Genomic DNA, 57671 nt, shown 5'->3' with positions numbered 1-57671 from the left:
GTTAATCGTTTTAAATGGTTCTACATTACGGATTTTAGCGATTTCTTCATTCACTTTATTTCCTTCCATATGTCCACCACGTGTTTTGGCACCTTGCGCTAATTTTAACTCGAAAGCACGTACATTCTTACGTTCAGCCACTGTTTTAAATTGTTCTTTACTGAAATTACCCGCTTTGTCTCTGACACCGAATAGCCCTGGCCCAATTTGGAAAATGATATCGCCATCACCTTTAAGATGATATTCTGATAGACCACCTTCACCTGTATTCATCCATGTACCGGCTTTAGATAAACCTTTAGATAAAGCTGAAATAGCATTTTTACCTAAAGCACCGTAACTCATACCTGATTGGCCAACTAAACGTTTAATCTTATAAGGATGTTCTAGATGTTCACCAAGAACTACCGCATTGTCATCAGTTAAAAAGAATGGATCCACTTGCTTACTTTTACGATGTTCATCACGACTAAATAAGCGTTCATTCTCGATTTGGTAAATAAAAGTTGAAAGTAGTGTCGTATTATCAACTTTTAATTCACTCGCTTGTAGTGGAAACATAGTATTTTGTATGTAAAAACCATCTTCATAATCTGACATTGTCCCAAAACTTGTCATTCTTGAATTGTATTTTCCTGCTAGTACAATATTTTTATAATCTGTACGAGAGAATGGTTTACCTTCATTATCACCAGAGAATAAATATTGTCTAAGTTCTGGTCCCATTTTTTCAGAAAGGTATCTAATACGAGCTAATAGTGGATAGTTTCTTAATACACTATGTTGTGTTTGTCTTTTATCTTTGATTAGCCAGATGATACCTAGCAATAATGCCCCCAATAAAAAAATCATAATAATGATGTTGACGATAAACTGCATTGTAGTCAGTACACTCATTAAAATGCCCCCTTAATCATTACTCCAACACTATGATACACTTTTCTTTATGTTTTACAATGAAACCGGTTAAATTTATATTGTAGAATTTTAATTGTATAAATTTATGAAATATTTATATTAGGAAAGTTAAGTTAAATAATGTATTAATATGAATCATAAAATGATAAAGTAATTATGATAGAATACGATTGAGGAGGTGACACATGAGTCAACAGCAAAGACAACGTGACATATGGAACCAACCACAAATCATGAAAAAAGATTTTTTAATCATACCGATATACATATTATTTCAAATGGTGGTACCTATCATAATTGTGTTTGGAACACTAGGATTAACAGCCATGATCACTCAAAAACCACCAGCCCAGTTTTTATATAACTTATCTTTAAGTATTGGATTTGTATTAGCCCAATTTTTAGTATTATTTATCTTTTTCGCGATGCATAAATTTGATATTGCTCAAGTCATGAAAAGGCAGTTACACTATGCTCGAAACAAGACCTTACATATATTGTTAACCATTATCGGCGTCGTTATAGTAATGTGCCTATTGAGATGGCTTTTTAACATGTTTGGTATAGGGCCAACACAATATGAAAGAAGAGTTGAGGGATTATTTCATTATCCATCAGCACTATGTTTTACCATGATATCAATGGTTATCTTACGTCCGATGGTTGAGGTTATTATTTATAAACACATCATCATACATGAATTAAGTAAGAAATGGCCTACCGCTGTAACAATCATACTTTCTATTATGATTGAGACTATGGTTCATGTGTACGATATGATGAGTGTGTGGGAAATGTTGCCATTTTTAATAATGGCATTAGGTTCAACAGTGATTTATATTAAATCAGGTATGAATTTAGCTGCGGCATATCTTTATCAAGCAGGTATACAATGCGTGTTATTTATCATCATGGTATTCAAAATGTTAATCATGTAAAACTAATTTTAGAGTGAAAAGGAGTCATTTATGGAAAACCAATCTACACAACAACCCATAGATTCGCATCAACAACAAAATGAATTTGCATCTAAGAAGATAGTTAAAAGAGATTTTTGGCTGATAGTGGCTTACCTTATTGTGGGACAATTCGTATTTCCAATGATTGGTATGATGATTGGTGCCATCGTTGCGATATCACTGGAAATCAAATCTGATAGTAGGGTTAATGAGATTGGTATTAATTTTGCTACTGTATTTGGTTTCGTTGGTATGTGCTTAGTCCTATTATTATTTTATTTAATGCATCAAAAGACACTCATTCCACTAGCTATCCAAAGAGTGAAGGACCTTAAAAAATACATTGTAACTTTAATTATTATTATCGTTATCATGTACTTATTGAATATGTTGTATGGTATAATGGTTGAATTTTTACCAGAGAAATATCAGTTTAGTGATACAGAAAATAATAAAATGTTAGAAAAAATGTTTACTTCTGCATGGATGTGGCCGGTACTGTTTCTAGATATTGTCATTGTGACACCTATAGTAGAGGAACTATTGTTCAGGCATTTATTGATTCACGAGTTAGGTAAGAAACTAACATATGGCCTGATGTATGTGGTTTCAATTCTATTGTTTGCAGGGGTACATGTGACAGAAGCACAATCTCCATTTGAATTAGGACCTTATGTAATTATGGCAAGTGGTTTTGTGGCTGCTTATCACCTTACGAAACGTAATTTAGCAGCTTCGATTGCCCTTCATATGATTAACAACGCGATTTCTTTTATAGTGATTTTATTTACTCTATAAATTGTTAAAAATAAATAGTGAGAGGATGTGTATAAAAGCACATTCTCTTTTTTTGTAATTTAAATTATCATAAAAATTAATTATATTGTTATTTAACGTAGTAAAATGGGAATGAGTAGTGTAATGGGATTTAAAGGAGCGTGTAACATGTTATTAGAAATTGAACATTTAACTTATGAAGCGGATCACCGAACAATTTTAAAGGATATTAATTTCAAGGTGGATAAAGGTGACACTATAGCGATTATTGGACCTTCCGGAAGTGGAAAGAGCACACTTTTAAAGCAACTTAATCATTTGATTGAACCTACATCGGGCACATTGTATTTAAACGGTAAACCTTATCATGACTACGCACCTGAAAGTATTCGTATGAAAGTAAGTTACTTAATGCAACAAAGTGAGATGATAGGTACAACGATTGAAGATAATATGAAGTTTCCTTCAGAAGCGAGAGACCAAGTATTTGATAAAGATAAAGCCCTTAACCTTTTAAAAAAAGTAGGGCTAGGTGACTATGATTTATCTGCAGAAACTGAACATATGTCAGGAGGAGAAAAACAACGCATCACGATTGCACGACAATTAATGTTTGACCCCGAAGTCTTATTACTAGATGAATCGACAAGTGCTTTAGATACACATAATAAAGAACGCGTAGAAGATATTATTTTTAAAATGGCAAAAGAAGGCATTGCCATTTTATGGATTACACATAGTGATGACCAAAGTATGAGACATTTTCAAAAGAGAATGACGATTATTGATGGTGAAATTGATAAGATTGAGGAGTTGAATCAACATGAGTAATATAGCATTATGTTTAACAGCGTTGTTATTGTTTATCCCTATCCTCATCTCTTATAAGGAAGGCTTACATATTATTAAAGATTTAGTGGTAGCAACGATAAGAGCGACCATTCAATTGCTCATTCTTGGCTTCTTACTGCATTATATTTTTAAAATAAATGATAAATGGTTACTCATCTTATGCGTGTTAGTGATTATCATCAATGCATCTTGGAATACCATTCAACGTGCATCCCCAGTAATGCATCATGTGTTTTGGATTTCATTTGTTGCAATATTTGTAGGTACGGCATTACCATTAGCAGGTACGATTGCAACAGGGGCCATTGATTTTACAGCTAATGAAGTGATACCAATAGGTGGGATGTTAGCCAATAATGGTTTAATTGCGATTAATTTAGCCTATCAAAATTTAGATCGTGCATTTGTACAAGATGTTTCCGAAATAGAATCTAAATTAACGTTAGCTGCAACACCCAAACTTGCGTCTAAATCATCAATTAGAGAAAGTATTAGATTAGCTATCGTGCCAACAATTGATTCCGTTAAAACATATGGGCTTGTCTCTATACCAGGTATGATGACAGGATTGATTATTGGTGGGGTGCCGCCATTACAAGCTATTAAATTCCAATTGTTAGTGGTATTCATACATACAACAGCTACGATTATGTCAACACTCATTGCCACATACATGAGTTACGGCCAATTCTTCAATGCGAGACACCAATTAATCGCAAGAAATACAGACATCAAGACAAGTTAATGAAACATACAAAATAAATAGCCAATCAATGATAAGACGACTTTTCATTGATTGGCTATTTTTATATCGTGGAAATAAATTTGATTTTAAAGTGTACACCGTTTTGAGAAGGAATAATATGAATTGTTCCATTATGATATTCAACAGCTTCTTTAACTATAGTTAATCCTAAACCATGATTTTCTGTTTGAGTTTCTTTTGTACTATAACCTGATTTGAATATATCATCATTAATATTTGAAATGCCTTTACCATCATCTTTATAGTCGATTAAAAGGGTATTTTCAATTTTATCGAATAATATATCTATTTTTGGATTACGATTATTATGTTCAATACTATTTTCAATAAGATTAATCAAAGTTCTTTCAAAGTATAATTTATTACCATAAAATAATTCGTCATAATCAAATAGGAAGGTTAAATCAATGTTTTCATAACCAAGTGTTTGTACAAATTTTTCAACAGTACTTTGAATTGGAAAACTCTCTTTATCATTTTTCATTTGATTTGTTTCATTATCAAAGTCTTTGTTTAATGATTGTATTAATTCTTCCATATACTTAGCTTTTTCAGATATAAGCGCTACATATTTCTGATTTGATTGATTGACCTCAATAATTTTAGAATAACCATAAATAGATGTCAGTGGAGATTTTAAATCATGAGATATTTGAGAAATCCATTTTGATTTATAATAATGAATCTGATTTTGATAGATTTTATCTTGCAACAATTGTTGATTTAACGTAGATAGAGATGTGTGTAATTCTGGGAAAGTCTTACTATATTTTTTGATATTACCTTTAGTTGTTGGTTGGTGCAATTTTTCGTGAGACAAATTACTAATCCAGTCAATATAATAACTTAATGGTTTTGTTAAACGCTTTGATACTAAATAAGATGTAATCAGTGCTAAAAAGACATCTATAATTATAGTGATTAATAGTATTAAGGGAACTTCTTTTAAATTATCTGTTGGATCATCATTGATTTGATCTTTATTTAAAATAGGACGCTTATTATGGTTTAGTCGAAAACTTAATTTATTATTATGATAATTGTAATCATACTTATTATAATCATGGGTGGTCACACTTTGTAGTAGTTTGCGTGATTGGATTTGATTCTTATTTGCTATATTTATACTACTGTGATTTTTATAAATAAAAACGAAATAGGTTCTTTCATCTTTATATGTTGGGACAGCATTAGCATAGTTAATATTGTCTAAGATAATAGGTTTAATATTTCTATGTTTTAGCTTATTTGGATATAAAATATGACCATATTTATCCGTGTAATATATATTGGCATGGTCTTTTTTAGCTAAGTCTTTGATATGTTGTGATGGTTTATCTATGGGTTCGTTAAAAATAAAAAAATCTGGTTCAATACTATTTAGATCATTATAAATGTCTTTAATCGTTACATTTATTATTGCTGTAACTGTTATCATTGCAATGATGATTGTCAAAGATAAGTATACAGCTAAATATTTGAAGAATTTTAGTAAAAATCGTCTATTCATGATTCTCACCCTTAAATATGTAACCTTTGCCACGCATTGTTTTGATAAACTTTGGTTGATTAGGATTTTCTTCAATTTTACGTCGTAATGTTCTAATGTGAACCATTAATGTATTATCATCTACGAATGTTTCATAGCCCCATACTTTTGAATAAATTTGTTCTTTAGATAGAATTTGATTTTTGTTACTAATAAAAAAATATAGTAAATCTAGTTCTCTAGCCGTAAGTGAAACTGGTTTATGATTAACAAAAACGTCTCCGCTTTTAAAATTGACCTTTAGATTTCCAAGTTGATAAAAATCATTTGAGTCGTCTTTTAAATGAAGAGATACTCTATAGTATAGTTCCATGGGATCGAAAGGTTTTTTGATATAATCTACAACGCCTTTTTCAAAACCTCTGTATAACTCCAAATTTTCTTCTTTAGCAGTCACCACAATAACGGATGTTTGTGATAGGTCCACAAATTTCATTAATTCGTAACCATCTTCCGATTTTAAGTTTAAATCTAATAGTATGACATGGTAATGATTTTGGTTAATAAGACGCTGTCCTTCATTTATATCATCTGCAGTGTCTATAGATGATAGTCCTTTAGTTGTTAAAGATAATTTAATTAATTCTTGTATATCTTTATCATCTTCAATAATCAAAATTTGGCTACTCATTTTTTACACCTCTTGGATTCATTTTAATCCTTTTTAAATAGTTAAACTATTATCTTTTTAAGATTTAAGGAAAATTTAAACTATAAATAAATACTGATTTATGATGACTAAATAAAATAAAGTTAGATATAAGTTAAGGAGATGGTTTGATGAAATTAGTATTTAAAATGTCATGCTTTTTTATCATCGCTACATTATTTTTATATACTGTGCGTAGTATAGCAATATACAATCAAATAGCTTTCTTAAGTATGATTTTAGAATATCCTAGCACAATCTTAGGTGGTTCGACGTGTGCTACATTATTATATTTTGTAGAAGAAAGAAAGAAAAAGAAGGATACCAAAATAAATTATAGTAGAGGGTGTCAGAAATGAAAGTTATAGGATATATACTATCCTTTATATTGTTAATATTATTTATATACAACATATTTAGATTTATTATGGTATTAATAGAAAATACATTAAATGTTGATTTTGGGATGGAGACACTCTTACATAATTCATATTTTGTAAATGGGGGTGTCTTTGGAGCAATTATTATTATCATTGCACTTGAGTTTATTAACCATGTGATTAATGAAGAAAAGTTTTAAACTTTTGATTTCCTGACAAACAAAATAATGAAAAAATATTATATAATGAAACAGTTACTTATCTTAGTTAAATGGGTTTGTAGCTGTTTTTTTATGCTATAAACATTGAAAAATTTATGAAAGGGGGATATGAAAAATGTCGATGATGCGTATCGTTACTTTCATTTTTAGTGTGTTTATCGTTGGTATGGTCGAGATGATGGTAGCAGGTATTATGAATTTAATGAGCCAAGATTTACATGTATCTGAAGCCGTCATTGGCCAACTTGTTACGTTATATGCTTTAACATTTGCCATTTGTGGACCGATTCTGGTTAAAGTGACGCAACGTTTTAAAGCTAAATCGGTATTACTTTGGACATTAGTAACTTTTATTATAGGGAATTTAATTATAGCAATAGCGCCTAATTTCACTATTTTAGTGATAGGACGTATTTTGTCATCTGCAGCAGCATCACTCATTATTGTTAAGGTACTTGCGTTGACTGCCATGTTAACTTCACCTAAGAATCGAGGTAAGATGATTGGTGTTGTCTATTCAGGATTTAGTGGTGCCAACGTGTTTGGTGTACCTATTGGAACATTAATAGGCGATTGGGTAGGTTGGCGTTTTACTTTTATATTTATTGTCGCTGTCAGTGTCATTGTAGGTATACTAATGATAATGTATTTACCTAAAGAACATGAATTGAGTCATGCAAATCATGCAGATGCTGACCATTCTAATCAGGTTACATCTAAAGTGTTACGTCCAGCTGAAGTAGCTAAATTTATTATAATTACATTTTTAATTTTAGTAGCGAACTCAGTCACATTTGTATATATTAATCCACTGATACTATCAAACGGACATGAAATGTCATTTGTATCACTAGCGCTATTAATTAATGGTGTTGCAGGTGTGATAGGTACATCATTGGGAGGTATCTTTGCAGATAAATGGACAAGTAAGCGTTGGTTAATTATCTCTATTACGATATTTATTGTTATGATGCTTGTTTTAAATTTCATATTATCCGGTACTATCATGCTATTAATTGGATTATTTGTTTGGAATATTATGCAATGGAGTACGAATCCAGCAGTACAGAGTGGTCTCATTGAACATGTTGAAGGAGATACAAGCCAGGTGATGAGTTGGAATATGTCTAGCTTAAACGCAGGGATCGGAATGGGTGGCATAATCGGTGGTTTAGTTGTATCACACCTATCAGTACATGCAGTGACTTACACAAGTGCATTGATTGGCTTTCTAGGATTAGTCGTTACCCTTACATTAAAGAATATTCACTTTGCTAAAAAAGAAGCATAATGAAAGGGAGTGGGACAGAAATAACATTTTCTTAAAATTGATTTCGTTGTCCCACTCCCTTTTTTATTCATAAATATGTGGTGTTGTATGACCCACTTGATATGGCAGCCATGGCATCCTACTAAATCTTGCAAAGTATGCAAGGTCGTGAATCATTTCCATACTTAATTCACGTTCGTGAGTCGTGACATCTAAACCATTAGCTTTTAAAATGTACAAATGACCGAACCAAAAGATCATATCTAAAATGTGATAAGCAGAGTGATAATTGGTACTGTTTGGTTGGTGCCATTGAAAGGAAGCTAGCCATCTGTTGGGATTATGACTGATGCTTTTCAAAAAATTATGTGCGGGTTGTTGAAATATATAGTCAGTGATACATTTAGATTGTTGTTGCGCACTAATGGCATCACTGACTTCTATTTCTACACCATTAAAAGCCATAGCTTTAACAAAGCGCTCAGGTGATAATTTTCGAGATTCATTTTTTATATAAATGTCACCTTCATGTTGCGTATAAGAAACAAAGATTGACTTTGAGAAATTGGGATTATCCATAGTCATTGATGATATTTGAATAGGTGCATAAATTAATTCTAAACCTTTGGACTTACCACGAGAGGATTGGTCTAAATTCATGATATCCTTGATATTTTCTGTAGTTAACGATGTTATGGTTGAGTTAGGATATTGTTCCGCTATGATTTCACTAAATCTTTGCGCTTTTTCATGACCTATTTTCTGATTGTCTAAGCGCAATGTACCACTTAGTAACATCACTTTATGGAAATAGGGTTCTGTCTCTGGTAATTGCATCAAAGCCATGATACTCATACTCCCTGCAGATTGACCCATTAGTGTAATGTTATTAGGATCGCCACCGAAATCTTTAATATGTTGGTGTACCCATTTGATAGCATTGATTTGATCGGAGAGCCCATTATTACAATCATAATTTGATTTAAAAAAGGACCAATCTAAAAATCCCCAAGCGCCTAATCGATAGTTAAATGTGACAACAATCACATCTTCCTGTTTAACTACAGATTGAGGTTGATATAGATCAGCGCTACCATGACCATTGACAAATCCGCCACCATAAAAATAGATGATGACAGGTCGGTGTTTATTCTGAGAGTGATGACGTCGCCATATATTTAAATATAGACAGTCTTCATCTTGTGTAAATTGATTGAAATGAAAGGAAACATCACTTGAGAAAAAATCTTCAAGTTGGTTATACGGTTGTGGGGGGATATGATTGATAAAGGTTGCGTCAATTGATTTAGGCAATGAAGTAATCAATTCAGAATGTTTAAATCGACCATGCATGAGATGGGCATAGCGAATACCAAGGAATGCGTCAATATCATTTTCATTACTATAAATACCTTTAACGATACGGTTATTTAAAGTTATGTTAACCACCATAGTCATTCGTCCTTTCAAAGTCATCTTTAATAACACTATATAATAAATGATTAAAGTCAGCTATATGTATAAAAAAACTGCTAACGATGTTTATAATCGTTAGCAGTTTTAATTTGATTTATGAGTTTAGTGTTCTTTGTTTTGGCGTTTTTCTTCTTTATCTTGTTGTTCTTGTCGTTTTTCAGCAATTTTTTCGCGCTTCTCACGACGTTTACGTTTCTTAAGTTTATCACCCATATTGCTATTCATTTTCTTAGCACGTCTGAAGTAGACACTTTCGAATGAACTAATAGCACCTAATTGATAGAAAATAAGGGCAACAATGATGATAACTAAGAAATCCCATGGATAATGTATCCAGTTTAAACCTTTGAATTCTTTACTACCAATAAATGATAGGAATGAAAGTACGACGAGATAAACAATAATCCATAAGCTTCCGCCGATTTGTTTTTTAGTGTTTTTCCAATTCATTTTATATTCATAGAAGAAGTAAATTGGTAAACCTAAAATGATGATTAATATAACTTCTGCTGTTGTTGGCCACATTGCCCAATAAATAGCTAGTGACGCAAGAACGAATGATAATGGGGCCATGAATTTTAAAATTTTAGCTCTAAATGGACGTGTCATCTTAGGACCCATTTTACGTAATGCAATAACTGTAGTTGGACCAGTTAGATAAGCAACTAATGTTGCAGTTGAAATAACTGCTGCTAACGTACCCCAGTCACGGAATAGTGTAACCATTACCATACTGATGATTGCGTTAAACACAATTGCAACACGAGGAATTTTATATTTTTCATTCATTTTACCTAAGAATTTAGGAATGTGCCCATTTTTTTCCATGGCGCGTAATACACGACCAGTTACAGCAACAAATGATACACCAGTACCAAATGGTGACACTACGGCTTCAATATAAAGTAAAATAGCTAACCAATTTAAACCTAATAAAATGGCCATGTCAGCAAATGGTGAGTTGAAGTTAATACCGCTCCAACCATGTTCATGAATCATTGACTGTGGCATAGAAGTGATGAATGTACTTTGTAACACGATATAAAGTACAGCACTAATTGTAAGTGAAATAGCAATACCACGCGCAATGTTCTTTTCAGGGCTTTTAATTTCTGATCCCATATTAATGATTGTTTGGAATGCATTAAATGAGAAAATAATACCTGACATTGTTGTTGCTGCGAAGATTGGTGCACTACCGTACGGCATGAATGTGCCAGTTGAGTGACCATAATTTCCTGTATCAAATCCTGAAACCATTAACATAATAATTGTTAATAATGGAACACCAAGTTTGAAGAAAGAAATTAAACTAGTAAATGAAGTTAATAATTTAACTGACCAGTAATTTAATAAAGAGAAGATAATAATAATAGCATAAACGGCGATTAAACCTGTTGTACTGATTGAACCATCTTTCATTAAACTACCCATCGGTTTAGCCCAATCCCAAGGCCAAGAACTCATATATTGAACAGCTGAAACTGCTTCAATAGGTATAATTGTTACGAGTGATACCCAGTTTGCCCAAGCGGCTATGAATCCGAGTAATGAACCATGTGTATATTGAGCATAGTTACTCATACCACCAGATTGTGGGAACATAGTTCCAATTTCAATGTAGTTATAGGCGATGGTTCCTATAACGACGAATCCAATAATCCAAGAAATGATAGCTGCTGGTCCTGCAATTGACGATGCTTCCCAAGCACCAAATAACCAGCCTGAACCAATTAATGACCCTAATCCGAGTAACACTAACTGGGGCAGATTAATCTTACTGTTATTCGATTCTGTTTCATTTTTATTTGCCATATTGACTCCTCATTCTTTTATATTCTGAAAATACTACGCCATTATTATACGCTAGTTAAAATATTAGTCAAATGTGTATATTGTAATTTTTATTTAAATGTATAAAATTAGTTTTTTTAATATTTTAGTTTATAATAGTGGATAAATGGCAGAATCAGTAGAAAGTAGGGCAATGACATGGTAGAGAAAAATAACAATTTGGAAGTAGAAAAATTTTTGAAAAAAGATAGCCAATGGAAAGAAGAATATAATTATTTAAGAGAACTTATAGTGGATTTTGACGAGTTGGACGAAGATTATAAATGGATGCACCCTTGTTACACGATTAATAATAAAAATGTGGTTCTTATTCATGGTTTTAAAACGTATGTAGCACTTTTATTCTTTAAAGGTGCACTTATTGAAGATTCCAAAAAATACTTTAATTAGACAAACTAAAAATGTACAAGCTGCAAGACAGCTACGATTTACAACTTTAGAGGAAATTCAATCACGTAAAGCAGAAATTGTTGATTATGTGACACAAGCTATTGACATTGAAAAGCCTGGTAAACAAGTTGAATTAAAGAAAACAGAAGATTTTGAGGTGCCAGAGGAATTACAACAACAATTCGATGCGATGCCAGAATTAAAAAAAGCGTTCGATCAATTAACACCTGGAAGACAACGTCAATACTTGCATCATATTGGTGATGCCAAACGTGCAGATACCAGACAAAAAAGAGTGGACAAATATATTAATCACATCTTAGAAGGAAAAGGTATGCATGATAAATAGCAAGAGGGAGTGGACAGAAATAATAAAGAACCACTAATCATTTATGATGTAGTGGTTCTTACGCATTAGCCACAGCTAATGTGTACTTTAAACTAGGAATGCATGAGTGAAACTCATGCATAAGAAATACTAATTTCTAAAGAAATAGAATGACTTTACAGTCGACTACTGCCTAAATATGAATGTAACTTGAAATATATATTTCTGTCCCTCTTCTTATTTTTATGAGTGTTTAAGCATTTAATAAAGAGGATTAATGGAATCTCATTCCACCATCAACAATAATCGTTTGGCCAGTAATATAATCTGAATCTTTGCCAGCTAAGAAACTAACAACATTTGATACATCTTCAGGTTGTGAAAGTTTACCTAAGGCAATTTGATCAGTAAATTGTTTCCAACCCCAAGATTCAGGTTGTCCAGCTTCTTCAGCAGTTTTCTTAGCAATACCTTCCATCATTGGTGTTTGAACAATACCAGGCGCAAATGCATTTACTGTAATAGATTCATGTGCTAGATCACGTGCAGCAACTTGAGTTAAACCTCGCACAGCAAATTTACTACTACTATAAAGTGATAAGCCTGCATTACCTTCTACGCCAGCTTGAGACGTAGCATTAATAATTTTTCCGCCATGACCTAATTGTTTGAATTGTGCATGTGCGGCTTGAATGCCCCATAAAACACCTTTGACATTGACGCCATATACTTTGTCGAAGTCTTCTGGTGTAATAGAATCAATGGGTGTCATTGGTCCTAAACCAGCATTGCTCACTAAAACGTGAAAATCACCAAAATGTTCAACTGTTTGATTTAAAGCATTAAATACATCATCACGATTGGCTACGTCAGCTTTAATTGCTAAAACTTTTGAGTCATCTTGTGTTAAAGATTGTGCCGCTTGAATTGCGCCTTCTCCGTTGAAATCCACAATGGCTACTTTGAATCCATCATCAAATAAACGTTTAACGATTTGATACCCAATGCCTTGTGCACCACCTGTTACAACTGCTACTTTGCTTTCTTGACTCATATAAAACCCTTCTTTGTATATATTTTGATTACAAGGTCAACATAGCACAAAAAAGAAATAAAAAATTATAAATGTGTAACATAAAAGTATAATTCAATGTATTGTCAATATTTCTTAAAATAATTTTCATAATTCATAAGGTTATAAAATACTAAGCATATTTATCCTTTTATATAATTAATCAAATGTAAAAAGAACTATATAAAAATGTTAAGGGTGAATAGTTTAATTTTGTAAAAATGCAATAGGTTTACTAAAATTATATAGGGTATATATTTATATCGTTGTCGAATATGCGAGCAATTAAAAATCATGATGTGGTGGGAGCACAACATTTATGAAGCGTGATTCGCATTATTTGAGTTTATAATTTTTAAAAGCAAAGGCCTTCGTGCTCTTGTTCAACTAATATTTTTATTTTGTTAACAACTGCTCTGTGGGCCTTTTTTAATTGTCATTGCATTAATTCGTCATTTTTACAATATGGAAGGGGAAAACAATCATGTTAAGCATTAAAAATTTAACCAAGATTTACTCTGGGAATAAAAAGGCAGTAGATAATTTAACGCTTGATATTGAATCAGGTGAATTTATCGCCTTTATTGGGACGAGTGGTAGTGGTAAAACCACTGCTTTAAGAATGATTAACCGAATGATTGAAGCCACAGATGGCCAAATTCAAATGAATGGCAAAGATGTACGTAATATGAACCCAGTTGAATTAAGAAGAAGTATTGGTTACGTCATTCAACAAATCGGTTTGATGCCTCATATGACTATTAGAGAAAATATTGTACTTGTACCAAAATTACTAAAATGGTCGAAAGAAAAGAAAGATCAAAAGGCGGAAGAACTCATTAAACTTGTAGACCTACCAGTAGAATATTTAGACCGTTATCCGGCAGAACTATCTGGTGGTCAACAGCAACGTATTGGTGTAGTAAGAGCCCTTGCTGCTGAACAAGATATTATCTTAATGGATGAACCATTTGGTGCACTTGATCCAATTACACGAGATACACTGCAAGATTTAGTGAAAGAACTTCAACAAAAATTAGGTAAAACATTTATTTTTGTGACACATGATATGGACGAAGCCATTAAATTGGCGGATAAAATCTGTATTATGTCGAAAGGTAAAGTTGTACAATTCGATACACCTGACAATATTTTAAGAAATCCTGCCAATGACTTTGTAAAAGACTTTATTGGTCAGAATCGATTGATTCAAGATAGACCAAATATGAAAACGGTTGAAGGCGCAATGATTAAACCGATCACAGTACACGCAGATGATTCACTTAACGATGCGGTCAATATCATGAGAGAGAAACGTGTAGATACAATATTTGTTGTAAATAATCATCACAAATTATTAGGATTTTTAGACATAGAGGATATCAATCAAGGACTCCGTGCAAGAAAAGAACTGATTGATACAATGCAGCGTGATATTTATAAAGTACATATCGATTCGAAATTACAAGACTCAGTGCGTACGATTTTAAAACGTAATGTTAGAAATATTCCAGTTGTTGATGATGACAATATCCTTATAGGTTTAATTACACGTGCTAACTTAGTTGATATCGTTTATGACTCTATTTGGGGTGAATCAAGTGACACACAGTTAGCGCAACCTTCTGACAAATCTGTTGAAAGTGATATAGCGAATTCAGAACATCAAGCTCATCAACAAGATGATGCTAGTGTTACAGAAGAGGCGAATAAGCATGAAACGGGAGATGAGCGATAATGAAAGCATTCTTGAATGAATATGGAAGTCAGCTCGTATCTAAGACGATTGAACATTTCTATATTTCTATCATTGCTTTACTGATTGCAATCGTCGTAGCCGTTCCGCTAGGTATCTTATTGTCTAGAACAACGAAAACGGCCAATGTGGTTCTAACCATTGCGGGTGTTTTACAAACTATTCCAACATTAGCAGTATTAGCCATTATGATACCTATCTTTGGCGTAGGAAAGACACCAGCGATCGTAGCGTTATTTATCTATGTGTTATTACCAATATTAAATAATACGGTACTCGGCGTGAAAAACATCGATAAAAACGTAATACAAGCTGGACAAAGTATGGGAATGACACAATTTCAATTAATGAAAGATGTTCAAATGCCATTAGCGTTACCTATGATTATTAGTGGTATACGCCTTTCAAGTGTATACGTTATTAGTTGGGCTACATTAGCGAGTTATGTCGGCGCAGGTGGTCTTGGTGATTTAGTATTTAACGGATTGAATTTATATCAACCACCAATGATTATTAGTGCAGCAATATTAGTTACGTTACTAGCGCTAATTGTCGACTTTTTACTATCATTAGTTGAAAAATGGGCAGTACCTAAAGGTTTAAAAGTATCTAGATAAGAAAAGGGAGGATTTATCAATATGAAGAAACATATCAAATATACAGTGATTCTTATTGCGTTGTCCCTCTTAGTATTATCTGGGTGTAGTTTGCCAGGTTTAGGGGACGGCAATTCAAAGAATGATGTAAAAATTACAACAACTGAGACGAGTGAAACTAAAATCATTGCTAATATGGAAAAATTAATGATTGAACATGAAACTAAAGGCAAAATTAAACCTACAATTATAGGTAACTTAGGTTCTAGTATTATTCAACATAACGCATTACAGCGCGGTGACGTTAATATGTCTGCGGTTAGATACACAGGTACCGAATTAACAAGTGTATTGAATGCCAAACCGACGAAAGATCCTAAAAAAGCCATGGCAGAATCACAAAGACTATTTAAGAAAAAATATGATCAAAAGTATTATGATTCATTAGGTTTTGCGAATACGTATGCGTTTATGGTGACAAAAGAAACAGCTAAGAAATATCACTTAGAAAAAGTATCAGACTTAGAAAAACATAAAGATGAATTACGATTAGGTATGGATACACAATGGATGAATAGAGCAGGCGATGGCTATCCAGCATTCGTTAAAGATTATGGATTCAAATTTGCCAGTGCACGACCAATGCAAATTGGACTAGTATATGATGCACTGAAAAATAAAAAATTAGATGTTGCTGTAGGATATTCTACTGATGGTCGTATTGCAGCATATGATTTAAAAATCTTAAAAGACGATCGTAAATTCTTCCCACCGTATGATGGTAGTCCACTAGCGACTGAAAAAGTGATTAAAGATAATCCGAAAATAGATACAGCCTTGAAAAAGTTAGAAGGTAAAGTGTCAACTAAAGAAATGCAGAAATTAAATTACGAAGCAGATGGTAAAGGTAAAGAACCAGCTATCATTGCTGAAGAATACTTGAAAAAACATAACTATTTCGAAAACGACAAAAATAGTAAGAAAGGTGGTCAATAATCATGAAAGGTAATTTATTCCAATCTATTATTGAATATTACTCATTAAACTTTGGCTACCTAATGGAATTATTTTTTAAACATTTACTTATGTCAGTATATGGTGTGCTCTTTGCATGTATCATTGGGATACCGATTGGCATTGTCATTGCACGATATAAAAAATTAGCATGGCCAATCATCACGATTGCTAATATCATTCAAACTGTTCCAGCTATTGCCATGTTAGCCATTTTAATGTTAGCGATGGGACTTGGCCCAACGACAGTAGTTGTTACTGTATTCTTATATTCATTATTACCAATTATTAAGAATACGTACACGGGCATTGTAGATGTAGATGAGAATATTAAAGATGCTGGTAAAGGCATGGGTATGACGAGAAACCAAGTTTTACGTATGATTGAATTACCACTATCTCTTTCAGTCATCATTGGTGGTATACGTATTGCGCTCGTTGTAGCAATTGGAATTGTGGCAATTGGTTCATTTATCGGTGCGCCAACGCTTGGTGATATTATCATCCGAGGTACCAATTCAACAGACGGTACAACTTTTATACTTGCAGGGGCAATCCCTATTGCATTAATAGCCATTTTAATTGATTTAGGTTTAAGATTTTTAGAAAAACGATTAGATCCTACACGTAAAAATAAAAAGAAATTTGAACATCAACCACAACAAATCAAATAAAATATAAAAAAGAGGTCTGAACTATGATTTTTGTTCAGGCCTCTTATCTTATATTAAATGATTTAACCTAATAAAATAGGTGCTAATATTGGGACAATTGCGACGACGATGACACCGACGATAACAACGGCAATACTACCCATTGATTCCTCAGTTTCACCTAAATCTTTTGCGGCTGCAACACCTAGTGTATGACCACTAGAACCTAACGCTAAACCACGTGCAATTGGATTGGTAATTTTAAACCATTGTACGATTTTAGTACCAAGTGCAGAGATAACTACAGCATTAAGTATAACAGCTAATGATGTTAACTCTTTGACACCACCGATACCTTCAGAAACTGGTAAGGCAATCGCTGTTGTAGCAGCTTGAGGTAACATAGATGCAACAATTTGATTACCAAATTGGAATAATGAAGCAACTAAGTAAATTAATATTAAGGCTACAACTGTACCTAATGCGATACCACCGAATATTTGTAACCAATATTTTTTTAATACATCACGTTTTTTATATAAAGGTATAGCAAAACTGATTGTCGCTGGCTCTAAGAAGAAGTATATGATGTCGCCACCGATTTTATAACTTTGATAGCTAATACCTGTTAATTTTAAGAAAACAATACCTACAACCATACTTACAAATAAAGGTGCAAGTAAGAAAAAGCCATTTGTTTTTTTATAGAAATATGTAGCTATAACAAATGGGATTAATGATAGTAAAATACCGAAATAGGGTGTATTAATACCTAAATAGTCCGCCATGATTAACCTCCTATACGACTAGTTTCTTCATTTTTCTCTTTACTTGGGAATAGTGATTTAGTCACAAGTAATTGAGATGCATAACCAGTACAAACTAATAAGAAAATAGTTGAAATAATAATAAGTAAGATAATCAGTATTGGACTTTTACTTAAAATCGGTAATGAATTGATAACTGAAATCCCAGCTGGTACGAATAAGAAACTGATGTTATTCGTTAAAGCAGTTCCTACGGATTCAACTTGTTCCAATTTAACAATGCCAGTACATAAAGCTATAAATAATAAAACTAAACCGATTACTGAAGCGGGCATTGGGATAGGCATGATTGCTTCAATGATTTTGGAAATAAATAAAATAACTGCAAGTGTTAAAGCCTGTTGGAAGAAATGATACACTCTTCCAGATGTATGTTGAACTCGTTCACTTTGAGAAGGTGAGTTAGCCATAACATACATTCCTCCTGTTCTATTTGTGTAAAATGATTTGGTAAGAACGTTTGGATTTGTCAAAAATACGACTCACTTACTCATTTAAAACAAAAAAAGCGACTGACTTGTTATTAGGTTTTAAAAAAATAAATAAAGCTTAAATTGCAAATTTCAAACGAATCTTTTGTGAAGTAATTCACAAGTTATTATACAATATATTTCATATTATTTTGCATATTGAATTCGTCATTTCAGTGACAATTTTCAAAATAATTAATAGGGATCATCGTTATCAATTTAACAAATCCTCGTATTATCAAATCGAAAACGCTTACCTATTTTTAACGATAATACTATCATTTGTATAGTTCAAGACGTTATGGAAAAATAAAAGTAATTGGTGTAAAATATAGATTTATATATACAAATATTCTAAATATTAAAAGAAATTAAAGGGTAAAGGTAAAGAAGTATTAAATCGATTTAAAAGTACAGATTAAAATTTAGACAAATAGAAGGATAGCAATTGTTAGTAAATCAAAGGTTGTAGTTTTCAGTCGATTTAAAACCAAGTAAGTAAAAGTTGGAAAGTGTTTTTTGTAGGAGGAATTGATATTTTATGAACAAAGCTTCAAGAGAATTTGAAGGAGATAATAGGCTCCTTCTAGGTATCATTTTAGGTGTGATCACCTTTTGGTTATTTGCACAATCACTTGTGAATTTAGTTGTACCTTTGCAATCTACATATCAAAGTGATATCGGGACGATTAACATCGCAGTCAGTCTTACCGCTTTAATGTCAGGATTATTTATTGTAGGTGCCGGTGACTTTGCAGATAAATTTGGTCGTGTGAAAGTCACATACATAGGACTGGTATTAAATATTATTGGTTCTTTGTTAATCATTATCACACCATTAACACCGTTTTTAATTGCTGGAAGAATATTTCAAGGATTGTCTGCTGCGTGTATTATGCCAGCAACATTAGCCATTATTAATCAATATTATATAGGTACAGCGAGACAAAGAGCGCTAAGTTATTGGTCAATTGGATCATGGGGTGGTAGTGGTATTTGTACACTCTTTGGTGGCTTAATGTCAACGCACTTTGGTTGGAGAACCATCTTCATCGTTTCTATTGTATTAACATTATTATCAATGTATTTAATTAAACATACACCTGAAACAAAAGCTGAACCAATTATTACTGAAAATGGTGAGAAAAAGAAATTCGATATTGTTGGCTTAATGATCTTGATTATTTGTATGTTAAGTATCAACGTGATTATTACGCAAACATCTAAACTAGGATTATTCTCACCCATTATTTTAAGTCTCATCGTGGTATTCATTGTTTCACTTATCGGCTTTATTATGTATGAAAATAAAATTAAATATCCTTTAGTAGATTTTAGTTTGTTTTCAAATAAAGGATATAGTGGTGCAACGGTTTCAAACTTTATGTTGAACGGTGTTGCAGGTGGGACACTCATTGTTGTTAATACCTACTACCAACAACAATTAGATTTTAATGAATCACAAACAGGTATGATTTCATTAACTTATTTGATAGCAGTATTAATTATGATTCGTGTAGGTGAAAAGATACTACAAGCACTTGGTCCGAAACGTCCGCTATTAATGGGTAGCGGTATTACTGCACTTGGTTTAGTATTATTGTCTTTAACGTTTTTACCAGAACCTTGGTACATTACATCTAGTGTTATTGGTTATTTATTGTTTGGTACTGGTTTAGGTATCTATGCTACACCATCTACGGATACAGCTGTAGCACAAGCACCTGACGAAAAAGTGGGTGTTGCTTCAGGTGTTTATAAAATGGCATCATCTTTAGGTAATGCATTTGGTGTCGCTATTTCTGGAACGATATATGGTGTGTTTGCATCACAAATGAATATGGAGTTGGGTGGTTTTATGGGTGTAATCTTAAACGCGGTCATTGCCATCATTGCATTCTTCGCCATTTTATTATTAGTTCCAAAGAAAGCAAGAAATTTATAATTACTAGTGAAAGGTCGAAACGAAAAAGTTTCGGCCTTTTTTATAGCATTAATTTTAAATGTTAGAAAATTACGAAAATTAAGTTATGTTCATTGACGATGTTAGTCTTAAATAGTATTTTAAAGGTAACTTTACCGAGGAATGAGGGATTGGAATGAAGATAGCTATTGCAGGTTCAGGTGCATTAGGAAATGGATTTGGTGCTAAATTATTCCAAAATGGATATGATGTAACGCTAATAGACAGTTGGGAATCGCATGTTAAGGCAATTCAAACGAATGGATTACACATAGATATTAATGGTGAACATTGTCATTTAGAAATACCAATGTATGATTCTAGAGAAATACCTGAAGATGTATTATATGATGTTGTATTTTTATTTCCTAAATCAATGCAACTTAAAGAGGTGTTAGATTATATACAACCACATATAACTCAATCAACTATCGTAGTATGTACGATGAATGGTCTAAAACATGAGCGTTTGATTGAGCAATATGTCGAATTACCACAAATTGTGAGAGGTGTGACAACATGGACTGCAGGAATTGAAAGTCCTGGTTGTACGCATCTAATGGGTAGTGGACCGGTTGAGGTAGGTGCATTGGTCACAGATGGTACTGCTAATGTAAAAACAGTCGTAGACATTTTGAATCGAGCAGAGCTAAATGGTGTATTGAGTAATGATTTACATCAATCTATATGGAAGAAAATTTGTGTGAATGGGACAGCCAATGCATTATGTACGATTTTAGAGTGTAATTTAGCAACATTAAATCAAAGCGATGATGCTAAAAATCTTATTTATAAAATAACCCAGGAAATTGTGCATGTAGCAACGATTGATGATGTGCATCTGAATTTAGATGAAGTGTTTGAGTACCTCATCGACTTAAATGATAAAGTAGGTCCACATTATCCTTCGATGTACCAAGATTTAATTAATAATCATCGTAAAACTGAAATTGACTATATCAATGGTGCGGTTGCTCGCTTAGGCGCGGAACATCATATTGACGCACCAGTCAATCATTTCGTAGCTAATATGATTCATGCTAAAGAACAACAATTAGATGCACAATAAATATAAGAAACCTTTTATTAAGCTTATAAGCAAAACCCACGAATTGCTTATAAGCTTTTTTAAACTGAAAAATGACGTGCGACATTCTAATGTTTGAGGTGAGTATATGATTGTTAATGAACTAGAAAAAGCAGTCGTCAAACAATATATGAATTTGCTATTATTAGCAGATCCAGAAAAACAGGCAATAGAACAATATATTAATCAATGTCATGTCTATTTACTAAGTGATGAACATCAATCCCAATCCCTAGCTATAGCAGCAGTAGAAACATTATCTGATACGGAGGTAGAGTTGAAGAACATAGCCGTTCATCCTTTATATCGCAGAAAAGGACTGGGTACTTACCTAATGACATGGCTTTTTGCTAAGTATCAAAACATGACGATGTATGTTGGTACTAGTGACACTGAAAGCACGCTCAAATTTTATTATCGATTAGGATTTAAAGACTATGATATTAGACAAAACTTCTTTATTAGCCAATATGAACAGCCTATTTATGATAACGGAAAATTACTCATAGATATGAAAATACTCAAAAAGGATTTATAAAATGTGTCTTATGCTAATTTGAAAGGGTAATGATAAAAGGAAAGATAAGTTTAAGGAGATGTTTGTATCATACAAGAAAGTGATTATGACTGGTTTGGTTGGTGGCTTCTTAGGTGGCGCCGTTAAAATGGGGTGGGAAGCATTATTGCCACCTAGAACGCCAGAACGTGATGAAGAACCACCACCAATGACGATGCTTAATCAATTAGGTTTACCTGAAAATGTTAAACATGCGCGTTATCATTATAATGGTAATGAGATTCCACTCACAATTATGGGTGTTCATTATGGATTTTCTATAGCAAATGCATTCGGTTATGCACTACTTGCAGAAAAATTTCCGCAAGTAAAAGTATTAAGAGGAAGTGCTTTTGGTGTCTTAGTAAATATTGCCTTTCATGAATACTTACTTCCTCATTTAGCATTAACACCTAAAGTAGAAGATTTACCTAAAGAAGAAAGATTTTCAGAATTACTTGGGCATATTATTTGGATGAATACGATAGATTTTGTACACTCGTCTAGCAAGTAAATAATTCCCCATATATAAATAGAGAAAAGGTGAGATAATGAGTAAAATATTTGTAACTGGTGCAACTGGTTTAATCGGCACCAAATTAACAAAAAGATTATTAGAAGAAGGTCACGATGTAGCTGGCTTTACAACATCTGAAAATGGTAAAAATAAATTAGAATCAGCTAATGTAAAAGCATATATCGGAGATATTTTAAAATACGATACGATTGAAGCAGCTATTGCAGATTTCCAACCAGAAATCATTATTAATCAAATTACAGATTTAAAAAATGTAGATATGGCAGCAAATACTAAAGTACGTGTCGAAGGTTCTAAAAACTTAATCGATGCAGCTCAAAAATACAATGTTAAAAAAGTCATCGCACAAAGTATTGGCTTTATGTACGAAGCAGGGGAAGGCCTTGCTACAGAAGAAACACCATTAGATTTAGATTCAAGTGGTGACCGTAAAGTAACGGTTGATGGTGTTATTGGACTTGAAGAAGAAACATCTCGTATGGATGAATATGTTGTATTAAGATTTGGTTGGTTATACGGACCTGGTACTTGGTACGGCAAAGATGGTATGATTTACAATCAATTTGTAGACGGTAAGGTTACATTATCAGATGGCGTTACATCATTTATACATCTAGATGATGCAGTCGAAACGTCAATTCAAGCTTTAAACTTTGATAATGGTATTTATAATGTAGCAGATGACGAGCCTGTTAAAGGTTCAGATTTTGCAGAATGGTATAAACAACAATTAAATGTTGATCCAGAAATAAATATTCAACCTGCACAACCATTTGAACGTGGTATTACTAACGATAAGTTCAAAGCACAAGGTGGTCAATTAATTTATTCAACTTGGAAAGATGGTATGAACCCAATTAAATAGCGTATATGAAAAAGCACGACTTAGCCTAATGGTTTAAGTCGTGCTTTTTACTATGAATGAGTTTTAACGTTGTTCTTTATGTTGCTCTAGTGATTGTCTTAGTTGTTGGGCTTCTGATCGGCCAACTTTGGCATAGTGTCGATGTGCAAAATGCATTTGGATGATTAGAAATGCGGCGCTAACCGACCAATAAAGGCCTAAAGCTGAAGCGGAATGTAAAGATGCATAAGTGATGAAGATAGGTGATAAAATCATCATGACATAATACGTTTTACGTTCATCTTTAGGATAATGAATTGAATTCACTAAAGGTTGAATAAAATACATGAGTGCTGCTATTAGCGTCATCATAATATTCGGTTCGGTTAAATTAAACCATAAAAAACGTGGATATTTTGTAATACCATCACTACTTGGATATTTTAAACTCATATATAAACCCATAAGGATAGGTATTTGTATGATGACAGGTAAACAACCGATGATATTTTTAAATGGATTGATACCATATTGCTTATATTTATTCATCAATAGTTGATTTGCTGCGTTTCGTTCCTCTTGAGAATCTGCTTCTTTAATCTTCTCTCTAATTTTATCAATTTGTGGTTGAACGACTTTCGTTTTTTCGCGCATAATATGCATATTTTTTACTTGAATAAGCATAAATGGTAATAAAATAAAACGTACAATTAAGACAATAGCTATTATAGCTAATCCGTAGTTATCATTAAACAATCGGCCAAATAAATGTAATAACCGATCCATAGGTTGCACAAATGTATTATAAAATAATCCTGTACGATTATCAGATTTTGAATAATCACATCCTGATAAACATAAAACAGTGATTAGTAATAGAGAAATTCGTTTGGCCATTATTGACTTCCTTTTCATATGAAATATCTTTGTTTTAAGGTATGAAATCAATCATCACATACAATTTTAATCTAATATAACAAACTTAGTACATAGTTATGACACTTATTCTTAACTGTTTATTTTTTTAACGTAACCGTTAGTTAGAATGACGTGTGCGTTTCTGACTTAAAATGATGATTACAAGTAATATGGTAATTAAGATGATACAACTATAAAAGCTAAATAAAGCCCATTTAGCATGTGATGGTAACCAGGTCATTACAAATGACCAACTATTATTGCCTAAGACGAAGTATGGTAATAAATACATAGCGACACTAATTAAAACAAATGCTACCATGACCAAAATAAAGGCATATAGTGAATCTTTGCTTCTTTGTACCTTATATTTACCGTGTTTGATGGCAAATAAGCGACGTAAGATAAAGTAGAGACTGATAACAACGCCTATCATAGAAATGATAGAGATAATCACGTTTATATTGTGAGCTTGATCAATTTTGGTCTCGATTGTCGTATAGTGTTTGTGGTTCATGACTTGAGCATTTAAATGGTCTGCGAGTTGCGTCACTTTATTAGAATTCATATTTGCTAATACGACGATACCATAAGATTTCTTCGGATTGAGCAATATAACAGAGGAATAGTTATCAAGTGTTCCTGTATGATATATATAATCTGCGTGAGCATTAGTAAACCATCCAGCAGCATAACCATTAGCATCATCTTCACCCTGTGATTCATTAATTGTTTTTTGAGATGCTTTAACAATATCTTTTGTTTTAGATGATGGTGCTAATTGCATTTTAACCCAGTGCTCTAAATCTCTCGTATTAGACATTAAAAAGGCTGAAGGTGTATCTCCAATATTAAATGAAGGTGCACTTTTTTTAATTGCGCCACCTGATTGTTCATAACCAACGGCTTCGTGATTATTTTTAGAGTTGGTCTTTTTAAATGTTGTGTGTTCCATATCTAGTGGCTCTAAAATATGATCTTTGATATACGTGTTATAAGATTCTTTAGATACGTTTTGGATAATGAGACCTAATATATCGTAATTCATATTGGAATATTCAAATGTGTCTCCAGGTTTATGATTCAGTTCCTTGCCTTTGATACTTTGGACTAAATTTTTAATAGAGTCGCCGTATACTTCAGTTTGATCCTCGCTTGTAATATCTGCGGGTATAACACTTTTCTGACCAAGTAATTGTTTAATCGTGATATCTTGTTTTTTATCATCATATTTCATGTAAAAGCCTGGAATGTATTTAGATATATGATCATTAAGGCTTAGTTTGCCATTTTTAGCTAATTCTAAAATGGCATATCCTGTAAATGCTTTAGTATTTGATGCAATTTCGTATCTTGTTGTAGGCTTTGCTTTAATTTTCTTCTCGACATTTGCATAACCATAACCTTTATTTAAAAAGACTTTGTTATCTTTTATGATTAATATCGAAGCGCCAGGTATATCGCCAGATTTCATATCTGATTTCACGATTGTGTCGATATAATTCTGTGAAGATTGAGTGAGTAATGTTTCATTTTTATTATATGCCCAAAAATGTTTCGTAATGATCACAGTAATGAGTATGGCAATTACCATTATGATAGTGATAATAAATGGTTTCTTTTTCATGATTCTAATCCTCTAATATTTAATAATGTGTCGTTGTTAATTGTGTGTAATTTATTATAGCAGTTTTCGAAATATTTTAGCGAATTAAAGGATTTATTTTATGAATAATAAATGATTAGAAAGAGAAATGAATAAAAAGTGTTATAATACTCTAAAAGAGTGATTAGTTAGTGAAAAGATATGGTGTTAATATATACAATTTTGAATGTTGGGAGTATAGTTTATCCATCAACATACAAAGAGGTAGTAGTGTTATGTTTAATCAAATTAAAAGACTTTTAATTGGGCGTCCCAAAAAGAATAGGGACTTGAAAAACGAAAAAATTACTAAATTTAAAGCGTTAGCAATTTTATCTTCAGATGCATTATCCTCAGTAGCTTATGGTCCAGAACAGATATTAATTACATTATCTGTTGTAGGTGCAGTTGCGTCTTGGTATACATTACCTATTGCTGCAGGCGTTCTGATTTTATTAGCTGCACTTATATTATCATATCGCCAAGTGATATATGCTTACCCTAAAGGGGGCGGGGCATATATGGTATCGAAAACGAACTTAGGAGAGAAGTGGGGACTTCTTGCTGGTGGTTCGTTATTGGTCGATTATATTTTAACCGTTGCAGTTAGTATATCCTCCGGTGCAGATGCGTTTGTAGCTGCATTTCCAAATTTATATGATTACAAAGTACTCATAGCATGCTTATTAGTATTAGTCATTTTGATATTAAATTTAAGAGGTCTAACTGAATCGGCAACTGTGTTATCTTATCCAGTGTACTTATTCATCATTGGATTGGTTGCATTAATTGTAGTGGGAACATGGCGTGTTGCAACTGGTGACATTCAACCACATATGCAATCTTCAGTAGGGACAGCAGTACACGGTGTGACACTCTTTTTACTATTAAAAGCATTTTCTTCAGGGGCTTCTTCTTTAACAGGGGTAGAGGCTATATCCAATGCGGTGACTAACTTTAAAGACCCGGCACCTAAAAATGCAGTAAAAACGTTAGTCACAATGGGTAGTATTTTAGCATTTCTATTAGTAGGTATTGTAGGATTGGCTTATGTATATGGCATTATGCCACAGACTGAGACTACGGTTCTATCACAGTTAGCAACACAAATCTTTGGTGACAACGTTGCATTCTATTTTGTACAAGCTACAACAGTATTGATATTAGTATTAGCAGCAAATACTGGTTTTACAGCATTTCCAATGTTAGCGGCATCTATGTCTAAAGATAAATACATGCCTAGAATGTTTACGGTTAGAGGTGACAGATTAGGTTATTCTAACTCAATTCTTGTGTTAGGTATTTTTGCGATTATATTAATTATCTTGTTTAAAGGTAAAACTGAAAATTTAATACCATTATATGCAGTAGGTGTTTTCATTCCATTTACTTTAGCGCAATTTGGTATGGTATTAAAATGGTATAGAGAACGACCAAAAGGTTGGCAGGCTAAATTAGCAGTAAATACATTAGGTGGTACGATTACATTTGTGGTATTTATGATATTCTTGATTACTAAATTCAGTCATGTTTGGCCAATTTTATTATTCTTACCATTCTTTGTATCTGTATTTGTAAGAATTAAAATTCATTATCGTAATGTTGCAGAGCAATTACGTTCTGATTTAGACGTGCATGACGTACCAGTAGTAGATCGTAGTTTAGCTATTGTACCGATTATGAGTATTACGACTGTCGTTGATAAATCAATTTATTATGCACAGATGTTAGCGAATAATGACGTGATTGCAGTGCACGTATCATTTGGTGATGAAGACGAAAAAGGATTCCAAGAAAAATGGAAGCAACACTTTCCTGATGTAAGACTCATTATTTTACATTCAGAATATAGAAGTATTATCAGACCGATATCACGATTTATTGATAAAATTCATCGCAAAGCCGAAGATCAAAATTATTTAATCACGGTGGTTGTTCCAGAATTTATTCCTAAGAAGCCTTGGCATCATTTATTACACAACCAAACAAGTTTACGATTAAAAATGCATTTAATTTATCAAAAGAACGTGATACTATGTACTATTCCATTTAAACTTAAAAAATAAATTGAAAAGCCGTCGCACTCATTAAAGATAGATGAGTGTGACGGCTTTTTAGTTTAAGGTATATAACTAATATTTTTCTGCAAATACAATTTCATTTTAGTTGATATTTTCACGTAATTGACTTGCTACTTTAGGCGATAGTTGATTACGTTTAATTAAAGCATCTAAATATTCACGTTCAGCGTAAATGGCTTGAAGGTGGATATTTTGCTGCGCTTCAGTTGTTAATTCTTTAGCATTTTGATTTGATTTATCTTTATTTCTATTACCTTTACGTCGGTTACGTAAGGCACGAGATAAGTTGTGATATTGATCAATGACTAAACTTACTTCTAATACGTTTGAAGGATTCTGCTCTTTTTGCATACGTAAAATAATGTGGTGATTAATGATACGTAAAATTTGTTGCACCTTTTTCAAATCATTTTGATAAACTTTTAACATTTCTGCACGGTCAAGTTGTGCTTCTTCAGTTTGGTTTGATTTGCTAGTTGATACATGATCTTTATAAGCATGTTCCTTTTTAAATCGATCATACTCTTGTTTGCGTAAATTCTTTCTTGCTTTGAAACGAAGGTAGAACATTCTAAAGAAGCGGGAAATTTTCTTTACAAATGAAGCTTCTTTATACGAATTAGTAAGTTCTTTAACATTTCTATAGTTATTCAACTCTTGCGAATTGATCTTACCTTTATTGATAAGTCTTTCTAATGTAGCTGTTTCTTCTTCTTCAGCAATTTCTGCTAAACGATGTAATTCTTTAGTATTTTGATTATCTGGCTCTGCATTAATTAAGAATGACATTTCCCCGTAATATTGTGTCAAAACAGGTCTATAATCAATGTCTTTATTCTTTTCAGATAGTTCTTTAAGACGAGTTATAACTGCTTGCATAATGAAAATTTTTGCTGATTGATAGGTCATACCTTCGTCATCTGTTAATTGTTCAGATTCAGTAATAAAAGGTAATACCACTTGTGCCAATATTAAACTGATGAGTACCATCAATGAAGCTATAAATAATAAATCATTACGATACTCGAAGGTTTGGTGATTATTGATAATCGTTGGCAATGTTAAAGCCATTGATAAAGAAATCGTTCCGTGTATACCACACATAGTCATAATAAATGCATAACGTATACGACTTGGTGGCTGTTCTTCTGCAATATCCGTGTCTTCCAAATAACGTTGTAAGTGATTTGGATAATAGAAATCTTTGTATAATAAGAACACCCAGATAAATCGAACAACATAAATAGCTAATGCAATGAGCAAACTAATTAATATTAAGAATTTAATATTATCTGGTTCCACTTTGATGATTTGGATGACCACTTCAGGAACGATGAACCCTAATACTACGAATACGAATCCGTTTAAGGCATAACTCAACGTATTCCAAATTTGTGAGAAGCTCATTTGAAGTTCAGTCTGTGCACGAATGAGTCGGTCGCGCTCCCAACCATGAATAAGACCTGCAACAACTACTGCGATAATGCCAGATGCATGGAACAACTCTGCAATAAAGTAAACAGCAAATGGAGTGAGTAATTGAATGAAAGTTAACGTATTATTATCTTTCATACCTTTATTAGCAGTCAGATAAATACGTAATCTGACAACAACTGAGCCTACAATAATTCCAATTAAAATACCAATAATCGTAGATACGATAAATTGCTCTATCGCATTTACAGCTGAAAATGCACCTGTAACTAAAGCTGTAACGGCAATTTTAAATGAAATAATACCGGCAGCATCATTTAAAAGGGATTCACCTTCAAGAATGGACATGGATCCTTTAGGTAAAATCTTCCCTTTTGTGATTGCAGATATTGCAACAGCATCTGTTGGGCATAGAATTGCTGCAATAGCAAAGGCAGCTGGCATTGGTAAATCAGGCCAGATCCAGTGAATAAAGAAACCTACACCAATAACAGTAGTAAATACTAAAGCCATAGCCATTAGAATAATTGGTTTTTTATATTCAAGTAATTTGGTCCTTGAAACATGCGTACCTTCGACGAATAGTAAAGGTGCAATGACTGCCATCATGAAGACCTCAGAATCGAAATCAAAATGTATGGGAATCGGTAAGGTGAATATAGCTACACCTAGCGCGATTTGTATAAAAGCTGTAGGGATTTTAGGGAATCGATTATGTATAATCGACAAGTTCGATTATACCTTATAATAATATAATTATTATGTGTTTTCTACGTGTTTTTGATCAGATAAACGTTGTTTATCAGCTAGGTCTTTAGCATTATTTTTATACTTTTTATAATAGAAGTATAAGAAGATGAACCAGAATGGTGAAATAAAGATAGCGGCTCTAGTATCATCACTAAAGAATAATAATATGAATACAAATGCAAAGAATGCTAATACAACGTATGCTGTAGCTTGTCCTCCAATCAATTTAAACTTATTATCTTTATGTTCTTGAGGATTCTTTTTAACATAAATGATATAAGACACAATAATCATTGCCCATACAACTAAGAACAATACTGTAGATAGCGTAGTGACATATATAAATAATTGAATGGCATCCGGAAAGATAAAGTTAAGTAATGCTGCAACTAATAAAGTAAATGATGACACAAACATTGATAGGTAAGGGACACCATTTGAATTAGTTTTACTTAACACTTTTGGCCCTAGACCTTGTTTAGATAAGCCGAATAAAATACGACTGTTTGAATAAATCCCACTATTTGTCGCAGAAGCAGCAGCTGTTAATACCACGAAGTTAACGATACCAGCGGCAAATGGGATACCAATCAATGTAAACAACTTCACGAATGGACTGCTATCAGGATCTATACCATTCCATGGAATGACAGACATGATAACGAGTAGCCCACCAATATAGAATAATAAAATACGAATAGGCACATTATTAATTGCTTTAGGAATCGTTTTCTGAGGATCTTTTGTTTCCCCAGCTGTAACCCCAATTAATTCTATACCTATGAATGAGTACACAGCAATTTGGAATGACATTAAGAACCCAAATGCACCATGTGGGAACATACCACCATGTTTAACGAGGTTAGTAAATGATGCATGCCCGTAATGTGTTTTAAAAGAAAAGAATATCAATACTAAACCTACAATAACCATCGCAACAATTGTGACTACTTTAATAATTGAGAACCAAAACTCTAACTCTCCAAATAGTCTTGCACCTAGTAAGTTAAACGAAATTAAAATTAATACAATGAATAACACTGTTAACCAGTGTGGGACTTGTGGATACCAAAAAGCGAAATATTGTCCCATTGCTGTTAAGTCAGACATACTTGAAACAATCCAACAAATCCAATATGTCCAACCTATCACGAAACCGCCAAAAGGTCCGATGTATTCATTGGCTATATCAACAAATGAATTGAATTTCGTATTACTTAATAATAATTCCCCTAAAGCACGCATAAAAGCAAAAAGTATCATTCCGATAATCATATATGTGAATAACAGTGAAGGTCCTGTAAGTGAAATCGTCTGTCCAGAACCTAAGAATAGCCCCGTACCAATTGCACCCCCAATTGCAATTAATTGGATATGTCTGTTATTCAACTCTCTATGTAGTTGTCTTGCCATAATCTTCCTCCTCAGGAAAGCAAAATAAACATTTTTTGTGAAAGCGTTTTCTTTTTATTAATACTATAGAAATAGTTGTAATAAAGCAATTAATTTTCAAAATATAAGTAAATACATTTATTAGGCTTTGTATGATAAATATTACTTATGACTTTTTTGAATAATCACATAATTCTGTTAAATAGGGGTGCTTTCAATAGTAATTAATTTCGAAAACATAACTATTATAAAGATAAAAGAATAATTTTTGAAATGATATGGTGATAATGATTATCAATCATAATTTTTTGAATTGAAAAAGAGATGTGTAATAATGATTAGCAATGATAAATGATACGTGAAGAAGGAATGTAAAATGAAAATAGGGGCGATTTCTGATTTACATATCGATCGACATCCCAAATTAAATGCACAACATTATTTGGATACTTTAGTTGATGTGGTAATCAAAAGAGAGATAGAATTACTCGTCATTGCGGGTGACATTTCAAATGATTATCGACAAGTGATTCAATTTATCAATGACTTAAAAGAAAAGTTAAATATACCTATATTATTTGTACCTGGGAATCATGATTTATGGTCTGATGGTACAGATAAAAGTTCACAAGAAATTTTCGACATTTATACACAACAAGATGCATGTTTGATTAAACAACCTTATATTATTGACGATGAATGGGCTATTGTGGGGCACACAGGATGGTATGATTACGCCTTTGCTAATGGCAAATTTTCATTAGAAAAATTAGAACGAGGTAAACATTATGGTGCAACATGGCAAGATAAAGTGAGAATGGATTGTGATATGACAGATAAGGCACTATCGTTACAAGCGGCGCAACAAGTGGAAGCGGATATAGAACGAGTTGGAACACGCAAGATGATTTTAGTCACACATATTGTTACGCATCCAGCTTTCGTAGTGCCAACACCACATCGTATTTTTGATTTCTTTAATGCTTATATTGGAACCAAAGATTTCAATTATATATATGATAGCTATAACATTCAATACAGTATTATGGGTCACGTTCATTTCAGAAAAACTTTGACGGAGAAAAGTGTACACTATCTATGCCCATGTCTAGGATATCAAAGACAATGGCGTACAGATAATATTTCTCAGGAAATAAACCATGCACTTATGGACTTTACAATTTAAAAATCGCTAACACTCATAATAATAGCGAGTGTTAGCGATAATTTTTGATATCAGTTATTCAGGATTAACGTATAAACACATGCGCCCTGGGGCATTAAAACTGCGTTCCATTTTAGATTTCTTAATTTTAATGATTTGTTTTTGATTAAGGAAGATAGCTGGGAAAATAATACCTTTCTTTATATGACTCCATAGTGGGTCTATATAATAATAGTGTTGATCATCATAGCCAATTAGTAATGTGACATGGATATTCGAAACAAGACGAATTTTACGACCATCAAATTTGAAGCTACGACGCATTGGTCGAGCACCTAAACTCGTATGATAAATCACAATAGGTTGTTGTTTATCAATGATCTTTTCTAATTCAGCCAAGCTAGTACCTGTGCCGTCAATGATATGTGAGTTGTATTTTTGTAAAAACGGAACATAGGCTTCTGGGAAAATGGTTTGGTGATAGCCAAATTTAACAAGTAAATGATGACCAACATAACCTTTATATGGATTGTTTGGGTGGGTGGGCCAATTTTTCATAATGTCTGTAGCTTTAACAGGTTGTTCATTATAGTGAAGCATCATAGACGCTGATACGCCTTCACAGCCCATAATCATTGGTATTGGAAATAACTGACTCATCGGTTTAACAGGTAAAATAGTTTGGTTCATCGTTAATCTCCTTCGACTTAAATACACTTTAAATAATATTCAATATTATATACCGTGCACCATTTTTTGGATAATGATATGTTTAGAAATAATCATTTTAGTGTTATTCAATCCCAAGATAGGTTATAAATAAATGGGAGTAGAAATTTTTAAGGGGAGTCAAAGATGGATTATCAAATTAAAAGTATGAAAGCGACACATATTATTGGCGTGACACGCCAATTTAAAAGTGGCGGTCATGCTCAAAGTAATATTCCCGATTTTTGGGAAGATGTGACGTCTATGGGATTAGACTGTAGACTTGCAGAAAAAAGTGACCTAGCACTTAATGGATTGCTTGGCCTCTGTTTACCACAGCAAGATGGCAAAATGAATTATATGATTGGGGTGTCTTGTGAGACTAATCCAAACGACGGTTTAGAAACGTATCAACTAGAGGATAATGATTATCTTGTGGTCAATGCGAAAGGGAAAGTACCTCAATCCATTAGACAAGCGATGCGTCAAATTCATCAGGAATTGATTCCAACTGAGAATATTCAGTTAAAGCGTGCACCGTTTTTCGAATTGTATCCTGAAGGCGATACGCAAGACGACAATTATATTACTGAAATTTGGTTACCCATAGAACAAAATAAATCATAAAAAAGCGCAAGTGTTAGATGCTTTCAGACTGAATAGCCTGTCATCATCTCACTTGCGTTTTATATGTTATGAACGATATTTAGTTGGATTAAGTTTGAAATAAATGACTTGTAATATGACTAATAGTATGGCCGTTATTGAAATGATAACTAGGTATGGTGAAGCGTCAAACTGTCCTTTAAGACCAACTAATGGTGAAATCACACCGCCTAAAATAAATTGGAATAAGCCCAATAAACTTGAAGCATTGCCACTACCACCAGTTCGTTCTTCCATAGCGAGTGCAAAGCCTAACGGTCCGATAGACGTAACCGGGCTTATATTTAAGAAGAAGGCGATGATTAACATCCAAATAGGCCAATGCATTGTTAACGTTAAAATAATCAATAGTACCCCAATGATTTGGATTAGTGTTAAATAGATTAATAATGTATATCTACTCAACTTTTCCACTAATAATGCTACGATTTGGCTTATTAGAATTAAGCCGATTCCATTGACTGCTAAAATCACACTAAATTGCTGTGGTGATAAGCTATAAATTTTTTGTGTTATAAAAGGTGACGCAGCTGAATAACTAAATAGCATGACATAAGTTAATCCTTGTAACAACATTGGAATCACAAATGACGGTTTCTTCAACAACTGACCAAAATCTTTAAATATACGTCCATAGTTTAATGTTGTTCGATCGGCGTGATTTGTTGATGGCATTTTCATCAATACACCGATAATGACGATGATTGTAATTATTGTCAAAATGACAAAGATGCTTCTCCAAGTAGATATGGTTAAAGCAAATCCACCGAGTAATGGCGCTATAATCGTAATGATTCCATTGACTACCATTAGAGAAGTTAAAAACTTAGCCATTTCGTCACCGCTAAATTTATCACCAATAGATGCTTTTGCGATAACAATTGACCCACCTGCAGTTAAACCTTGAATCAATCTTAAAAATAGAAAGAAGTATAAATCCGTCGTAAATACTGCAATCAAGGATGCAAGCATGTATATCACTAGAATCGTTAAAGCAATTTTTTTTCGACCAAATGCATCAGATAAAGGACCAAAGAAAAATTGTCCAAGTGCTAAGCCAATCATTGCAAAGGAAATAGTTAATTGAATTTCAGATGTAGTTGAACTAAATGCATGTTGCACATCCGGTAACGATGGTGAATACATATCAATCGATAAAGGACCAAAAGTGGTCATTACACCGAAAATGATAATTAATATGAAAGGGAAGTGCTTGGCACTTGTATTTTGCATAATCATTCTCCTTTTAAAGAAGTTATAGAACAAATTATATATGTTTTGACCATATTTGTATGTAGTAATTTAAATTTTTATGTATTTGCATAAAGTACTATCTTAGAAGAAAAATGGCATTATTACTATTAAAATTACTTCATGAAATAAGTGATTTTAATAAATAAAAAGCATTCCCATAAGAGAGGCATAGAGCCCAACTTAGAGAATGCATATGAAAAATAAAAGTAATGTAATGTAGTTGATTACTATTGTTGTTGATTATTAGAGTTACCGGAACCATTAATGAGTTCATCAATTTTAGATTTAATACTATCAAATTTAGTATTAATATCTTGTAGCATGCTATCTACTTTGTTTTGGTTCTCATTGTTTTGTTGTTCGTTATTTGCATTTTTTAATTTATCGATTTGGTCTTGATAAAATTGAGTAAGTTTTGAATCTGCATTAGTTTCTTCTTTTTGTTTTAAGTTATTGATTTGTTGTTGCAATTGATTAATTTGAGTTTGACTATTTTTATTTTGTTTAATTTCGTTTTTAGCTGTATCCACTTGTTTATTAATATCGTCGTTTTGATTTTCGACTTCTTTTTTATAGTTTTGAGAGACGTTAGGGTCGTTATTTACTTTGTTATTAATATGATTTAACACTGCTCTTGTTACGAAAATAGCTACGATAATTAATAATATAACGATAATAGCGATTAGCCATTTTTTAGATTTACGTGTTTTTTGGTTTTCTTCTTGTAATTCTTGCTCTCTTCTATAATCTCTACCATTGTAATAGCGTTCAGGGTGTTGCTCTGGATCGTTAAATTCATTTTGATCGCGATATTGGCTTTGATTTCTATATTCACGTTCTTCACTTTGACTACGATGATTTTGATATTGATTATCGTAACGATATGATTCTTTATACTTATCCGTTCTCTTCATTTCATTCACCTCATCATTATTGGGTTAGCCTATTTATGAATCAAAAGACATGTTTAATCTTAGTAAACGGGCAATATTGTGTGCAGTTTGGCTTAAAAGGGTAGGACCATTATCTAGTGCATATTGCAAATCTGTAGGTTGATTCATGATACTAAACACGCTATCTATACCATAATCATAAACCGTTTCGTATTGTTCACCCAAACTACCACCTATGGCTATGACAGGTAAGTTGAATTGTTTAGCTACTTGTGCAACACCAATTGGCGTTTTACCGTAAATCGTTTGGGAATCTAATTTGCCTTCACCTGTTATGACTAAATCTGCATCTATAATTCTAGATTGGAAATGTGTTTCTTCTAAAACGACATCAATACCTTTAGATAACTGGGCATCTAAGAAAGCTAATAAAGCGGTGCCCATGCCACCAGCTGCGCCAGCACCAGGTATATCTTTAACATCTTTATCTAGTTGTAATTTTATCTTATCATGATAATGGCAAAGCGCGGTATCCAACTTTGGTATCATCTTTGCTGTGGCGCCTTTTTGTGGGCCATATATCATGGTTGCACCATTATCTCCTAATAATGGATTAGTCACATCACAAGCTACGCTCATATCGATGTTTTTAAATTTTGAATTTAACTGAGTGGTATCAATAGTTTGTATATCAAGTAGATGTAATCCACCAGGTTCAATAGAGTGACCATTGCTATCTAAAAACTTTACGCCTAATGCTTGTAACATGCCTACACCGCCATCATTCGTAGCACTACCGCCAATACCAAGTATAATTTTTTGGGCACCTAGCTCTAAAGCATGATTAATAAGTTGGCCAGTGCCGAAAGTAGTGGTTTTCAACGGATTTCGTTCTTCCTTAGTTAATAAATCAAGACCAGATGCAGCGGCCATTTCTATTATTGCTATCTTTTGAGATGATGCGTAAGCATATTTTGCGGTAATGTCTCGGTATAGCGGATCTTTTACGGTTGTAGCTATTGTCTTAGCATTTAATGCCTCCATTAAGGCTTCAGTTGTACCTTCGCCACCATCAGCCATAGGAATTAAATCATATTCAACAGTTGAGGGTAATATTTTGGAAAATCCTTCTTGTATCGCTTCTGCTGCTTCTCGAGCTGACATGCTTTCTTTAAATGAATCTGGTGCGATGACTATTTTCATTGGTCGACACTTCCTCATCGATTTGATTATCTTTATTGTAAAAGAGACGACTTGAAAACAAAAGGCAAAACATTTTCAGTGGCATATTCATCAAGGATGAAAGATACAACATTAATTATGGAAAATATATTTTATAATAGTATAATAATATAGCGTAATATTTATATAGGTAAGGTGAACAACTTAGACATGAACAACAAGATCAACTTTAAATTTAATGAATTCTACGTATGGTGTACCTTCATTTTTCTTTTTTATTTATTAATTAGTATTCTAACGCCTTTAGCAGTTAATGATTTCAAATGGGCAATCGCACATAATTTAACGGTATATAAAGGGTTGATTGAATACACAAATGGTAGATATTTAGATAACTTATTAGAGTTAATAGCAATGAAAATGAGTGTGTTACGATATCTAATCTATGCTGGTGTATCTTTGGGCATGATTTATTTATTAACAATGATGACAGGCAAATATCAACGTAGAATTTATATCGTCATTGCGTTTATTCTCATATTAATGATGCCAAGAATCATTTATAGAGATACATATGGTAACTTCGCAGGTTTCTTTAGTAATGTGCCTAGTACAATGTTATCGATATTAATATTATTTGTAGTTGTAGTATCAATATACAAATGGGAAGAACTTAATGCTACGTGGTTAAGTTTATTTTTAATATCCACACTGTTAGGTCAATTATTTGTTGAGAATTTAACACTTTATAATATGCTAATTTTGATTATTGGGAATGTCATCTTTTGCATTAAACATCGACATATCAATTATTATTTAATTATGGGCTTTATGCTGAGCTTAATAGGTGGTATGCTCATGTTTATCAATCCAATATATATTAGTATATATAGAGGTGGGAACGAATATTTACGCTTCTCAGATAATCAAGGTTTGAAACATAAGATATTACATACAATATTTAAGGAATTACCGGAATATATTTTCTTTAATCAATATTTAATATTAACCTTGATTGCATTGATAATGATTTATTTATTGTTTAAAAATGCCTTTTTCAACCATTGGATATTACGTTGGAAAGTGGTTTTAGTCATTAGTATCGCTATTTTGCCTTTCTATAAATTCTTTATATATGATTTTCTTCAATTTTATAAATTAAAAGGATCACTAAGTGTCGCTTTATTAAATTTTATGATTTGTGGATGGTTCTACATTGCGTTGTTTATCGCAACTTATGTGATTTTTAAAACACAGTTGGTGAGAATGTTAGGTTATTATACACTTGGATCTATATTATTAGTCACAGTGCCATTGTTATTAGTATCTCCAATAACGCCAGGTAACTTCTATACTAATTATGTGTTATGGGTATTGTATTTACTATTATTAATGACTCAATGCAGTGTAAATATGAAATCAATACTTATTGGATTAAGAACGCTAGCATTAGGATTATCTATGATATTCATAGTAACCTTTGGTATGATATATTTTACTCATATACAACGGTTACATTCGATTGAACATCAATTAGATACACAACATATTAAACATGTGGTTGTACTGGAGAAGTTACCATTTGAAAATATGCTTAATAAAGTAACACCTAGCGATGATATACAACACAATTTATTTAAAATATATTATGATATACCACAGAATATTAAATTAAAAATTGTACCGTATGGTTCAAACATGGCAAAACTTGAAGGAGATTAAGTATGAAATTGACTCAAACACACTATGAGATAATTAAATTTATTATCGTAGGTGGGGTGAATACATTTAATTATTATGTGGTGTATTTACTTTTACTAAAACTTTTAAATGTAAATTATTTAGTTAGTCATATTACTGGCTTTTTAGTTAGCTTTATTATTTCTTACTATTTGAATTGTTACTTTGTTTATAAAGTGAAACCTACACTACGTAAATTTATTAGTTTCCCTTTAACACAAGTTGTTAATATGGGAATGCAGACCGTATTGTTATACGTATTTGTGCAGTGGTTAAATATACCTTCAGAAATTGCACCTTTCGCTGGCTTGATCATTACAATACCGGTCACATTCATATTGTCAAAATGGATTTTAAAAGATTGACGTTTGAGTCATCTTCATTATATAAAGCAGGTATAATATTGTAATCTCGCAGATGAACAGTGATGATCGTTTGCGAGACTTTTTCATATGTTCAAATATAATATGAAGAATTGAATTGCAAAAGTACTTTTATTCTTAGCGATAAGCAGGTTATTTTTTAGGCAAATCTAAAAAAATAATTAGCTTAATTATATAAAAAATATAGAAATTAAAAAACGTTGTAAAAACATTTTTTATGATTCATACTATGATTACTAAAGGAAATCAAGGTGGTCTATTGTCATGTCTCAAAATGAAAATTTGAAAATCGCACAACGTGGGGCATATTTAAGTTTAGTTGTTTATGTCATCCTTTCAGTAGCTAAATACGTGACAGGATTCATATATAATTCGGCAGCAGTTAGAGCGGATGCATTGAACAATATGACGGATATTGTGGTTTCTATTGCTGTGATTGTTGGGCTGAAAATTTCTATTAAACCAGCAGATAAAAATCATCCGTATGGTCATTTAAAGTCTGAAAATATCTCAACATTATTAGTATCATTTATTATTATGTTTGTGGGTATACAAGTTGTCATTGAAAATGCACCTCGATTATTAACCCATGATAAACATGTGCCAAGTCCTGTTACTATTCTAGTTAGTATTATTAGTGGTCTCATAATGCTTGGTGTTTATGTCATTAATCATAGATTAGCCAAAAAAACAAATAGTAGTTCTTTAAAATCTGCAGCTAAAGATAACCTGTCAGATAGCTTAGTTAGTATCGGTACTGCAGTAGGTTTGGTATTTACACAAATCGGATTTCCTATTATTGATATTGTTTTAGCGACAATACTAGGTTTATTAATCATTTACACAGGCTTTGGAATATTTAAAGAATCCATCTTTACATTAAGTGATGGTTTTAATGAGAAGGATTTAGAAGAATATCGAAATGATATTTTAGAAGTGGATGACGTGCTTGACGTTCGAAGTATTAAAGGACGTTATCATGGCAGTAGTATCTTTTTAGATGTGACCATTGTAGTTGAACCTAATTTATCTATTAATGAAGCACATTTAATTTGTGATAAAGTTGAATCACATCTTCACGAGAAGGGAATATCATCTGTATATGTACATCCTGAACCGAAAATAGATGAAGCTATTGAAAATGAAATACATCAATCAAATCAATAGAATAATATAGTAAAAGCGTCGAATAGAATCGATAAAGATTCTATTCGACGCTTTTTTAATATTTACATCTTACCAATAGCCGTTAGCTTCTCTGAATGAAATAGCTTTATCAATTGAGCCGTAACGTTCTTTGGCATAATTAATCATACCTTTAGTTTGGTTTTCAACGGAACCATAACCCCAAGATTGGTTCGTTTGACCTAAACCATGATATTGTCCATTTGATGCATTAGGATTACCACCTGATTCTGGCATAACAATGCTATCCCACAATGCTTTAGTACCGCCTGCATCTATGAATTCTTGATAAACACTATTTGTAGATTCATTACTTTCTGAATAATTTTGTTGTGATGATTGGTTGTTTTCAGCTGCATGAGCTTGATGTGCTTCCATGCCTGTAGCACCTATAGAAATTGTAGCGATAATTGCTAAAATAGATTTTTTCATTATAGTTAACTCCTTTAGTTAGTGTAAATCATTCGACTTAAAGTGATATCTCCCAAGGATATGAGTCTGAATGTATTGTTAAAACGGATGATGTTCTAAAGATGTATTGCATACTATAACATCTCAATTGATTGCGTAGGTTACATGAAAATAAAAAGATGATGACACACATGTTAGTGAGAATACATTCATTGCAATAAAAATAAAAATATGTCAAAAAATTACAACATAAGAGCAAATGTAAATGATTGAAATTCTATATGGTAGTTCTATAATGAAGATATAAATTTAATAAATCGATTTATTAAACGAGTTTTTATTTGAATATACATATCAACTATCCTTCAAGATAGTTTGTTATATAAATAGGAAGGTGTTAAATGATGCCAAAATTAATTTTATGTCGTCACGGTCAAAGTGAATGGAATGCGAAAAATTTATTTACAGGATGGGCAGATGTTAACTTATCTGAGCAAGGTATTGAAGAAGCAACTGCAGCAGGTAAGAAAGTATTAGAAAATCAGTTAGAAATAGATGTTGCCTTTACTTCATTATTAACACGCGCATTGGAAACAACGCAGTATATCTTAGCACAATCAAAACAACAATGGATACCAGTATATAAAAGCTGGCGCTTAAATGAACGTCACTATGGTGCGTTGCAAGGATTAAATAAAGATGATGCAAGACAACAATTTGGTGAAGAACAAGTTCATCAATGGCGCCGTTCTTACGATATTCAACCACCTGCAGAAAGTGAAGAACAACGTAATGAATATTTGAAAAATAGAAGATATCGTCATTTAGATCATCGAATGATGCCATACTCTGAAAGCTTGAAAGATACATTAGAACGTGTAGTTCCAATTTGGACTGACCAAATTCCTCAACATTTATTAGATGATAAAACGGTATTAGTTTCAGCACATGGTAATTCAATCCGAGCATTAATTAAGTACTTAGAAAATGTATCAGATGAAGATATTATCGGTTATGAAATTAAAACAGGGGCGCCATTAGTCTATGAATTAACAGATGAATTAGAAGTTAAAGACAAATACTATTTATAATCAAAAAATAAAAGGTCACTTGTTGATGGTTGCATCAATAGGTGACCTTTTTGTGGAGTAATATTAATGTGGATTAATGATGTCTAGCAATATGATGATTTGCATCAAATGAAAGTATCATATCTCTTGTAAATGTATATATAGAAATAGGAAAGTATTACTTTGCTCTTTTATGTTGTTTGATAATTTTTAAAGCACGTTTTCTTGTTTTAATATTGGGACTGTGCAAATTACGGCGTGCAGTTTGTACATCTGTTTTCATAATATGACCTCCTTTATCTGTTTATATTATGGCGTAAAGATTCTAAAATGTAAATAGTAATTATTACGATTTGTAGAATTGGGACTTTTTGAACTTAAAAAATGCATATTACATTCAATAACTGTATAATGACCAGATAAATGAAAAAGGAAAGTAGGGAGGAGTATCAGTGACGCTTAGAGCAAAATTAGTAATGATGATTACGATGTTATTAGGCGGTTTCTTTGGTTTGTTAAATGAAACATTACTAACAACAGCTTTACCTAGTATTATGAAAGATTTCAACATTGAATATTCACAAGTACAATGGCTGACAACAGCCTTTTTATTAACTAATGGGGTAGTGATTCCATTATCAGCATTATTTATCCAACGTTATACGACAAGACAGGTTTTTTTAGTTGGTATTTTTATATTCTTCTTAGGAACAATGTTAGGTGGATTTAGTCCTAATTTTACTATTTTATTAATAGCTAGAATTATTCAAGCATTAGGTTCAGGTATCATGATGCCCCTCATGATGACAACCATATTGAATATATTTGAGCCACATGAACGTGGTAAATATATGGGGATGTTTGGTTTAGTTATTGGACTTGCGCCAGCTATTGGACCAACATTATCAGGCTATTTAGTTGAGTATTTAAATTGGAGATCACTATTCCATGTAGTTGCTCCTATTGCTGCAATCACATTTATCATTGCACTATTTACAGTGAAAAATGTGGGCGAAACAATCAAAGTACCTATTGATATCATGTCTATCATTTTATCTGTCTTAGGATTTGGTGGTTTGTTATATGGAACAAGTTCAATTTCTCACGACGGTTGGAATGATCCTATCGTTCTAACTACTATTATTGGCGGTGTGATACTTGTTGCCTTATTTATCTGGAGACAATCTAAACTTGAAACACCATTATTAAACTTTAGTGTGTTTAAAAATACTCAATTTACTATCGGTATATTAATTATGGCAGTCACAATGGTTTCTATGATTGGTTCTGAAACAGTATTACCTATGTTTGTTCAAAATCTATTAAACCGTACGCCTTTAGACTCTGGATTGATTTTATTACCTGGTGCCATTGTTATGGCGATTATGTCATTCGCTTCAGGTGGACTTTATGAAAAATTCGGTGCCAAACCTTTAGCGCTTATCGGTATGATGATTGTAATTATTACCACAGGTTATTTTGTCATTATGGATGAAAATACAAGTTCAGTGATGTTAGCTACCGTTTATGGCATACGTATGATTGGTATTGCTTTAGGTTTAATGCCTGTGATGACACATACAATGAACCAATTAACATATGAAATGAATGCTCATGGTTCATCTATGACTAACACAGTACAACAAATTGCCGGATCAATTGGTACAGCTATTTTAATTACTATTTTAACGCAGGCAAGTAAGCACTATTCACCAGATATGAGTAATTATGATGGTATGAAACGTAGCGAAATGTTAGGACAAATTAAAATAGATACATTATTACATGGTTATCATGCTGGTTTCTTATTTGCAGTTATAATTACAGTTGTGAGCTTCTTATGCTCATTTATGTTAAAGAAAAATACAAAATCGACAGAAGAACAATAGCTCATCAGAGTTGTGATGACAGTCAAAAGCCAGTAACTAGTTATTGACTTACCACCCATTAAGGATTAAAATGTTTTTATTCCGATTAGAATAATAAGATTAAGGGGGAATAGTTTAATGAAAAGACTTTTATTTTGTGTCATTGCATTAGTATTTGTATTAGCAGCATGTGGTAACAATTCAAGCAAAGATAGTAAATCAAGTAGTAAAGATGACAATACAATCCGAGTGGGTACGGAAGGTACATACGCACCTTTCACATTCCACAATAAGCAAGACAAGTTAACTGGTTACGATATTGATGTTATTAAAGCAGTAGCGAAAGAAGAAGGCCTTAAATTGAAATTTAACGAAACATCTTGGGACTCAATGTTTGCAGGACTAGATGCAGGTCGTTTTGATGTGATTGCCAACCAAGTAGGTATTAATAAAGATAGAGAGAAAAAATACAAATTCTCTAATCCTTATACTTATTCAAGTGCGGTATTAGTCGTACGTGAAAATGAAAAAAATATTAAATCATTCAATGATGTTAAAGGTAAAAAGTTAGCACAAACATTTACTTCTAACTATGGTCAATTAGCTAAAGATAAAGGCGCTAAAATCACAAAAGTTGATGGATTTAACCAATCAATGGACTTATTATTATCTAATCGTGTAGATGCTACATTTAACGATAGCCTCTCATATTTAGATTATAAAAAGCAAAAACCTAACGCTAAAATCAAGGCAATTAAAGGTGACGCTGAGAAAAACAAATCAGCATTCGCTTTCTCTAAAAAAGTTGATGATAAAACTGTACAAAAATTCAATGACGGATTGAAGAAAATTGAAGAGAGTGGCGAACTTAAAAAAATAGGTAAGAAATGGTTTGGTCAAGATGTTTCTAAACCTGAATAGTGAACAACTTCATGCTTTAGACGCTGCAAAGCAAGCATTTGGACCTATGTTAGAAGGATTAGTGAAATATTCTATCCCAATCACACTTGTAACATTTGTATTAGGCTTAATCATTGCCTTATTTACAGCACTAATGCGTATTTCTACAAGTAAAGTATTAAAAGGTATTGCGCGTGTATACGTATCAATCATTCGTGGTACACCAATGATTGTTCAATTATTTATTATATTTTATGGTATTCCAGAATTAGGAAGACTCTTAACAAACGATGCTGATAACCAATGGACATTAGCACCAGTTATCGCAGCTATTATAGGGTTATCACTTAATGTGGGTGCGTACGCATCTGAAATTATTCGTGGTGGTATCATTTCTATACCAAAAGGACAGACAGAAGCGGCTTATTCAATCGGAATGAATTATCGCCAAACTGTTCAACGTATTATTCTGCCACAAGCGATTCGTGTATCAATTCCAGCATTAGGTAATACCTTCTTAGGTCTTATTAAAGATACATCTTTATTAGGATTTATCTTAGTGGCTGAAATGTTCCGTAAAGCACAAGAAGTTGCTTCAACTTCTTATGAATATTTAACGATTTATCTTTTAGTTGCATTAATGTATTGGGTTGTTTGTTTCATCATTTCAGTTATTCAAAGCTTTTATGAATCATACATTGAAAGAGGGTATCGCTCATGATCGAATTATCGAATATTCATAAATCATTTAATCAAACAGAAGTGATTAAAGGTATCGATTTAAAAGTGGATAAGGGCGAAGTTGTGACTTTAGTTGGACGTTCCGGTTCAGGTAAAACAACACTCTTACGTATGATGAATGCTTTAGAAATACCGACTGAAGGTACAGTTTTTGTTAATGGTAAAACATATACTGCAAAGGACAAAAAATCACAGATTGAAGTACGTAAACAGTCCGGGATGGTGTTCCAAAGTTATAATTTATTCCCACACAAGACTGCGCTAGAGAATGTCATGGAAGGTTTAGTGACTGTTAAGAAGCAAAGTAAATCAGAAGCTAAAACAAAAGCACTAGAGCTACTAGAAAAAGTAGGCTTAACACATGTGAAAGATCAACGCCCACATGCATTATCCGGTGGTCAACAACAACGTGTAGCGATTGCTAGAGCTTTAGCTATGAATCCTAAAGTCATGCTATTTGATGAACCAACATCTGCACTTGATCCTGAACTTGTTAATGACGTATTGAAAGTGATTAAAGATTTAGCACAAGAAGGTATGACGATGGTCATCGTTACACATGAAATGCGATTTGCTAAAGAAGTATCCAACCAAATTGTATTTATTCATGAAGGTAAAATAGGCGAGCAGGGTACACCCGACGATATTTTTTACCGTCCACAAACAGATGAACTTAAACGTTTCTTAAATGTTATTCAATAGTATTTATAAGAAAAAGAAATCCCAGTGAATTCAGTTTCACTGGGATTTTTTAGTATACTTATTTTTTTCTGTTATCAATTAATTCTTTTACATGGTAGAACAATGGTTTAATCGGTTTAACAAAGTCTCCGATATATTCATATACATTAGCGTTAAAGCCTTCTTTAAAGCGTTGAACACCATAATCTTCAGCATCTTCACTAAAGTCGCCAGTAATACCATAGAAGTTGTAACGGTCAATATGATGTGCTTTGGCAAATTTAATCATTTCCCATTGCAAACGGTATGCTCCCATATAAGGGTTATATCTTGGATTAGAACCACTAGATAAGTAATATACTTCATGGTCGTTATAAATATATATTGCAGCGGCTAAGTTCAATACTTGACCTTCTTTTGCAATTTCATCTTTAGTTTGGCTAATCTTACGTTCGTTGCTATCGTATTGTTGTTTAATTTGCGTATGCTTTGTTTTATTTTTCTTAGAATTTGGATTCTCTTGTAGAGATGTTTCTACATCATGAAGTTGTTTTGATAAATCCTTGTGTTTATCTTCTAGAGTAGTGAGATATTCTTGTAAATCGATATAGGCTAATTTAAGCATAGCATTGTCGCCATATGTTTTTTGTAACTCTTCAAAGTAGGGTTGGTCACGGAATTTGAAACCATGTTTTTCTTCTGCCATTCTAAATAAATCAAAGAATGTACCCGTTTCATCTATAGATAACGTACGTACTTTCACGCCCATTTCATATGTTTTTTTAATATTACGACGTGTTTGATAGTCCATTTCTTTCATTAATTGATCTTCTGATTTACCTTTTAAATCTAGGACAGAAAGCCAACGAATTTGGCTCATCATATCATATCCAACTGTATAACCTTGGTGTTTATAGCCTAAATCTTCCATTGTTTTGATAACAGCACGGTTATCGAATGATTTTAAAATTTCACCATCAGCATTTCTTAAATTTTCGAGAATGTAAGGATCAACAAGTACATATAAACAATGATGTTTCTTCAAGTATGAAGTTAAAGATTTAAAGAAGAAATGTACTAGTGATAAGTTATTATAGTCCATGACTGGACCGCGATGTGTATAAAAATATTTAAAGAATTTTAATGTACGTGCTTCAGTTAAAAGACAAGCTGCAATGACCTCATCTTTGTCATTTTTAACACCGACAAGATGAACGTCTCCTCGCATTTCATGTCGATTATCATAATGAATGCTTGATTGTGTGTAATGTGAAAAATGTTCTGAAGTAAATTTACCGAATTCTTCGGATGTTAAGTTTACGAATTTCAATATATATCTTCCCCTCTAGAAATAAAAACTAATGAATAAATCGTCAATAATTATATTATCAAAATACTACTATCATTACACATCATAACATAAAAAATAGCGTCATACTTTTGTATGATGTGATAAAATCATACATTCTATTTATTTTTAAAATTAATTTAAAATTGTGTTTTTTGTATTAATTGATACTGTTATGCTCTGCATTCTATGATAAAATTTAGAGTGAAAGATGACATGATTTAAAATAAGATTTCATTTCATATGAGTCATATTATCGGGAGTGAACATATTGAAGAGATTCGTAGTGATGATTAGTATATTAACGCTAATACTAGTTGGATGTAGTAGTGGAAAGTATACAGATAAAATTGATAAAGCGGTTAAGCTACAAGAAAAGAAACAAACTAAAATAGCCAAAAGAGATGCTGGCGATGAAGTGAAGCACTTTGATAAAAAGGATGCTAATATCTATGTTTATGATAAAGGTAAATACGTTATCTTAGCATATAAACCTTTAAGTGATGATGAAGAAGTCCGTTATTATACTTATGAGTTTAATGGTAAAAAAGCTAAATATAAAGAAAACTTTAACTCAAAAGGTTATTATCAAGAACATGATCCGGATTACAAAGAAGAAAATATGCGCTAGCCTGCTATAAGTGATAAGGAGCAACAATGAAAAAATTAATCGGTATGATATGTATAAGTTTAATCATCGTGTTAGTAAGTGGTTGTGGTAAAGAAGAGGTGAAATCACCTCAAGCCACTAAAGATGGTAAACCACTTATTGTTATTTATGGTGATTTTAAATGTCCATATTGTAAAAAGGTTGAAAAGAATGTGATGCCTAAACTTAAAGAGAAATATTTAAGCAACCATAAAGCGGAAATTAAATACGTTAATATGGCATTTTTAGGTAAAGATTCAATTATAGGGTCAAGAGCAGGTCATGCAGTTCAAAATATTGCACCACGTTCTTATTTACAATTTCAAAAATTAATGTTCGAGCATCAACAAGATGAAAAGAAAGCGTGGATTACTGAAAAAGTAGTTGACCAACAGATTGATCATTTGAATATTTCTGCAGATCAAAAAGAAAAAATAAAGTCAGAATATAAAACTAAAAATAGTGCCGCATGGAAAGCTGCAAATAAAGATAAGAAAGATACAAAAGCACATCATATTGAGACAGCGCCAACAGTTTTTATCAATGGCAAAAAAGTGGAAGATCCATATCACTTTAAAGAATATGATAAATTACTTCAATCAAAATAAATCATTTATATAATGAGGTCGGGATTTATGCCTGTATTTTGGACGACGAGGAATCGTTTCCAATTTGCAGTAGCATTATATCTCGACCTTTTATTGATATTGTAAAAATTTAATTAAGATGATGGATAACTAGCTAGGTAATGGTGATACTGGGTATGGTCATATAAAGTTTAAATTATTTTGAATATTTAAAAGATAAGATTGATACAAAAAGTTGTATGGATAGGCTTGTTTTTTGTGAAAGTAAGGTATATAATTTTTAATCGTAATAATTACTATTTAGGAGGAACGATATGAAAAGAAAATTAAGTTTATTGCTACTTATTCCTCTTATGATATTAGCACTTGCTGCATGTGGCAACGGTGATGATCATAAAAAAGGAGATAAGTTAAAAGTCAATACAACAGTATATCCATTGAAATCATTTACAGAACAAATTGGTGGTAAATATGTAGATGTTAAATCAATTTATCCAGCGGGCGCAGACTTACATAGTTATGAACCTACTCAAAAAGATATGATGAGTGCAGCAAAATCTGATTTATTCATTTACACTGGTGACGATTTAGACCCAGTAGCTAAAAAAGTGGCTTCAACTATTAAAAAAGATGATAAAAAACTATCTCTACAAGATAAAATTAGCAAAAATGATTTATTAGCTGATCACCATCATCATGAAGGTGAAGAAGAACATCATGGCGAAGAAGAACATCACCATCATGGTAAATATGATCCGCACGTTTGGTTAGATCCTAAGATGGACCAAACATTCGCTAAAGAGATTAAAGATCAACTTGTGAAAAAAGATCCAGATCATAAGAAATATTATGAAAAGAACTATAAAAAATTAAATAAAGATCTAGAGAATATTGATAAAGATATGAAAGATGCGACTAAAGGTAAAAAAGGTAATGCAGTATTTATCTCTCATGAATCTTTTGGTTATCTTTCTAATCGTTATGGATTCGAACAAATAGGTGTTCAAAATATGAGTGCAGAAGATCCATCACAAAAAGATCTTACAAACATTGTGAAAGAAATTAAAAAGAATAAAGTAGAATACATTTTATATGAAGAAAATGTATCCAATAAGATCACTGACACAATTAGAAAAGAAACAGACGCGAAACCATTAAAATTCAACAATATGGAATCTGTAACTAAAGAACAACAAAATAAAAAAGGTCTTTCATATCAATCATTAATGAAAGAAAACATTAAAAACATTAAAAAAGCTTTAGATAGTAAAATTAAAGTAAAAGATGAAGAGCATGAACACGAGCATGAACACTAATTAATATGAGATAAACAGTAACACCTCAGATGTTAGAATTTGATTCTAGCATGATGAGGTGTTTTTATGATTCAATTTTTAGTAACTTCTAATCTATTTTGCTATGATAAAATTGATTTTAATAATCAAAACTTAGGAGAATATAAATGACTATTAAAGTAGAGAAAAATAAAATTATCTTTTCAAGAACATTTACAGGAACGATTCATGAACTATTTAACGCATATACACAAGAAGATTTGTTTAAACAATGGTTTCACCCAGAAGGTGCTTCTACAGAAGTATTTGAATTCAATGTTGAAGAAGGTGGACATGCGTTCTTTGCTATTCACACACCTGATATGACAAGTTACACGCGTTCAGAATATAAAAAAATTGAAAAACCTAATTACATTGAATACTTAGACTTTTTCGCTACACCTGAAGGTGACAAAGATCCTAACATGCCTGGCATGCATATCACAATTGAATTTGAGGAAAAGCAACCTAATCAAACTACAGTGACGTCAACATCCGTTTTACCTTCAAAAGAGGCTGCACAACAAGCGCTTGATATGGGGGTCGAAGAAGGTATGAATTCAACATTAGACCAATTAGAAAAACTATTAAAATCATAATTGTAAATAAATTGTGCCAATCGTGGAAGTTCATATGGGTGTATCATTGAATTGAAATCTTATTAAAAAAAGAGGTTGATTTGATGAAAAAACGATATCTAATTGTATTAGGATTATACTCATTTACACATTTAATTTCGGCGGTTGTCATTAACTCCAAATGTTTTGCTAACCAATATGTGCGTTTTATATTAAGAACGCTACTAGGGTATAGTATTTTTGCATCAGGATTACATTATTTTTCAAAATTAAAACGAAAATAATGGGACCGCTAATATTTAAATATGGACTGGGATGGGTACAATTATTATGTCTCTATCTCAGTTTTTCTCTTTTATATTGGTTTGATTATTCAGTTGTCTCAAATGTTAGATGAGACAATCATTAAATTGAAATGTAAAACCAATTCTATCAAATATTTATAAATAACTTAAAAAGCATTTTATCATTTGTTAAAAAATTACCACTATTCATCATCTTTATTTCTTCATATAATGAATATGAAATAAATTATTTTAAAAAGATGGGAGTAATTGAGAATATGATGGAAAATCGAAAAACTACCGAAGATACATACGCAACTAAGTCTATTATGGAAGCGGTAGTAAGCCAAGCACAAATGAAAGAAGTCATGGCTGACAGAACACCTATGCGTTATGCGTTAAAAGCAATGATGGCAGGATTCTTGTTATCTATTGTCACAGTATTTATGCTAGCTATTAAAACACAATTTGCTGCTACACAAATTGATGGTTTAATAAATTTACTTGGTGCCATCGCATTTAGTTTAGCCTTAGTATTAATTGTATTAACGAATTCAGAATTATTAACAAGTAATTTTATGTATCTAACAGTAGGTTGGTATTATAAAGCGATACGTTTGAATAAAGTGATATGGATATTTATATTTTGCTTTATCGGTAATGTACTTGGTGGAATTATCTTATTTTTCTTAATGAAATATGCACATGTGATGACACCAGAAATGACTGATGCACTAACTGAAACCGTACAAAAGAAAACGGAAGCATCAACGTGGTTAAATATATTAGTAAAAGGTATTTTCTGTAATTTCTTTATTAATATAGGTATCTTTGTTTCTATGCAATTTAAAGAAGGATTAACAAAGGCTTTCTTTATTGCTTGTGGAGTAGTTGTGTTTGTCTTCATGGGTTATGAACACGTTGTATTTAATGCAGGGTTATTCTCAGGTATGCTTTTTTTCAATATTGATGGAATGTCCGGTTTAGGTGTGTTAAAAAATATTGTATTTGCTTTAATAGGTAATTACATTGGTGGCGGTATCTTTGTTGGATTAGTTTATGCATACTTAAATGGGCAACGTTCACAATTAAAATAATAATATGTGTGTAACAGGTTGGGACATAAATATATTTCAAGTTACATTCATATATAGGCAGTAGTTGACTTACACATGCGTATTGACTCATGTGTTCAAATTAAGCTTTAGAGGTATACATGAACTAAAGTTCATGCATAAAATCGTCTAAGTAATAAATTACAAAGAAGGTCTAATGTACCAAGCTTTTTCATTTCTAGTTAACATTGCCGGGGTGACGGGCCCAAAACATAGAGAATTTCGAAAAGAAAATCTACAGATTTTAAAGTACACATTAGCTGTGGCTAATGCGTAAGAACCACTACATCATAAATGATTAGTGGTTCTTTATTATTTCTATCCCACCCCCTTACTTTTTTGTAGATACCTATCAAACAAGTTGATTGACTCTTGTCGTTTTTCTTTTTACGCTTAATGTCATGAATAGAGAAAATGAAGGACGTGAAGAGAATGAGTAACGTGAATATAAGAATTGCAGATCAAAGTGATGTTTTATCGATTCATCGACTTATGTATGAAGCTTTTACGCCATTAAGAGAGCTAGGTATCGACTGGCCATCAGTGAATGCCACAGAGGAAATGGTAGCAGACAATATCAAACATAATACTACATTTGTATTAGAATTAAACGACACAATCATCTCAACAATTACAGTAAGATATCCTTGGGGGAGTGTCAGAAGTATTTCAGGTTATCCGTTCGTTTGGTGGTTTGCAACACAACCAGAATTTGATGGACAAGGTTATGGTAGTCAATTGTTAAAATATGTAGAAGAAGACTTTTTAAGAGATACATTAAAGGCCTCAGCAGTCACATTAGGCACATCCGCGCGATTACATCCTTGGTTATTAAGTATTTATGAAAAAAGAGGATATGAAATATATGCTGAACATGAAAACGATGACGGTGATTTAGGTGTGATTATGAGGAAAATATTAATTCCTGAACGCTTTGAAGAAAAGATTCTAGGACAACCCCCATTTTAAAAGTAATCACATAGAGTTAAAAAATAGCCAGTAAATGAGTTGGATCATTCATTTACTGGCTATTTTAATTCTATTATTTTTTGTCTACTTTGTAATCAATTAAATAAATAGATTCAGGTGTTACATTGAAGTTTTTCACATTTTTACTTACACCGTCAATTTGGTCATTGTACGTTATATAACTATTTGGAATGTCTTTGTCAGACGTTTTCAATATTTGATTAGTTAGTTGCTCACGTTCTGGTTGACCGAATGTTTGGTTGAGTTGTTTGATTTGTTGCGTAACCTCTTTATTATTATAGTTACCTTTGTTATTTGCGCCTTTTGGTAAGTATGCAGTATTAAAGAAATAACCTGTATCTCCTCTAGGAACAGTTAAGTAACTGTACATTGATGCATCCCATGCATCTTTATCTTTCAAGTATCCTTCGATGTCATCTACATTTCTTAATTTCACATCAATATTTGCTTTTTTAGCTTCAGATTGGATGACTTGTCCAATTTTAGGTAATTCAGGTCTACCGTCATAAGTAACTATATTGATTTTTAAAGGGTGATCTTTAGTGTAGCCTTCTTTGGCTAATAGTTTTCTCGCTTTGTTAATATCTTGTGGTTGAACCTTGCCATCTTTAATATGTTTCAATCGGTCATTAAATGGGCCAGAAGCGGGTTTGGCATAATTTTTGGAAACATTTTTAGCAATCTCTTTACGATTAATGACTACATCAAATGCTTCTCGAACATTTTTGTTCATTTTTTTACTGTCATGATTATATAGCAATAAATGTGTTCTGAAACCAGATGTACTTTGAATATTTGCTTTGTTAGATTTCTTAATATCATTAATTTGATCGATAGGTACATCTGTAGTTAGATCTGATTTGCCAGATAATAAGTGGTTAACACGAGTATTGCCATCTTCATGATAAGTGACATTGATTTTGCTTAATTTAGGTGTACCTTGCCAATAATCTTTATATTTTGATAGTTGTATTTTTTGTGAACGTTGATATTTGTCAATTTTATAGGGACCAGTGCCAACTGGTTGATCCGAAACTTTGCCTTTCGCTTGAGTGTCATAAATAGCTGCGAATGGACTCGCTAATTCAGATTTTAATTCAGGATAAGGTTCCTTCGTTTTGATGGTCACGTCTTGACCTTTTGCAGTGATTTTATCAATAGGAAGAGACCCACTTAATAAGTCACTCTTTTTTACACCTTGTTCTAGACTACGTTTGACAGCATCACCAGTTAATTTGTGACCATTTTGGAAATGAATGTCATCTTTAATTTTAAGGGTAAGGGTATCATCAGATTTTTGCTTGAATGATTTAACCAATAGTGGTTTCACTTTACCATCTTTAGACATTTTGAATAATGACTCTAATGCACCGATTTTCACAGGCACATCCGTTTCATACGGCGCAATTGATGTTGTTTTTAATGGAATTTCAACATTAAGCGTATTTTTTTTATTTGTTGCATTACTGCTACAACTTGCTAAAATAAAAGATACTATAATTATCAGAATAGTAAATCTTTTCATGTCATTGACTCCTCTCTGTTTTCTAATCATGAAAATTTACTAAGTCGTTAATAAGGCATGTACGCATTGCATCGTTATGTATTTGAAATAGGTGCTGATTGAAGTAGTACATATATTAACCACCAATATTTTAATTATATATCTTATTACATGTAATTTAAATCTTTATACATCTCTTTTTGTAAAGTTAAATATTTATATATTTAGTTCATAGAACCTTTATAAGGGGATTCCCTAATTTTCGCTAAAAATGTGAATTTAATCACAAAAGTAATATGAATTAGTTTACAATTCAAGTTGAAAGGATTGGTATTATGGTAGGCAACATTTTAGTGGCACATGGAATGAGAAAAGGAAATCAAAATAAAGCCTTAGAAGAATTCATTACAACCTTGCTTAAAGATGAAGAGTACCATTATGAATTAGCATTTTTAGAGAGTGACACGCAGAGTTTGGAAATTACAATGGAAAAGATGATCGAAAAAGGAATCACACAATTTAGAATCGTACCGTTGCTAATTTTTAGAGCGATGCATTATATTGGCGATATTCCAAACATATTATCAGAGATGAAAGAAAAGTATCCGCATATTTCAAGTCAAATGAGTGAACCATTAGGCACACATCCTTATATGAAATCACTAGTAGAAAGAAGAATTGACGATGTGCAGCTAGTCGATCAATCATCCAAAACAGCAACAGTTATCATTGCACACGGTAATGGAAGTGGCCGTTTTACAAAAGCACATGATGAACTTAAAGCATTTGTGAAAACAATTGATTCGGATCGACCTGTTTATGCAAGAGCCTTATACGGCGATTTAACATTTAGAAATGATTTAGATGAGATATCAAAACAATATGATGAATTAATCATCGTGCCACTCTTTTTATTTGATGGAAGATTGGTCAATAAAGTAAAACGACTCATTGATGACATGGCTATTCATTGTATATTACACATCACACCGTCAATCAATTTTGATGACACATTGAGACTCATTATTCGAGAACGTCTAGAAGCACTCCGATTTTAAAAATTAAGACATGTGCCTTTATATCCAATCCTTTAAATAACTTATCTTAAGTGATAAAGGGGCATATATATGACTAAGAACAAATTAGTGATGATAGGAAATGGCATGGCTGGTTTGAGAACAATCGAAGAAATTTTGGATAGAGATCCGCAACGTTTTGAAATTACCATTATAGGTAAAGAAGACTACCCAAATTATAATAGAATCATGTTATCTAATATTTTACAAAATAAAATGACTGTGGAAGAAACCATCATGAATTCATATGACTGGTACGCAGAACATGATATTAAATTGATTAATAACGATCCAGTGACGATATTAGATAGAGCAAATAAGACCGTTATAACTGAGAGTGGGCAATCATTTGAGTATGATCAATGTATAATTGCAACAGGTTCAAAGGCATTCGTATTACCTATTCCAGGGTCTGATTTACCGAGTGTTATTGGATGGCGAACAATTGATGATACTAAACGCATGATGGAGATAGCTCAAACTAAACAAAAAGCGATTGTTATAGGCGGGGGCCTTTTAGGATTAGAATGTGCTAGAGGATTATTAGACCAAGGCATGGAAGTAACCGTGATACATTTAGCAGAATGGCTTATGGAAATGCAACTGGATCGAAAAGCAGGTCAAATGCTAAAAAATGATTTAGAACAACAAGGCATGCGCTTTGAATTACAAGCGAATACGCAAGAAATTCTTGGTGATAAAGATGTTGAGGCTGTTAGATTAGCAGATGGACGTGTGCTAGAAGCTGATTTAGTAGTTATGGCAGTAGGTATTAGACCTTATACTGAGGTAGCTAAAGCAGCAGGATTAGAGGTCAATAGAGGTATTATCGTTAATGCATATATGCAAACAAGTGATCCAAATATCTTTGCTGTGGGTGAATGCGCAGAATGTGAAGGTAAAGTATATGGTTTAGTGGCACCATTATATGAGCAAGGTATCGTTCTAGCAGATTATTTAACACAAAAAGAAACTAATGGTTACCATGGCTCCACTACATTTACATCTTTAAAGGTATCAGGATGTGATTTATATAGTGCAGGTACCATTGAAGAAACTGAAGATATTCATGGTATAGAAATATTTAATAGTATCGATAATCATTATAAAAAAGTATTTTTAAAAGACGGTGAAGTTGTCGGTGTAGTGCTATATGGTAATACAGATGATGGCTCTCGATTCTATAATATGATGAAAAAACATGAATCTATCGAAGACTATACGTTAGTCTCTTTATTAACAAAAGGTGGAGAAGATGCCAATGTATCCATTGAGGATATGGCAGATGATGAAACAATATGTGGCTGTAATGGTGTTAATAAAGGCACAATTGTAGAAGCAATTACTAAAAATGGACTAACATCTGTTGCTGAA

General features: G+C 32.4%; 54 protein-coding genes and 1 pseudogene (2 of these 55 running past the window's edge). 35 read left to right on the top strand and 20 right to left on the bottom strand.

What is annotated here, in order from left to right:
• Positions 1-897, bottom strand: partial view of an FMN-binding glutamate synthase family protein gene (locus ACJQQZ_RS07850; protein WP_002450394.1) — the 5' portion only. 681 nt of this gene lie to the left of the window's left edge; only the first 897 of its 1578 coding nucleotides appear in the window; it begins with the start codon at positions 895-897; its stop codon lies off the left edge, out of view.
• Between the two features lie 206 nt (positions 898-1103).
• On the opposite strand from ACJQQZ_RS07850, the gene lnsB reads away from it, so the two are divergent.
• From lnsB to ACJQQZ_RS07830, 4 genes are all read left to right on the top strand, one after another.
• Positions 1104-1856 (top strand): CPBP family lipoprotein N-acylation protein LnsB, encoded by a 753-nt coding sequence (gene lnsB, locus ACJQQZ_RS07845; RefSeq protein WP_002450393.1) that lies wholly within the window; start codon positions 1104-1106, stop codon positions 1854-1856.
• Positions 1857-1886: 30 nt separating this feature from the next.
• Entirely contained in the window at positions 1887-2675 is a 789-nt protein-coding gene (locus ACJQQZ_RS07840) for a CPBP family intramembrane glutamic endopeptidase (protein ID WP_002450392.1), read from the top strand.
• 147 nt (positions 2676-2822) lie between these two features.
• The gene (locus ACJQQZ_RS07835; protein ID WP_002450391.1) at positions 2823-3485 is read left to right on the top strand and encodes an ABC transporter ATP-binding protein; all 663 of its coding nucleotides are present in this window, start codon (positions 2823-2825) and stop codon (positions 3483-3485) included.
• Positions 3478-4251, top strand: coding sequence for an ABC transporter permease (locus ACJQQZ_RS07830; RefSeq protein ID WP_124227972.1), 774 nt, complete (start codon positions 3478-3480; stop codon positions 4249-4251). The genes ACJQQZ_RS07835 and ACJQQZ_RS07830 overlap by 8 nt, the downstream gene beginning before the upstream one ends.
• Before the next feature lie 61 nt (positions 4252-4312).
• On the opposite strand, the gene ACJQQZ_RS07825 is transcribed toward ACJQQZ_RS07830, so the two are convergent.
• Both ACJQQZ_RS07825 and ACJQQZ_RS07820 read right to left on the bottom strand, forming a co-directional pair.
• Positions 4313-5782, bottom strand: coding sequence for a HAMP domain-containing sensor histidine kinase (locus ACJQQZ_RS07825; RefSeq protein ID WP_408023112.1), 1470 nt, complete (start codon positions 5780-5782; stop codon positions 4313-4315).
• On the bottom strand, positions 5775-6452 hold the full coding sequence (locus tag ACJQQZ_RS07820) for a response regulator transcription factor (RefSeq protein WP_002450388.1): 678 nt from the start codon (positions 6450-6452) through the stop codon (positions 5775-5777). The genes ACJQQZ_RS07825 and ACJQQZ_RS07820 overlap by 8 nt, the downstream gene beginning before the upstream one ends.
• Before the next feature lie 734 nt (positions 6453-7186).
• Between ACJQQZ_RS07820 and ACJQQZ_RS07815 the strand changes: the two genes are divergently transcribed.
• On the top strand, positions 7187-8362 hold the full coding sequence (locus ACJQQZ_RS07815; RefSeq protein ID WP_124227971.1) for an MFS transporter: 1176 nt from the start codon (positions 7187-7189) through the stop codon (positions 8360-8362).
• Positions 8363-8425: 63 nt separating this feature from the next.
• On the opposite strand, the gene ACJQQZ_RS07810 is transcribed toward ACJQQZ_RS07815, so the two are convergent.
• Positions 8426-9790 (bottom strand): carboxylesterase family protein, encoded by a 1365-nt coding sequence (locus tag ACJQQZ_RS07810; RefSeq protein WP_186364155.1) that lies wholly within the window; start codon positions 9788-9790, stop codon positions 8426-8428.
• 129 nt (positions 9791-9919) lie between these two features.
• Positions 9920-11632: an APC family permease gene (locus tag ACJQQZ_RS07805; protein ID WP_002450384.1), complete on the bottom strand. Its 1713-nt coding sequence runs from the start codon at positions 11630-11632 to the stop codon at positions 9920-9922.
• A 177-nt stretch (positions 11633-11809) separates the two neighbouring features.
• Between ACJQQZ_RS07805 and ACJQQZ_RS07800 the strand changes: the two are divergent.
• Positions 11810-12410: pseudogene (locus ACJQQZ_RS07800) on the top strand (YdeI/OmpD-associated family protein).
• A 253-nt stretch (positions 12411-12663) separates the two neighbouring features.
• On the opposite strand, the gene ACJQQZ_RS07795 reads toward ACJQQZ_RS07800, so the two are convergent.
• Positions 12664-13443, bottom strand: coding sequence for a (S)-acetoin forming diacetyl reductase (locus tag ACJQQZ_RS07795; RefSeq protein WP_002450382.1), 780 nt, complete (start codon positions 13441-13443; stop codon positions 12664-12666).
• 502 nt (positions 13444-13945) lie between these two features.
• Between ACJQQZ_RS07795 and ACJQQZ_RS07790 the strand changes: the two genes are divergently transcribed.
• From ACJQQZ_RS07790 to ACJQQZ_RS07775, 4 genes are read left to right on the top strand one after another with little or no spacing between them, the layout of a single operon-like run.
• Positions 13946-15199 (top strand): betaine/proline/choline family ABC transporter ATP-binding protein, encoded by a 1254-nt coding sequence (locus ACJQQZ_RS07790; RefSeq protein WP_002450381.1) that lies wholly within the window; start codon positions 13946-13948, stop codon positions 15197-15199.
• Complete coding sequence (locus tag ACJQQZ_RS07785) at positions 15199-15834, top strand: ABC transporter permease (protein ID WP_002450380.1); 636 nt, start codon at positions 15199-15201, stop codon at positions 15832-15834. Before ACJQQZ_RS07790 ends, ACJQQZ_RS07785 begins: the two co-directional genes overlap by 1 nt.
• A gap of 21 nt (positions 15835-15855) precedes the next feature.
• Positions 15856-16809 (top strand): osmoprotectant ABC transporter substrate-binding protein, encoded by a 954-nt coding sequence (locus ACJQQZ_RS07780; protein WP_002450379.1) that lies wholly within the window; start codon positions 15856-15858, stop codon positions 16807-16809.
• Between the two features lie 2 nt (positions 16810-16811).
• Positions 16812-17501 (top strand): ABC transporter permease, encoded by a 690-nt coding sequence (locus ACJQQZ_RS07775; RefSeq protein ID WP_002450378.1) that lies wholly within the window; start codon positions 16812-16814, stop codon positions 17499-17501.
• Between the two features lie 62 nt (positions 17502-17563).
• Here ACJQQZ_RS07775 and lrgB read toward each other — a convergent pair whose 3' ends face one another.
• Positions 17564-18268 carry an antiholin-like protein LrgB gene (gene lrgB, locus ACJQQZ_RS07770; protein ID WP_002450377.1) on the bottom strand — a complete coding sequence of 235 codons (705 nt, stop codon included), beginning with the start codon at positions 18266-18268 and terminating at the stop codon, positions 17564-17566.
• A gap of 2 nt (positions 18269-18270) precedes the next feature.
• Entirely contained in the window at positions 18271-18717 is a 447-nt protein-coding gene (gene lrgA / locus ACJQQZ_RS07765; RefSeq protein ID WP_002450376.1) for an antiholin-like murein hydrolase modulator LrgA, read from the bottom strand.
• 601 nt (positions 18718-19318) lie between these two features.
• Between lrgA and ACJQQZ_RS07760 the strand changes: the two genes are divergently transcribed.
• The 5 genes from ACJQQZ_RS07760 to ACJQQZ_RS07740 all read left to right on the top strand — a co-directional run bounded on the left by ACJQQZ_RS07760 (position 19319) and on the right by ACJQQZ_RS07740 (position 23786).
• Entirely contained in the window at positions 19319-20722 is a 1404-nt protein-coding gene (locus tag ACJQQZ_RS07760; RefSeq protein WP_002450375.1) for an MFS transporter, read from the top strand.
• 154 nt (positions 20723-20876) lie between these two features.
• Positions 20877-21809, top strand: a complete 933-nt coding sequence (locus tag ACJQQZ_RS07755) for a 2-dehydropantoate 2-reductase (protein WP_145505630.1) — start codon at positions 20877-20879, stop codon at positions 21807-21809.
• A gap of 106 nt (positions 21810-21915) precedes the next feature.
• Positions 21916-22365: a GNAT family N-acetyltransferase gene (locus ACJQQZ_RS07750; RefSeq protein WP_107532696.1), complete on the top strand. Its 450-nt coding sequence runs from the start codon at positions 21916-21918 to the stop codon at positions 22363-22365.
• 58 nt (positions 22366-22423) lie between these two features.
• Entirely contained in the window at positions 22424-22897 is a 474-nt protein-coding gene (locus ACJQQZ_RS07745; protein ID WP_145505627.1) for a DUF1440 domain-containing protein, read from the top strand.
• Between the two features lie 37 nt (positions 22898-22934).
• Complete coding sequence (locus ACJQQZ_RS07740; protein ID WP_002450371.1) at positions 22935-23786, top strand: NAD-dependent epimerase/dehydratase family protein; 852 nt, start codon at positions 22935-22937, stop codon at positions 23784-23786.
• Between the two features lie 63 nt (positions 23787-23849).
• Here ACJQQZ_RS07740 and yidC read toward each other — a convergent pair whose 3' ends face one another.
• Positions 23850-24662 (bottom strand): membrane protein insertase YidC, encoded by an 813-nt coding sequence (gene yidC / locus ACJQQZ_RS07735; protein WP_002450370.1) that lies wholly within the window; start codon positions 24660-24662, stop codon positions 23850-23852.
• 139 nt (positions 24663-24801) lie between these two features.
• Positions 24802-26310 (bottom strand): serine hydrolase domain-containing protein, encoded by a 1509-nt coding sequence (locus ACJQQZ_RS07730; RefSeq protein WP_145505621.1) that lies wholly within the window; start codon positions 26308-26310, stop codon positions 24802-24804.
• Between the two features lie 254 nt (positions 26311-26564).
• Here ACJQQZ_RS07730 and ACJQQZ_RS07725 point away from each other — a divergent pair, with 254 nt between their 5' ends.
• Positions 26565-28394, top strand: coding sequence for an APC family permease (locus ACJQQZ_RS07725; protein ID WP_002450368.1), 1830 nt, complete (start codon positions 26565-26567; stop codon positions 28392-28394).
• Between the two features lie 96 nt (positions 28395-28490).
• Here ACJQQZ_RS07725 and ACJQQZ_RS07720 read toward each other — a convergent pair whose 3' ends face one another.
• Positions 28491-30572, bottom strand: coding sequence for a cation:proton antiporter (locus ACJQQZ_RS07720; RefSeq protein ID WP_408023111.1), 2082 nt, complete (start codon positions 30570-30572; stop codon positions 28491-28493).
• A 30-nt stretch (positions 30573-30602) separates the two neighbouring features.
• Positions 30603-32006 carry an amino acid permease gene (locus ACJQQZ_RS07715; RefSeq protein WP_002450366.1) on the bottom strand — a complete coding sequence of 468 codons (1404 nt, stop codon included), beginning with the start codon at positions 32004-32006 and terminating at the stop codon, positions 30603-30605.
• A 355-nt stretch (positions 32007-32361) separates the two neighbouring features.
• On the opposite strand from ACJQQZ_RS07715, the gene ACJQQZ_RS07710 reads away from it, so the two are divergent.
• Complete coding sequence (locus ACJQQZ_RS07710; protein ID WP_002450365.1) at positions 32362-33171, top strand: metallophosphoesterase; 810 nt, start codon at positions 32362-32364, stop codon at positions 33169-33171.
• Positions 33172-33225: 54 nt separating this feature from the next.
• On the opposite strand, the gene ACJQQZ_RS07705 is transcribed toward ACJQQZ_RS07710, so the two are convergent.
• Complete coding sequence (locus ACJQQZ_RS07705; RefSeq protein ID WP_002450364.1) at positions 33226-33840, bottom strand: C39 family peptidase; 615 nt, start codon at positions 33838-33840, stop codon at positions 33226-33228.
• Between the two features lie 165 nt (positions 33841-34005).
• On the opposite strand from ACJQQZ_RS07705, the gene ACJQQZ_RS07700 reads away from it, so the two are divergent.
• The gene (locus ACJQQZ_RS07700) at positions 34006-34485 is read left to right on the top strand and encodes a GyrI-like domain-containing protein (RefSeq protein ID WP_002450363.1); all 480 of its coding nucleotides are present in this window, start codon (positions 34006-34008) and stop codon (positions 34483-34485) included.
• A 66-nt stretch (positions 34486-34551) separates the two neighbouring features.
• Here ACJQQZ_RS07700 and tcaB read toward each other — a convergent pair whose 3' ends face one another.
• The 3 genes from tcaB to ACJQQZ_RS07685 form a co-directional block, all read right to left on the bottom strand.
• A complete protein-coding gene (gene tcaB, locus ACJQQZ_RS07695) occupies positions 34552-35757 on the bottom strand; it encodes a putative multidrug effflux MFS transporter TcaB (protein WP_002450362.1) in 1206 nt (401 codons plus the stop codon).
• A 248-nt stretch (positions 35758-36005) separates the two neighbouring features.
• On the bottom strand, positions 36006-36692 hold the full coding sequence (locus tag ACJQQZ_RS07690) for a hypothetical protein (protein ID WP_145505615.1): 687 nt from the start codon (positions 36690-36692) through the stop codon (positions 36006-36008).
• Between the two features lie 33 nt (positions 36693-36725).
• Positions 36726-37874 carry a glycerate kinase gene (locus ACJQQZ_RS07685; protein WP_002450360.1) on the bottom strand — a complete coding sequence of 383 codons (1149 nt, stop codon included), beginning with the start codon at positions 37872-37874 and terminating at the stop codon, positions 36726-36728.
• A gap of 189 nt (positions 37875-38063) precedes the next feature.
• Between ACJQQZ_RS07685 and ACJQQZ_RS07680 the strand changes: the two genes are divergently transcribed.
• The 3 genes from ACJQQZ_RS07680 (at position 38064) to ACJQQZ_RS07670 (ending at position 41143) form a co-directional block, all read left to right on the top strand.
• Complete coding sequence (locus tag ACJQQZ_RS07680; RefSeq protein ID WP_002450359.1) at positions 38064-39575, top strand: hypothetical protein; 1512 nt, start codon at positions 38064-38066, stop codon at positions 39573-39575.
• A gap of 2 nt (positions 39576-39577) precedes the next feature.
• Positions 39578-39958, top strand: a complete 381-nt coding sequence (locus ACJQQZ_RS07675; RefSeq protein WP_049424575.1) for a GtrA family protein — start codon at positions 39578-39580, stop codon at positions 39956-39958.
• Between the two features lie 282 nt (positions 39959-40240).
• On the top strand, positions 40241-41143 hold the full coding sequence (locus tag ACJQQZ_RS07670; RefSeq protein ID WP_002450357.1) for a cation diffusion facilitator family transporter: 903 nt from the start codon (positions 40241-40243) through the stop codon (positions 41141-41143).
• 69 nt (positions 41144-41212) lie between these two features.
• Here ACJQQZ_RS07670 and ACJQQZ_RS07665 read toward each other — a convergent pair whose 3' ends face one another.
• On the bottom strand, positions 41213-41593 hold the full coding sequence (locus ACJQQZ_RS07665; protein WP_049424572.1) for an aggregation-promoting factor C-terminal-like domain-containing protein: 381 nt from the start codon (positions 41591-41593) through the stop codon (positions 41213-41215).
• Positions 41594-41976: 383 nt separating this feature from the next.
• Between ACJQQZ_RS07665 and ACJQQZ_RS07660 the strand changes: the two genes are divergently transcribed.
• Complete coding sequence (locus tag ACJQQZ_RS07660; protein ID WP_145505613.1) at positions 41977-42663, top strand: 2,3-diphosphoglycerate-dependent phosphoglycerate mutase; 687 nt, start codon at positions 41977-41979, stop codon at positions 42661-42663.
• Between the two features lie 157 nt (positions 42664-42820).
• On the opposite strand, the gene ACJQQZ_RS07655 is transcribed toward ACJQQZ_RS07660, so the two are convergent.
• Positions 42821-42925, bottom strand: a complete 105-nt coding sequence (locus tag ACJQQZ_RS07655; RefSeq protein ID WP_100066962.1) for a putative metal homeostasis protein — start codon at positions 42923-42925, stop codon at positions 42821-42823.
• Positions 42926-43094: 169 nt separating this feature from the next.
• Between ACJQQZ_RS07655 and ACJQQZ_RS07650 the strand changes: the two genes are divergently transcribed.
• From ACJQQZ_RS07650 to ACJQQZ_RS07635, 4 genes are all read left to right on the top strand, one after another.
• A complete protein-coding gene (locus ACJQQZ_RS07650; RefSeq protein ID WP_145505610.1) occupies positions 43095-44531 on the top strand; it encodes an MDR family MFS transporter in 1437 nt (478 codons plus the stop codon).
• A 117-nt stretch (positions 44532-44648) separates the two neighbouring features.
• Positions 44649-45431 (top strand): transporter substrate-binding domain-containing protein, encoded by a 783-nt coding sequence (locus tag ACJQQZ_RS07645; RefSeq protein ID WP_002450353.1) that lies wholly within the window; start codon positions 44649-44651, stop codon positions 45429-45431.
• Positions 45412-46131 carry an amino acid ABC transporter permease gene (locus tag ACJQQZ_RS07640; protein WP_002450352.1) on the top strand — a complete coding sequence of 240 codons (720 nt, stop codon included), beginning with the start codon at positions 45412-45414 and terminating at the stop codon, positions 46129-46131. Before ACJQQZ_RS07645 ends, ACJQQZ_RS07640 begins: the two co-directional genes overlap by 20 nt.
• Positions 46128-46853: an amino acid ABC transporter ATP-binding protein gene (locus ACJQQZ_RS07635; protein WP_145505607.1), complete on the top strand. Its 726-nt coding sequence runs from the start codon at positions 46128-46130 to the stop codon at positions 46851-46853. Before ACJQQZ_RS07640 ends, ACJQQZ_RS07635 begins: the two co-directional genes overlap by 4 nt.
• Before the next feature lie 58 nt (positions 46854-46911).
• On the opposite strand, the gene ACJQQZ_RS07630 is transcribed toward ACJQQZ_RS07635, so the two are convergent.
• A complete protein-coding gene (locus tag ACJQQZ_RS07630) occupies positions 46912-48162 on the bottom strand; it encodes an aminoacyltransferase (protein WP_145505604.1) in 1251 nt (416 codons plus the stop codon).
• Between the two features lie 307 nt (positions 48163-48469).
• Between ACJQQZ_RS07630 and ACJQQZ_RS07625 the strand changes: the two genes are divergently transcribed.
• From ACJQQZ_RS07625 to ACJQQZ_RS07595, 7 genes are all read left to right on the top strand, one after another.
• Positions 48470-48811 carry a DUF4467 domain-containing protein gene (locus ACJQQZ_RS07625; protein ID WP_228077266.1) on the top strand — a complete coding sequence of 114 codons (342 nt, stop codon included), beginning with the start codon at positions 48470-48472 and terminating at the stop codon, positions 48809-48811.
• A gap of 26 nt (positions 48812-48837) precedes the next feature.
• Positions 48838-49437 carry a thioredoxin domain-containing protein gene (locus ACJQQZ_RS07620; RefSeq protein WP_002450348.1) on the top strand — a complete coding sequence of 200 codons (600 nt, stop codon included), beginning with the start codon at positions 48838-48840 and terminating at the stop codon, positions 49435-49437.
• Between the two features lie 293 nt (positions 49438-49730).
• Positions 49731-50732, top strand: coding sequence for a metal ABC transporter solute-binding protein, Zn/Mn family (locus ACJQQZ_RS07615; protein ID WP_145505601.1), 1002 nt, complete (start codon positions 49731-49733; stop codon positions 50730-50732).
• Positions 50733-50878: 146 nt separating this feature from the next.
• On the top strand, positions 50879-51349 hold the full coding sequence (locus ACJQQZ_RS07610; protein ID WP_049424556.1) for an SRPBCC family protein: 471 nt from the start codon (positions 50879-50881) through the stop codon (positions 51347-51349).
• A gap of 83 nt (positions 51350-51432) precedes the next feature.
• Positions 51433-51612, top strand: coding sequence for a hypothetical protein (locus tag ACJQQZ_RS07605; RefSeq protein ID WP_075778128.1), 180 nt, complete (start codon positions 51433-51435; stop codon positions 51610-51612).
• 278 nt (positions 51613-51890) lie between these two features.
• A complete protein-coding gene (locus ACJQQZ_RS07600) occupies positions 51891-52709 on the top strand; it encodes a formate/nitrite transporter family protein (RefSeq protein ID WP_002450345.1) in 819 nt (272 codons plus the stop codon).
• 450 nt (positions 52710-53159) lie between these two features.
• The gene (locus tag ACJQQZ_RS07595) at positions 53160-53696 is read left to right on the top strand and encodes a GNAT family N-acetyltransferase (RefSeq protein ID WP_002450344.1); all 537 of its coding nucleotides are present in this window, start codon (positions 53160-53162) and stop codon (positions 53694-53696) included.
• 73 nt (positions 53697-53769) lie between these two features.
• Here the strand turns inward: ACJQQZ_RS07595 and nikA are convergent, their stop codons facing one another.
• Complete coding sequence (gene nikA / locus ACJQQZ_RS07590) at positions 53770-55242, bottom strand: nickel ABC transporter substrate-binding protein (RefSeq protein WP_145505595.1); 1473 nt, start codon at positions 55240-55242, stop codon at positions 53770-53772.
• 314 nt (positions 55243-55556) lie between these two features.
• Between nikA and ACJQQZ_RS07585 the strand changes: the two genes are divergently transcribed.
• Together ACJQQZ_RS07585 and nirB are read left to right on the top strand one after the other, a co-directional pair.
• Positions 55557-56279: a sirohydrochlorin chelatase gene (locus ACJQQZ_RS07585; RefSeq protein WP_002450342.1), complete on the top strand. Its 723-nt coding sequence runs from the start codon at positions 55557-55559 to the stop codon at positions 56277-56279.
• 69 nt (positions 56280-56348) lie between these two features.
• A protein-coding gene (gene nirB, locus ACJQQZ_RS07580) for a nitrite reductase large subunit NirB (RefSeq protein ID WP_145505592.1) crosses the window boundary here: on the top strand, positions 56349-57671 show its 5' portion. Its footprint extends 1083 nt past the window's final position; the window shows 1323 of its 2406 coding nt (coding positions 1-1323); the start codon lies at positions 56349-56351; its stop codon lies beyond the right edge, outside the window.

The organism is Staphylococcus sp. KUGN1 (assembly GCF_045984185.1).
GTDB lineage: Bacteria > Bacillota > Bacilli > Staphylococcales > Staphylococcaceae > Staphylococcus > Staphylococcus warneri_A.
This window is presented reverse-complemented; position numbering and strand designations above follow the sequence as displayed.

Bases quoted from the DNA above. Each gene is read 5' to 3' on its own strand.
- ACJQQZ_RS07660 (WP_145505613.1), top strand. From the start codon at position 41,977: ATGCCAAAATTAATTTTATGTCGTCACGGTCAAAGTGAATGGAATGCG.
- ACJQQZ_RS07840 (WP_002450392.1), top strand. From the start codon at position 1,887: ATGGAAAACCAATCTACACAACAACCCATAGATTCGCATCAACAACAA.
- ACJQQZ_RS07715 (WP_002450366.1), bottom strand. From the start codon at position 32,006: ATGGCAAGACAACTACATAGAGAGTTGAATAACAGACATATCCAATTA.
- ACJQQZ_RS07705 (WP_002450364.1), bottom strand. From the start codon at position 33,840: ATGAACCAAACTATTTTACCTGTTAAACCGATGAGTCAGTTATTTCCA.
- ACJQQZ_RS07615 (WP_145505601.1), top strand. From the start codon at position 49,731: ATGAAAAGAAAATTAAGTTTATTGCTACTTATTCCTCTTATGATATTA.
- ACJQQZ_RS07820 (WP_002450388.1), bottom strand. From the start codon at position 6,452: ATGAGTAGCCAAATTTTGATTATTGAAGATGATAAAGATATACAAGAA.
- ACJQQZ_RS07760 (WP_002450375.1), top strand. From the start codon at position 19,319: ATGAACAAAGCTTCAAGAGAATTTGAAGGAGATAATAGGCTCCTTCTA.
- tcaB (WP_002450362.1), bottom strand. From the start codon at position 35,757: ATGCAAAATACAAGTGCCAAGCACTTCCCTTTCATATTAATTATCATT.
- ACJQQZ_RS07835 (WP_002450391.1), top strand. From the start codon at position 2,823: ATGTTATTAGAAATTGAACATTTAACTTATGAAGCGGATCACCGAACA.
- ACJQQZ_RS07610 (WP_049424556.1), top strand. From the start codon at position 50,879: ATGACTATTAAAGTAGAGAAAAATAAAATTATCTTTTCAAGAACATTT.
- ACJQQZ_RS07730 (WP_145505621.1), bottom strand. From the start codon at position 26,310: ATGAAAAAGAAACCATTTATTATCACTATCATAATGGTAATTGCCATA.
- ACJQQZ_RS07725 (WP_002450368.1), top strand. From the start codon at position 26,565: ATGTTTAATCAAATTAAAAGACTTTTAATTGGGCGTCCCAAAAAGAAT.
- ACJQQZ_RS07680 (WP_002450359.1), top strand. From the start codon at position 38,064: ATGAACAACAAGATCAACTTTAAATTTAATGAATTCTACGTATGGTGT.
- ACJQQZ_RS07755 (WP_145505630.1), top strand. From the start codon at position 20,877: ATGAAGATAGCTATTGCAGGTTCAGGTGCATTAGGAAATGGATTTGGT.
- ACJQQZ_RS07620 (WP_002450348.1), top strand. From the start codon at position 48,838: ATGAAAAAATTAATCGGTATGATATGTATAAGTTTAATCATCGTGTTA.
- ACJQQZ_RS07805 (WP_002450384.1), bottom strand. From the start codon at position 11,632: ATGGCAAATAAAAATGAAACAGAATCGAATAACAGTAAGATTAATCTG.
- ACJQQZ_RS07600 (WP_002450345.1), top strand. From the start codon at position 51,891: ATGATGGAAAATCGAAAAACTACCGAAGATACATACGCAACTAAGTCT.
- ACJQQZ_RS07790 (WP_002450381.1), top strand. From the start codon at position 13,946: ATGTTAAGCATTAAAAATTTAACCAAGATTTACTCTGGGAATAAAAAG.
- ACJQQZ_RS07685 (WP_002450360.1), bottom strand. From the start codon at position 37,874: ATGAAAATAGTCATCGCACCAGATTCATTTAAAGAAAGCATGTCAGCT.
- ACJQQZ_RS07645 (WP_002450353.1), top strand. From the start codon at position 44,649: ATGAAAAGACTTTTATTTTGTGTCATTGCATTAGTATTTGTATTAGCA.
- ACJQQZ_RS07585 (WP_002450342.1), top strand. From the start codon at position 55,557: ATGGTAGGCAACATTTTAGTGGCACATGGAATGAGAAAAGGAAATCAA.
- ACJQQZ_RS07675 (WP_049424575.1), top strand. From the start codon at position 39,578: ATGAAATTGACTCAAACACACTATGAGATAATTAAATTTATTATCGTA.
- lrgA (WP_002450376.1), bottom strand. From the start codon at position 18,717: ATGGCTAACTCACCTTCTCAAAGTGAACGAGTTCAACATACATCTGGA.
- lrgB (WP_002450377.1), bottom strand. From the start codon at position 18,268: ATGGCGGACTATTTAGGTATTAATACACCCTATTTCGGTATTTTACTA.
- ACJQQZ_RS07795 (WP_002450382.1), bottom strand. From the start codon at position 13,443: ATGAGTCAAGAAAGCAAAGTAGCAGTTGTAACAGGTGGTGCACAAGGC.
- ACJQQZ_RS07830 (WP_124227972.1), top strand. From the start codon at position 3,478: ATGAGTAATATAGCATTATGTTTAACAGCGTTGTTATTGTTTATCCCT.
- ACJQQZ_RS07825 (WP_408023112.1), bottom strand. From the start codon at position 5,782: ATGAATAGACGATTTTTACTAAAATTCTTCAAATATTTAGCTGTATAC.
- ACJQQZ_RS07740 (WP_002450371.1), top strand. From the start codon at position 22,935: ATGAGTAAAATATTTGTAACTGGTGCAACTGGTTTAATCGGCACCAAA.
- ACJQQZ_RS07605 (WP_075778128.1), top strand. From the start codon at position 51,433: ATGAAAAAACGATATCTAATTGTATTAGGATTATACTCATTTACACAT.
- ACJQQZ_RS07655 (WP_100066962.1), bottom strand. From the start codon at position 42,925: ATGAAAACAGATGTACAAACTGCACGCCGTAATTTGCACAGTCCCAAT.
- ACJQQZ_RS07690 (WP_145505615.1), bottom strand. From the start codon at position 36,692: ATGAAGAGAACGGATAAGTATAAAGAATCATATCGTTACGATAATCAA.
- ACJQQZ_RS07635 (WP_145505607.1), top strand. From the start codon at position 46,128: ATGATCGAATTATCGAATATTCATAAATCATTTAATCAAACAGAAGTG.
- ACJQQZ_RS07670 (WP_002450357.1), top strand. From the start codon at position 40,241: ATGTCTCAAAATGAAAATTTGAAAATCGCACAACGTGGGGCATATTTA.
- ACJQQZ_RS07775 (WP_002450378.1), top strand. From the start codon at position 16,812: ATGAAAGGTAATTTATTCCAATCTATTATTGAATATTACTCATTAAAC.
- ACJQQZ_RS07750 (WP_107532696.1), top strand. From the start codon at position 21,916: ATGATTGTTAATGAACTAGAAAAAGCAGTCGTCAAACAATATATGAAT.
- ACJQQZ_RS07745 (WP_145505627.1), top strand. From the start codon at position 22,424: ATGTTTGTATCATACAAGAAAGTGATTATGACTGGTTTGGTTGGTGGC.
- ACJQQZ_RS07815 (WP_124227971.1), top strand. From the start codon at position 7,187: ATGTCGATGATGCGTATCGTTACTTTCATTTTTAGTGTGTTTATCGTT.
- ACJQQZ_RS07700 (WP_002450363.1), top strand. From the start codon at position 34,006: ATGGATTATCAAATTAAAAGTATGAAAGCGACACATATTATTGGCGTG.
- ACJQQZ_RS07780 (WP_002450379.1), top strand. From the start codon at position 15,856: ATGAAGAAACATATCAAATATACAGTGATTCTTATTGCGTTGTCCCTC.
- lnsB (WP_002450393.1), top strand. From the start codon at position 1,104: ATGAGTCAACAGCAAAGACAACGTGACATATGGAACCAACCACAAATC.
- ACJQQZ_RS07665 (WP_049424572.1), bottom strand. From the start codon at position 41,593: ATGAAAAAATCTATTTTAGCAATTATCGCTACAATTTCTATAGGTGCT.
- ACJQQZ_RS07710 (WP_002450365.1), top strand. From the start codon at position 32,362: ATGAAAATAGGGGCGATTTCTGATTTACATATCGATCGACATCCCAAA.
- yidC (WP_002450370.1), bottom strand. From the start codon at position 24,662: ATGGCCAAACGAATTTCTCTATTACTAATCACTGTTTTATGTTTATCA.
- nikA (WP_145505595.1), bottom strand. From the start codon at position 55,242: ATGAAAAGATTTACTATTCTGATAATTATAGTATCTTTTATTTTAGCA.
- ACJQQZ_RS07640 (WP_002450352.1), top strand. From the start codon at position 45,412: ATGTTTCTAAACCTGAATAGTGAACAACTTCATGCTTTAGACGCTGCA.
- ACJQQZ_RS07595 (WP_002450344.1), top strand. From the start codon at position 53,160: ATGAGTAACGTGAATATAAGAATTGCAGATCAAAGTGATGTTTTATCG.
- ACJQQZ_RS07785 (WP_002450380.1), top strand. From the start codon at position 15,199: ATGAAAGCATTCTTGAATGAATATGGAAGTCAGCTCGTATCTAAGACG.
- ACJQQZ_RS07625 (WP_228077266.1), top strand. From the start codon at position 48,470: ATGATTAGTATATTAACGCTAATACTAGTTGGATGTAGTAGTGGAAAG.